The organism is Streptomyces sp. TBY4 (assembly GCF_024213195.1).
Classification (GTDB): domain Bacteria; phylum Actinomycetota; class Actinomycetes; order Streptomycetales; family Streptomycetaceae; genus Streptomyces.
This window is the reverse complement of sequence record NZ_JANAVF010000015.1, coordinates 172,671-227,153: the sequence shown is the minus strand read 5'-3', so window position 1 is coordinate 227,153 and position 54,483 is coordinate 172,671. Positions and strand designations below refer to the sequence as shown.

Here is a 54,483-nt window from a genome sequence, read left to right as displayed (position 1 = left end):
GACGCACCATCCTGATTGACCGCCGAACCCCGCACCACACCCAGAACCCGATGACCCAGACGACGCGCATCCGACAACCGCTCCACCAACAGGACACCGACACCCTCAGCCCAACCCGTCCCATCCGCACCCGCACCAAACGCCTTACAACGCCCATCCGCAGACAACGCCCGCTGACGCGAGAACTCCACGAAGGGATCGGGGGTGGACATGATGGTCACGCCGCCGGCCAGCGCCAAAGAGCACTCACCCTGCCGCAGAGCCTGGGCGGCGAGGTGGAGGGTGACGAGGGAGGAGGAGCACGCCGTGTCCAGCGTGAGGGAGGGGCCTTCGAATCCAAAGGAGTACGAGACACGTCCGGAGAGCACGCTCGGGGCGCTGGAGACGAGGAGAGTGCCGTCGAGGCTCTCCGGGACCGCGCCGAGGAACTGCGTGGAGTAGTGGTCGTACATCATGCCGACGTACACACCGGTGTCGCTGCCGCGGAGGGAGTGCGGATCGATACCCGCGCCTTCCAGGGCCTCCCAAGCCACCTCCAGGAGCAGGCGGTGCTGGGGGTCGGTGGCCAGGGCGTTGCGGGGGCTCAACTGGAAGAAGGGCGCGTCGAAATCGGCGATGTCCTCCAGGAACCCGGCCCGCTGGACGTAGCTGGTGCCGGGGACGTCGGGATCGGCGTCGTAGAGCTTCTCCAGGTCCCATCCCCGGTCCGTCGGGAACGGGGTGGTGGCGTCAGTGCCCGACTTGACCAGGTCCCACAGGCCTTGGGGATCGGTCACGCCGCCGGGGTAGCGGCAGGCCATGCCGACGATGGCGATGGGTTCGGAGTTCCGGTCGACGGACTCGACGAGCTGGCGACGTGCGTCAGCCAACTCGATCGTCACACGCTTGAGATAGTCCCTGAGCTTTTCTTCGTCCGCCATCGCCGAATTCCCGCCGTATTACTGACTATTGAGATCGATTCTTCAGGATCGCGATCAGTGGGCCAGAAGCCTCCGAACACGCAGAGCACGAATTCAGCGCCCCCCTGCCCGACGAGCCTTCGGTAACATGACCACACTGAAGGAAAGCCTCCGCACTGGGACCGGCAGCGTCAAGGGCGAACGGGCCTGTCTCCGCTGGCCAGCAAGGGACGGCAACAAGTTGCCAGCAGGGGACGGTTGACCGGCCAATGGCCGTTGATTAGGTCTTACCACGTAATAGTCGAGCACCACCTCACTTCACTGAAGACAGGAAGGAGGTGTCAAGCATGAGCAAGGTCGTCTGCACCTAAGGAACGGCTCGGACTTTCGTGTCATTGCCGCGCCCGGTGGACGCACAAACGTCGTCCGGGCGCGGTCGACGAAAACCAGCGAAGGAGACATCGTGGACGCCCCGCTCACTTTCGGGCAGCTCTCGACGTGGCGGTCGATGGAGACGTTCACCCCTGAGCGGTTGATGGAGGTCAACGTCCCGGCCACCTGGGACATCCGGGGCATCGGGACCGACGCGGCGCTCGGCGCCCTGCGGAAGCTGGCGGAACGTCACGAATCGCTGAGGACGACGTACCACGTCGTGGACGGCCAGCCGGTGCAGCGCATCCTGGAAGCCGCCGAGCCCCGGATCGAGCTGGTCGAGGACGGTCCCGTGGACCCCGACCAGAACACGCGCAGCCTGCTCGGCTCGGCGTTCCCCGTGACGGACGACGTGGGCTGGCGCAGTGCGCTGGTCCTGCGCGACGGGGCACCGCAGTACCTGTCCCTCTCCTTGTCGCACATGGCCGTGGACCTGTGGTCGGTCCAGGAGCTGGAGACCCAGTTCCGCGCACTGGTCGCGGACCCGTCGACGGAGCTCGACCCCGCCCCGACCGCCCGTGAACTGGCCCTGGCCCAGCGGTCGGAGTCATGGGCGTCCCGCCGTAAGGGCTTCGAAAAGTACTGGGTGAACCTCCTGGAGAAGGGCCCCCTCCACAACCTCCCTGCCTCTCCGCCCCGCACGAGCGAACGACGCATTCAGGCGACCCTGACGTCGGGCCGGCTGGGCGCCCTGGTCGCCCAGGCGGCGGAAGTCCACAAGGTCTCGGCCCAGAGCGTGCTGGCAGCGGCGACCGCAGTGGCACTCGGCCACGCCCTGGACCGGCCGCGCGTCATGCTGAGCCTGATGTCCGCCAACCGCTTCGAGCCACGCTGGCGTCCCCTCGTCAGCACCATGAACCAACTGGCCCCACTGGTCTGCGAGCCCGACCCCGACACCCCAATCGCCACCTACCTCAAGCGCACCAACCTCCGCGCGATGATGGCCTACCGACACGGCTGCTACGACGTGGACCGCGCCTCCGAACTCACCACGGGCACCGGCTTCGCCCACGACGCCTGGTTCAACTACCTGGTCGACGCCCCTTCCTCGCCACCCCCGACCGACACCTGGTCCGACGAAGAAGCAACCCTCCGCTGGTCCCCCCCAGCCCGCCACGCCGGCCACCCCTTCTACATCCGCATCAACGCCCGCGACCGCATGGAAATCGAACTCCGCACCGACCCCGACCTCATCCCCCCCACCACAGCCACCCAAATCCTCCGCACCCTCACCCTCACCATCCACCGCTCCCTCACCACCCCCACCTCTCCCCTCTCCTCCCTCACCCCCCACCCCCCCACCGACCTCCCTCCCACCCTCTTCCCCAAAACACACCCGGAAGAGCCCCCGGCCCCCACTGGCTTGATCCATTGCTGAGCAGCGCGGCTGCGGGGTAGCCGATCTCTTCGCTCGCCGCTTCTTCAGCTGCGTCCTGCGGGGCGTGTGCACGTCGTGGCGTGGTGCAGGCCGGGTGTTCATTCAGCCTGGAGGTCGCCCGGGGCCCGGGCCAAGGATCCCGAAGGTGAAGAAGCTGCATGGGACTGGTGCCGCGGCGGGTACGAGATCAGGATCGTGGACATCCTCGCCTGGCGCCTTGCAGCCTTCGAACCGGCCCCTGTCTCCTCCCAGCTCGCCCGCCCGCTCACCGTGGCCCGGCCATGCAGGCGAACCCCAACCGCTGGTCCTGACCAAGCCCGTCCAAGTACGCGCTCTCCGGCTCATCCGGGCAGACCCCTGGATCGGGATCTCCTCGTGTCAGAGCAGGTGCGGCAGCGGTACGACCAGGACTACGGCCAGGATGCGCGGCCTCATCCGCGGGAGTGCCTGGGTCTCGAACCATCCGCCGGAGGGGAGCATGTGACGGCGAGCCGTACCGGGGGTGGGGTCGCCGAGTTCGGACGGGTCGATGCCGAGGTTGGCCAGCTCGACGATCTGGTCGGCGACGGCCTTCACTTCATCGCGCACAACTTTCGGGTAGCCCACCTCGGCCTCGGCATGGAAGGCGTACTCCCACGCCCAACGGTCGTCGGTCACCTGGCGGCCTCGCCGGCAGTACGGAGGCCGGCCTCGGCGGCGGCGTTGCGGATGCGGCTGATCTCGGCGGCGATGTCCCGGGCCTCGCCGAGATCGGTGACCTCGGCGGCGCGGGCCTCAAGCACGTGGAGTCGGTCGGCGGTCTCCGGGTGTCGGGCAATGGCCACCTCAACGGCCCACACCTCCGTGAAGGTGCGGAGGGGAATGACGGAAACTTCGGCGCGGACAGTGCTGGCCGCGCGGTCGCGGTCGAAGTCGGCGAGCAGCTGCGGGGCTACCTGGGCGAGGGCGGCGCGGATCGCCTCGGGCTGGACGGGCGGTGGCGGACAGCGGACGGCTGGGGCTCGGCGCTCATGCGGCTTCGGCCCTCTCCTCCTGGTCAAGTTCGCCCGCACGGTAGGCGTTGGCAAGGGTGGTGACGTGCTGGCGGGACCAGCCGACGCGGCGGCCTACCGCAGCTTTCTGCCCGTAGCGGTCGGCGGAGCCGATACGACCCACCGTGCGGTTGAGATGCGCCTGCGCCCGCGCGAGAGCCTGCTCGGCCCGGTGGACGGCTTTGAGGGCGCCGTCCAGGTCGGTCTTCTCGTCGTCGCTCAGGGGGTCGCTCATGCCTCCCGCCAGCTCCCGCACGCTACAGTGCGTGACCGCTGAACGGCTCCGACTTCGCGCCGCCAGGACTTGCGGTCGGCGCCTCCACCGCATATGGAAAGCCGCCCTCGGCGGCGGCGCGGGCGCCCCGACGGAGCGCCCAGCCTGATCCAGGCGACGACTCCACAGAGCTGACGGATCATCGGGAAACAGGCTGGGCGAGCGTCAGATCAGCGTCACGAGCGTCAGATCAGCGTCAAGATATCGCCCGTAACGCCCACAACGCACATAATGCGCATCGACAAACCTGCAGGTCAGGAGCTCTTAGCGACCGGTTCAAGGATCGCCACGCACTCCACGTGGTGCGTCATCGGGAAGAGGTCGAAGGCGCGCAGGGTGCGGACCTTGTAGCCCGATTCCTTGAAGTAGCCCAGGTCGCGGGCGAGGGCCGCCGGGTCGCAGGCCACGTAGGCGATGCGGCGCGGGGTGAGGGCGGCGACCTGGCGGACCGTCTGCTTGCCGGCGCCCGCGCGGGGCGGGTCCAGGACGACCAGGTCGCACTCCGTGATGCCGGTCTTCGCGAGGGTCTGCTCGACCTTGCCCTGCTCGATGCGGACGCGGGGGAAGTCGGCCAGGTTGTGCCGGGCGTCCTCGACCGCGCGCTTCGTGGACTCGATGCCGAGGACGGCGCCGGTGTCGCCGAGGCGTTCCGCGAGGGCGCCCGCGAAGATGCCGACGCCGCAGTAGAGGTCGAGGGCCATCTCGCCCTTGCGCGGCATCAGGCCCTGCATGACGGCCTTGATCAGGGTGTCGGCGGCCTGGGGGTGGACCTGCCAGAAGCCGCCCATGCCGACGCGGTACGTACGGCCGTCCGCGCGCTCGCGCACGAAGGGGCGGCCGTGGACGCGATGGACTCCGCCGTCCTTCTCCTCGACGCGCAGGACCGAGACCGGCTTGTCGAGCTCGACGAGGGGGAGACGGCCGCCGGGGCGCGGGGTGAGGACGACCTGGCGGTCGTTCGAGCCAGAGGCGGCGATCGCCTCGACGGTCTCCATCTGGGGCCAGTCCTGCTGCTCGATGCCGAGTTCCGAGACACCGGGGGCCGCGATCATGCAGTGGTCGACGGGCTGGATCTCGTGCGAGCGGTGCTTGCGCAGGCCCACGACGCCGTCCTCGTCGATCGCGAACTGCACGCGGGTGCGCCACTGCGGGACCTGCCCGGCGGGCACCTTGTCGCCCTCGGCGGGCATGACCGTACCGTCCCAGCCGGCCTGCTCCGGGGTGAGCCCGGCGAGCCGCAGCAGCTGTTCGGCGACGACCTCGCCCTTGAGCCGGCGCTGGGCGCCCGGCTTGGCGTGCTGCCAGTCGCAGCCGCCGCACTTGCCGGGGCCGGCGTACGGGCAGGGGGCCTCGACCCGGTCCTTGGAGGGGTCGAGGACGGTGGTGGCGTCGGCGCGCAGGAACCGGGAGTCGGTGTCCCCCTCCGTGACGCGGGCGATGACCTTCTCGCCGGGGAGGGTGTGCCGGACGAAGAGGACGCGGCCCTCGGCGGTCCGGGCGATGCAGTGCCCGCCGTGCGCGACGGGGCCGACCTCGACCTCGTACTCCTCCCCGACCAGTGACTGCTTCTCGTTCTGCGCGCCGCTCGTCATGGTGGGAAGACTCCAAGGAGGTAAGAAAAGGAACGGCCGGACGGCCGACCCACCAGTTTACGTGGATCTCGTCCGGCCGTTCGCCACCCCGTCGCCGGGGCAGCCGGGCTACTTCGCCGCCGGGTCCTTCGGACGCGCACGCGGGGTGTCGACCGGCCCGCGGCGCACCGCGCCCGGGGCGTTCCACTCGGCGCGCTTCTTCGCCCGCTTCTTCGCCAGCTCCGAGGACTCCAGCTGGTAGGGCACCGAGGTGACCATCACGCCGGGGGTGAAGAGCAGGCGGCCCTTGAGGCGCAGGGCGCTCTGGTTGTGCAGCAGGTGCTCGTACCAGCGTCCGACCACGTACTCGGGGATGTATACGCTGACGGCGTCGCGCGGGTTCTCGCTGCGCAGGCCCTTGACGTACTCCACGACCGGGCGGGTGATCTCGCGGTACGGGGAGTCGAGGATCTTGAGCGGGACGTTGATGCCGCGCCGCTCCCACTCCTCGCGCAGCGCCTTGGTCTCGATCGGGTCGACGCTGATGCTGAGCGCCTCCAGCCGGTCCGAGCGGGTCAGCTTGGCGAAGGCCAGGGCGCGCAGGGTGGGCTTGTGGACCTTGGAGACCAGGACGATGGAGTGGACCCGCGAGGGGCGCACGCTGTCGTCGCTGGGGCCCTCGACGGCGGCGATCTCCTCGGAGACCCGGTCGTAGTGCTTGCGGATCGCGGTCATCGTTCCGTAGAAGATGACCATGCCGAGCAGGGCGACCCAGGCGCCGTGGGTGAACTTGGTGGCCAGGACGACGACCAGCACCATGCCGGTGAAGAAGGCGCCGAAGGTGTTGATCGCCCGGGACCGGTGCATCCGGCGGCGCGCCGCCGGGTCGCGCTCGGCGCGCAGGTGGCGGTTCCAGTGCCGGACCATGCCGATCTGGCTCAGCGTGAAGGAGACGAAGACGCCGACGATGTAGAGCTGGATCAGCTTCGTCGAGTCGGCGTCGTAGATCCACACCAGCAGCATCGCGGCGCCCGCGAGCAGCACGATGCCGTTGGAGAAGGCGAGCCGGTCGCCGCGGGTGTGCAGCTGGCGCGGCAGGTAGCGGTCCTGAGCGAGGATCGAGCCGAGCAGCGGGAAGCCGTTGTACGCGGTGTTCGCGGCGAGGAACAGGACCAGCGCGGTGGCCGCGGCGAGGACGATGAACAGGAAGCTGCCGTTGCCGAAGACGGCCTCGGCGACCTGGGAGATGACCGGGTGCTGGACGTAGCCGTCGCCGACCGGGACGCCGTTCTGCAGCAGGTCGGTGGCGGGCTTCTCCGCCATCTTGACGTCGGTGGCCATGGCCAGGCCGATGATCCCGCAGAACATGGTGACGGCCAGGCCGCCCATGAGGGCGAGGGTGGTGGCCGCGTTCTTGCTCTTGGGCTTGCGGAAGGCGGGCACGCCGTTGCTGATGGCCTCGACGCCCGTGAGCGCGGCGCAGCCGGAGGAGAAGGCGCGCAGCAGCAGGAAGACCAGTGCGAAACCGGCCAGCCCCTGGTGTTCGGCCTTGATCTCCAGACCGGCCGTCGGTGCCTCCATCGTGTCGCCCATGACCAGACCGCGCCAGGCACCCCAGGCGATCATCACGAAGACGGCGGCGACGAACACATAGGTCGGGATCGCGAAGAGGCTTCCGGATTCCTTCACGCCGCGCAGATTCATCAGCGTGAGCAGAAGAATCATGAGGATCGCGGAGAGCACTTTGTGCTCGATGACGAAATCGACGGCGGAGCCGAGGTTCTCGACTCCGGAGGAGATCGACACGGCGACCGTGAGGACGTAGTCGACGAGCAGGGCGCTCGCGACGGTGAGACCGGCCTTGGGCCCGAGGTTGGTGTTGGCGACCTCGTAGTCACCGCCGCCACTGGGGTAGGCGTGGACGTTCTGCCGGTAGGAGGCGACCACGGTGAACATCAGCACGACGACCGCGAGGGCGATCCAGGGGCTGAAGTGGTACGCCGACACGCCCGCGATCGACAGGACCAGCAGGACCTCGCCAGGGGCATATGCCACCGAGGAGAGCGGGTCGGACGCGAACACGGGGAGGGCGATCCGCTTGGGAAGGAGGGTTTCCCCGAGGCGGTCGCTGCGGAGCGCCCGGCCGATCAGGATCCGTTTGGGCACGTCGGTCAGTTTGGACACGCAGAGGATCGTAAGCGTTCGAAATCGGCATGACGAACCCGCACCCCGTCACATGGCAATACGCCGCCTATACGGCAGCCATATGCCGTCCGTACGCGGCCCGTACGCCCCGCCGACTGAAGCTGAAGGGGTCACACTGGTGACCGCCCGTGTGTAGCTTGGGCCATGGTCTGAGACCCTGTTAAGCCAGAGCAGCAATGAAGGCTGGAACCCAGCGAGCCGCTGACAGCCGGAAGGACGGCCGTGCACATCGTCATTATGGGCTGCGGAAGAGTGGGCTCCGCCCTCGCGCAGACCTTGGAACAGCAGGGGCATACGGTCGCAGTCATCGACCAGGACCCCACCGCATTCCGCCGGCTGGGAGCCGGATTCGGCGGCCGCCGCGTCACCGGAGTCGGCTTCGACCAGGACACCCTGCGCGAGGCCGGCATCGAGGAGGCGGGCGCCTTCGCCGCGGTGAGCAGTGGTGACAATTCCAACATCATCGCCGCCCGGGTGGCCCGTGAGATGTTCGGCGTCGAGAACGTCGCCGCCCGCATCTACGACCCCAAGCGCGCCGAGGTCTACCAGCGCCTCGGCATCCCCACCGTCGCCACCGTGCGGTGGACCGCCGACCAGATGCTCCGCCGGCTGCTGCCCTCGGGCGCCGAGCCGCTGTGGCGCGACCCGAGCGGCGGTGTCCAGCTCGCGGAGGTGCACACCTCCACCGCCTGGATCGGCCAGAAGGTCAGCCGGCTGCAGGAGGAGACCGGCGTCCGCGTCGCCTTCCTCACCCGGCTGGGCGAGGCCATGCTGCCGACATCGGCGACCGTCCTCCAGGAGGGCGACCTCGTCCACGTGATGATGCGCACGGACGAGATCGAGAAGGTGGAGGCCGCCTTCGCCGAGGGGCCTGAGGAGGCACACGCATGAGGGTCGCGATCGCCGGAGCCGGCGCGGTGGGGCGTTCCATCGCGGGAGAGCTCCTGGAGAACGGCCACGAGGTGCTCCTCGTGGACAAGGCGCCGACCGCCATCTCGGTGGAGCGGGTCCCGCAGGCCGAGTGGCTGCTGGCCGACGCCTGCGAGATCACCTCGCTCGACGAGGCCGCGCTCCAGCGGTGCAACGTGGTCATCGCCGCGACGGGTGACGACAAGGTCAACCTGGTGGTCTCCCTCCTCGCGAAGACCGAGTACGGGGTCCCGCGGGTCGTGGCCCGCGTGAACAACCCGAAGAACGAGTGGCTCTTCAACGAGTCCTGGGGCGTGGACGTCGCGGTGTCGACCCCGCGCCTGATGTCGGCGCTGGTCGAGGAGGCCGTCAGCGTCGGCGACCTGGTCCGGCTGCTGCGCTTCAGCCACGGCGACGCCAACCTCGTCGAGCTGACCCTGCCCTCGGACTCCCAGGTCGCGGGCAAGCAGATCAGCGAGGTCAGCTGGCCCGAGGACACCTCGCTGGTCACGATCATCCGGGGCAACCGGGTGCTCACCCCGCACGGCGAGGAGACCCTGGAGCCGGGCGACGAACTCCTCTTCGTGGCCGCCCAGGCCCGCGAGGAGCAACTGGAGGACCTCCTCCAGGCCGCGGACTAGCCTGCGGCCCGCTGAACGTCCGAAGGGGCGGCCGACCACCACGGTCAGCCGCCCCTTCGTGATTTCAGCCCCGCCGGCGTTTGAGGCGCGGGGTCCGGGCGCAGCCCGGGGAGCGGTGGAAGGGCGGGTAGGGGACGGCCCCGCAGGGCACCGCCGCGCAGACCGGCCCGCCCGCGCACGCAGCAGCGTACGGTTCAGGCTCCCTGGCCCCCCGCGGCCTTCGCGGCCTTCGCCGCCTTCTCCGCGGCCTCCTCCGCCTCCCACTCCTCGATCACGTTGATCGGCGGCGGCGCCTGCGCCAGGAAGAGCCAGGTGAAGTACACCGCGAGCACCATCGGCGGCAGCTTCAGCGCGATCAGCACCCAGCCCAGCTGCGTCGCGTCGCCCCACCAGTACAGCGGGAAGAGGATCGCGTACTTCGCGAGGAAGATCAGGCCCCAGGCCAGGCTGGCCTTGACGTACGCCTTCTTGCGCCCGGGGTTGCGCGTGCGCCAGGACAGGTTCTCCTTGAAGACCGGGCCCAGGATCACGCCCAGCAGCGGGAAGCCCACCAGCGCGGAGACGGTGAAGGCCACGCCGAGGCCGGCGCCGTAGATCATGCCGGGCAGGTAGAACCCCTTCGCGCTGCCCGTGAACAGGGCGAAGGCCACGCCCACGCCCACGCCGAAGACCCCGCTGAAGGCATGCTTGACGGTGTCCTTGCGGGCCAGCCGCACGATCACCAGCAGGACCGCGACCGCTCCCGCCGCGATGGCGGACAGCTTCACGTCCTTGTTGATCGTGTAGATCATGACGAAGAGCAGGCCGGGGAGCATCGTCTCCACGGTGCCCCGGATGCCGCCGAAGGCGTCGAAGAGGGCGGCCTGCGTGACCGCCTTCTGGTCCGCGGAAGGCTCCGCGGACGGGTCCACGCCAGGGGTGGTGGGTTTGTCGAGTGACGTCACCGTCAGTGCTCCTGTCCGAGCGGTCGGAGTTCGTACTTCGGGTTGAAGAGCACCCGACGGCCGTGGCTCATCGAGATCCGCCCGGAGGCGATCATGCGACGGCCGGGTTCGATTCCCACGATCGAGCGACGTCCGAGCCAGACGACGTCCAGCGCCGCCGAACCGTCGAACAGCTCGGCCTCCAGGGCGGGGACGCCCGCGCGCGGCCGCAGGGTGACGGTCCGCAGGGTTCCGGTCACCTTCACTATCTGGCGGTCGTGGCAGTCGCAGATCCGCGTGCACCCCGCGGCTTCTGCGTCCTCCTGCAGTTCCGCCGAATGCAGCTCCTCCTGCGAGGTGGACAGCCGCTCTATCATCCGGCGGAACCGGCCCGCCGGCCTCACGGGCTTGGCGGGCTTCACGGGACGCGGTTCAGCACTCATACAGGAAGCGTACCGGCGCCCCCACTACCTCTCGAAGCGGTATCCCATGCCCGGTTCGGTGATGAAGTGCCTCGGGTGCGAGGGGTCGGTCTCCAGCTTGCGCCTCAGCTGGGCCATGTAGACCCGCAGGTAGTTGGTCTCGGTCCCGTACGAGGGCCCCCAGACCTCCTGGAGGAGCTGCTTCTGGCTGACCAGTTTGCCGCCGTTGCGCACCAGCACCTCCAGCAGGTGCCACTCGGTGGGCGTGAGGCGTACGTCGCGGCCGTCGCGCACCGCCTTCTTCGCCGCGAGGTCCACCGTGAAGGTCTCGGTCTCGACGATCACCTCGTCCTCGCCTGCCCCGGCGCCCGGTTCCGCCCGCCGGACGGCGGCGCGCAGCCGGGCGAGCAGCTCGTCCATGCCGAAGGGCTTGGTGACGTAGTCGTCGGCGCCCGCGTCGAGGGCCTCGACCTTCTCGTCGGAGCTGTGCCGGGCGGAGAGGACCAGGATCGGGACCCTGGTCCAGCCGCGCAGCCCCTTGATCACCTCGACCCCGTCCATGTCGGGCAGGCCGAGGTCGAGGACGACCACGTCGGGGTGGCGGGCGGCCGCCAGTTCCAGGGCTCCCGCCCCGTCGGCGGCCGCGTCGACCTCGTACTTGCGCGCCTTCAGGTTGATCACGAGGGCTCGGACGATCTGGGGTTCGTCGTCCACCACGAGCACCCGGGTCATTGGGGTCCTGCCTTCTGTCGTATCGAATCAAGATCAAAACCTACGGGGTGCCCCCCGGCCCCCTCGTTCACCCCGGCCCCCTCGCTCCCGACGGCCGGCGCACTGCGCCCCTCGCCGTCCACGCTCACGTGGACCTGCGGCCGTCCGGCCGTCACCGCCCGCAGGGTGAGCACCATCGTGAGCCCGCCCCCCGGGGTGTCCTCGGCCTCCAGGGTGCCGTCCATGGCCTCGGCGAAGCCGCGCGCGACGGCCAGCCCGAGCCCGACCCCGGCCCCGCGCGGCGCGTCGCCGTGCCGCTGGAAGGGGGCGAAGATCCGGTCCTTGGCCTCGTCGGGCACGCCCGGCCCGCGGTCCACGACCCGTACCTCGACCCGGTCGCCGAGGAAGCTGGCCGCCACCAGCACCTGCTCCCCGGTCGGGCTGTACTTCACGGCGTTCTCCACCACGTTGGCCACGGTCCGCTCCAGCAGCCCGGGGTCCACGGCCACCATGGGCAGGGTCTCCGGCACGTCCAGCAGCACGCTGCCCTCGGGTACGCCGCCCAGCGCCATCGGGACCACCTCGTCGAGGTCGATCTCGCGGATCAGCGGGGTGACCGTGCCGGTCTGGAGCCTGGACATGTCGAGCAGGTTGCCCACGAGGTGGTCGAGCCGGTCGGCGCCGTCCTCGATGCCCTCCAGGAGCTCGGCGCGGTCCTCCTCGGACCATTCCACGTCGTCGGAGCGCAGGGAGCTCACGGAGGCCTTGATGGAGGCCAGCGGCGTACGGAGGTCATGGCTGACGGCGGCCAGCAGCGCGGTCCGGATCCGGTTGCCCTCGGCCATCCGGCGGGCCTCCTCCGCCTCGCCGACCAGCCGCTGCCGGTCGAGCACCACGGCGGCCTGGGCGGCGAAGGCGCCGAGCACGCGGCGGTCCTCGGCGGGCAGCACCCGCCCGGACAGGGCGAGCGCCATGTGGTCGCCGATGGGCATGTCCACATCGGCGTCCTCGGGACGGGTGACCGGGTTCGGGCCGACGCTGCCGGCCGGCCGCCAGGGCTCGACGTCGCTCTCCCGCTCCAGCAGGGCGACCGATTCCATGGCGAAGGTCTCGCGGACCCGCTCCAGCAGGGCGTCCAGGGTGGTCTCGCCGCGCAGCACGCTGCCGGCGAGGAAGGAGAGGATCTCGGACTCGGCGCGCAGCCGGGCGGCCTGGTGGGTGCGGCGGGCGGCGGCGTCGACGACGGAGGCCACGGAGCCGGCGACGCCGAAGAAGACCACGATGGCGACGATGTTCTTGGGGTCCGCGATGGTGAAGCGGTGGATGGGCGGGGCGAAGTAGTAGTTCAGCAGCAGGGAGCCCACGGCGGCGGAGGCGAGCGCCGGCCAGAGCCCGCCGAGCAGGGCCGCGGCCACGGTCAGGGCGAGGAACAGCAACATCTCGTTGGCGAGACCGGGGTCGGTGTCGATGTGCGTGAGCAGCGTCGCGAGGAGCAGCGGCAGGACCACCCCGACCATCCAGCCGGCCACCACCCTGGTCCGGCCGAGCCGGACCGCCGAGCGGGCCACGGGCCGCAGGCCGCGGCCCTTGGCCACCTCCTCGTGCGTGACGATGTGGACGTCGAGGTCGGGCCCCGAGTCGCGGGCGACGGTGGCGCCGACCCCGGGGCCGAAGACGTACCGCCAGGAGCGGTGGCGGCTGGAGCCGAGCACGATCTGGGTGGCGTTGACCCCGCGGGCGAACTCGAGCAGCGCCTCGGGGACGTTGTCGCCGATCACATGGTGAAACGTTCCGCCCAGGTCCTCGACCAGCGTCCGCTGGACCGCGAGCTCCTTGGGGGAGGCGGCGGTCAGCCCGTCGCTGCGGGCGATGTACACGGCCAGGATCTCGCTGCCGGAGCCCTTGGCCGCGATCCTGGAGGCGCGCCGGATGAGGGTGCGGCCCTCCGGCCCGCCGGTGAGGCCCACGACGATGCGTTCGCGCGCCTGCCAGGTGGAGCGGATGTTGTGCTCGCCCCGGTACTGCTGGAGGTACTCGTCGGCCCGGTCGGCGACCCAGAGCAGCGCGAGCTCGCGCAGCGCGGTCAGGTTCCCGGGGCGGAAGTAGTTCGACAGGGCCGCGTCGACCTTGTCGGACTTGTAGATGTTGCCGTGGGCCATGCGGCGGCGCAGGGCCTGCGGGGACATGTCGACCAGCTCGATCTGGTCGGCGCGGCGCACCACCTCGTCCGGAACGGTCTCCCGCTGCCGCACACCGGTGATCGACTCCACCACGTCGCCCAGGGACTCCAGGTGCTGGATGTTGACGGTGGAGATCACGTCGATCCCGGCCCGCAGCAGCTCCTCCACGTCCTGCCAGCGCTTGGCGTTGCGCGAGCCCGGCACGTTGGTGTGCGCCAGTTCGTCCACCAGGGCTATGGCGGGCTTGCGTGCCAGCAGGGAGTCCACGTCCATCTCGGTGAAGGCGGCGCCCCGGTACACGAGCTGCTTGCGCTCCACCTGCTCCAGACCGTGCAGCATGACCTCGGTGCGCGGCCGGCCGTGGTGCTCGACGAAGCCCACGACGCAGTCCGCGCCGCGCTCCACCCGGCGGTGGCCCTCCGAGAGCATGGCGTACGTCTTGCCCACGCCGGGGGCCGAGCCGAGATAGATCCTGAGCTTGCCGCGTCCCATGCGGCCATTCTCCGGGACGTCCGCCCCGTTCACGCGCCGATGACCGGCCGCAGGGCCGATCTCTGACGGTTCCCTGACGCCGCCGGACCCGCGGGTGCACGGCCCCCGGACACGGCGGTGGGCCGCACCCCCGGAGGAGTGCGGCCCACGGCCGTACGGGATCGTGCCGGGGTCCGCGGACCCCGGTGATCAGTGGAGCTCGGCGATCAGCGGACCTCGGTGATCTCCGGCCCGCGCTCCAGCTGGCCCATGCCACCGCCGAAGCGGGAGCCCTCCTGGTCCGCGGCCTCCTCGGTCTGCACGCCGTCCGGCACCATCTGGGCGTCGTTCGGCAGCTTCAGGACGATCGGGTCGCGCGGGGCCATGGGGCCGTCGCCACGGACCACGACGGTGTCCAGGAAGATCCGCTCCAGCACCCCTGCCGACTCGGGACGCACCGCGCCCTGGCCGGAGATGACACCGCGCAGGAACCAGCGCGGGCCGTCCACCCCGACGAAGCGGACCAGCTGGGCGCCGGTCTGCCCGTCCGGGAGCGGTACGGGGACCTGCGCGCGCAGCTCCCAGCCCAGCGGACCCTCGACCTCGTCGATGATGCCGCCCTGCTTGGTGATGCCCTCGGCGATCTCCTCGCGGACCTCGCCCCAGATGCCCTCCTTGCGGGGGGCGGCGAAGGCCTGCAGCTGCACGGCGCTGTCGCCGAGCACCACGGTCGCGGCGACGATCGCGTCCCCGGCGACCTCGACCCGCAGCTCCATGCCCTCGACACCCGGTACGAGGATGCCGCCGAGGTCGACCCGGCCCTCCTCGGGGTTGCCGGGGACCTCGGAGATGTCCCACGGGCCGTCGGGACGCGGGGCCGGCGGCAGGTTCACCCTGCGCGGCTGGACCGCGTCGTTCTCCTCCGTGCCGTCCTGCTCATCGGCACCGACGCCGTCGACGACCTGCTCGGCCGCGCCGCCGTCCTTGACGGAGTCGTTCTTCTTGCGACGTCCGAACACGTCACTGTCCTTCCCGGTCGGATACGACCGAAGCGTAGCCATTCCCACCCTGCTGACCAGCGCCGGATCCGGCCACGGCCGCATGACCACCGGTGGAGCCGAAACCCCCCTCGGCCCGCGCCGAGTCGGGAAGCTGTGCCACCTCGCGGAAGCGCACCTGCTCGACTCGCTGGACAACCAGCTGGGCAATGCGGTCGAAACGCTCGAACCTGACGCTCTCGCGCGGGTCGAGATTGACCACGATCACCTTGATCTCCCCACGGTACCCGGCATCCACCGTCCCGGGGGCATTCACGAGTGCGAGCCCGCAGCGGGCGGCGAGGCCCGAGCGCGGGTGCACGAAGGCCGCGTACCCCTCGGGCAGCGCGATGGAGATCCCCGTGGGCAGGACCGCCCGCTCCCCCGGCTCCAGCTCCGCGGCCACCGTGGTGACCAGATCGCAGCCGGCGTCGCCGGGGTGCCCGTAGGCCGGAATCGGCACCTCCGGGTCGACGCGGCGGATGGCCACGTCCACGCCGGTGTTGTTCTCGAACATCAGGGGTTCACCTCGAAGGCGCGTGCGCGCCTGACCTGGTCCGGGTCGGCCATCGCCGCCCGGATCTCCTCGGGCCGTCCGTTGTCGATGAAGTGGTCGACCTTCACCTCGATGAAGAGGGCGTCGGCGCGCAGGGCGACCGGGCCCTCCGGTCCGCCTATTCGGCCGACCGCGCTGGAGTAGATCTTCCGGCCGGCGACGGCGGTGACCTCGGCCTCCAGGTACAGCACGGTGTCCACGGGCACGGGCCGGACGAAGTCCGTCTCCAGCCGGCCGGTGACGGCGATGACGCGCAGCAGCCAGTTCAGGGAGCCCAGGGTCTCGTCGAGCGCGGTGGCGAGGACGCCGCCGTGCGCGAGGCCGGGCGCGCCCTGGTGGGCGGCCTTGACGGTGAACTCGGCGGTGACGCGCACGCCCTCGCCCGCGCGGGCCTCCAGGTGGAGTCCGTGCGGCTGGCCTCCGCCGCAGCCGAAGCAGTGCTCGTAGTGCGCGCCGAGGAGTTCGCCGGGGGCCGGGGCATCGGGGTGCCGCACCGGCGCCGCGGCGTCGGCGGGGGGCGTCAACGCTGTGTTTCGTCCACTCACAGCCGCAGACCTTACCCGCGCGGCTACCCGCCGGTCGCCTCGTGGCAGGCTTGACCGCATGCAGCTCTCCCCCGCGCACCACGACGAACGCCTGACGGCCCCCCGCTCCTGGTGGGCCATCACCGCCCTCACCGGCCTGGCCTGCGCGCTCATGCTGCTCCCGCTGGGCACGCTGCCGATGCTGGCCGGGCTGGTCGGGGGCAGCGCGCTGACGGGGCTGCTGGTGAGTTCGTACGGTTCCCAGCGCGTGCGCGTGGTGGGCGGTGCGCTGGCTGCCGGGGAGGCCCGGATCCCGGTGGCGGCGCTCGGCGACCCGGAGGTGCTGGACGCGGAGGAGGCCCGGGCCTGGCGCACGTACAAGGCCGACACCCGCGCCTTCATGCTGATGCGCAGCTACGTGCCGACGGCGGTGCGCGTCGAGATCACCGACCCGGCCGACCCGACCCCGTACGTCTACGTCTCCACCCGCGAGCCGCAGGCCCTGGCGGCGGCCATCCGCGCGGCGAAAACCAGCCCCGCCGGCGTTTGAGGCGCGGGGTCTCGGGGCGGAGCCCCGGCAGCGGCGCTCAGCCCTTCGGCTCCGGACCGGCGCACTCGATCGCAGCCCTGGCGGCCCCGGGAAGGGGCTGAGAGGGCTGCTCCAGCGGCGGGAGCTCCGGCAGCGCGTTCCAGGGCACGGCGCGGGCCCGCAGGTCCGCACGTACCTTCTCGGCGAGTTTGCGGGTGTCGCGGCGGTTCATGACCGCTCCGACCGCGGCGCCGACCATGAAGGGCATCAGGTTGGGCAGGTTGCGGAACATCCGCTTCATGATCTGCTGGCGCAGTTCGCGCTTCATCTGGCCGCCGAGCGCCGCGTTCAGCGTGGTCGGCTTGGTCAGGTCGACCCCGCGCTCCTCCGTCCACGACGTGAGGTAGGCGACGCTGCGGTCCTTGATGCCGCCCGCCGGCCGCAGGCCGTAGACCTCGTGGAGTTCGGCGATGAGCTTCAGCTCGATCGCGGCGACCCCGGTGATCTCGGCGGCCAGCTCGGCCGGCATGGCGGGGGGCACCGGCAGCATGGCGGCCGCGCCGATCCCGGCGCCGACCGTCGAAGTGGCGTTGGCGGCGCCCGAGATCAGCTTGTCGGCCAGCTGATCGGGCCCGAGGCCCGGGAACTGCGCGCGCAGGGTCGCGAGGTCCCGAACCGGAACGCGCGGTGCGTTCTCGATGACTCGGTCGGTGAGGTAAAGGGCGGCGGCCCTGGCACTTTCGCCGCCCTTGCGCACACCGTTCTTGACGGCTTGCAGCCGACGGACCCCGGAGTGGTGGTTCCGGGACCCCTCGCCGGCCTCGGAGGCCGACGGCACCGCCTCGGCGGTGTCGGGGAGCACGGCGGGTACGCCGGGGGCTCCAGGACCCGTTTCCGGGCCCGTGGTTCCCTCCAACGTCACCGCCGGATCACCAGTTTTCCGGAAACGAAGCCTCCGGAATGGTGTCGAGCCAGTCACGGCCGACGCCTCTCAGTCGCATTCGCGGCAGATGGGCTGACCGTTCTTCTCGCGCGCCAGCTGGCTGCGGTGGTGCACCAGGAAGCAGCTCGTGCAGGTGAACTCGTCGGCCTGCTTGGGCAGGACCCGGACGGCCAGTTCCTCGTTGGAGAGGTCTGCGCCGGGCAGGTCGAGGCCCTCCGCGTTGTCGATTTCGTCCAGGTCGACGTTCGAGGACGACTTCTCGTTTCGCCGGGCCTTCAGCTCTTCGATGCTGTCGTTGTCGACGTCGTCGTCGGTCTTGCGCGGGGTGTCGTAGTCCGTTGCCATAGTTCGCTCTCCCCCTCTGGGATTTAGCGGGTGTCTCAGCGCACGTAACGCGCGAGAGGCCGGACTTGTGCCCGACCTGAGGCGGAGATTTTGCCTCACATCAAGGTCTGTTACTCAATCGACACCCAGCCGCACATTCGGAAGAGCGATTGGCTGGGATGACGACCGGGACCGTACACGGTCCGGGGGCCGTCTTGCACAAACGCCACCCCATGTATTTCCCGCCGCTAGGGGGGCCGGAAACCCGGACTTCCCGGGCTTTCCGGCCCCGCCAAGGTCACTGAGCGCATAGGGACGGACACTCGACACTGTGATCGATCGCACAGAAGTCACTGTCTTCATGACCCGAGCATTCAGCCAACAGCGAACACGGGGTGGGTGGGCTCACAAGGGCAGAGTGACACGCATCACGAGGCCACCGCCCTCGCGCGGGACCGCCTGGATCCTCCCGCCGTGCGCGCGCGCCACGGAGCGCGCGATCGAGAGGCCGAGCCCGACACCCTTGTCGCTGCCCGTGCGCTCCGTACGCAGCCGCCTGAAGGGCTCGAAGAGGTTGTCCACCTCGTACGCGGGAACCACGGGACCCGTGTTCGATACCAGCAGCACCGCCTGCCCGTGCACGGCCTCGGTGGTGACCTCCACCCAGCCGCCCTCCGGCACGTTGTACCGGACGGCGTTCTGCACCAGGTTGAGCGCGATCCGCTCCAGCAGCACCCCGTTGCCCTGGACCACGGCCAGCGCGCGCTCGCCGCGGATCTCCACGCCCTTGGCGTGCGCCTCCCCGCGCGCCTGGTCGAGGGCGCGCGAGGCCACCTCCGCCAGGTCCACGGGCTTGCGCTCGATGATCTGGTTGTCGCTGCGGGCCAGCAGCAGCAGGCCCTCGACCAGCTGCTCGCTGCGCTCGTTGGTGGCGAGCAGGGTCTTGCCCAGCTGCTGGAGCTCCACCGGAGCCCCGGGATCGGAGAGGTGCACCTCCAGCAGCGTCCGGTTGATGGCCAGCGGGGTCCGCAGCTCGTGCGAGGCGTTGGCCACGAACCGCTGCTGGGCCGTGAAGGCCCGCTCCAGCCGGTCGAGCATCTCGTCGAAGGTGTCGGCGAGCTCCTTGAGCTCGTCGTCCGGACCGTCGAGCTCGATCCGCCGGGTGAGGTCGGACCCGACCACCCGGCGGGCGGTCCGGGTGATCTTGCCCAGCGGCGAGAGCACCCGGCCGGCCATCGCGTAGCCGAAGGCGAAGGCGATGATGCTCAGGCCCATGAGGGCCATCAGGGAGCGGCTCAGCAGGTCGTCCAGCGCGTGCCGGCGCTGATCGAGGACGCACTGGGCGATCGCGACGTTGAACTGGTCGTTCGTCTGGCCCGCCCCGCCCACGCCGGGGCAGTTGCTGGTGACCTGGATGTTGGCGCCGCCCACGATCTTGAACGGGAGCGCATTGCCCTCGCGCAGCGCCTGGGCCGCCAGCAGGTAGATGATCGACAGCAGCAGGATGCCGGCGATCAGGAACATCCCGCCGTACAGCAGCGTGAGACGTATGCGGATGGTCGGCCGCAGCCAAGGGAAGGGACCCTCGGGCTGGCTGCCGGGGTCCCAGGTCGGTTTCGGTGGCGCCGCGGGTGGCGCCGGATTCGCTGCCACCCGCGTCAGATCCGGTAGCCGGAACCGGGGACGGTCACGATGACCGGCGGCTCCCCGAGCTTGCGGCGCAGGGTCATCACCGTCACGCGCACCACGTTGGTGAAGGGATCCGTGTTCTCGTCCCACGCCTTCTCCAGGAGCTGCTCGGCGGACACGACCGTGCCCTCGCTGCGCATGAGGACCTCCAGCACCGCGAACTCCTTCGGCGCCAGCTGCACCTCCTTGCCCTCGCGGAACACCTCGCGCCGGTTCGGGTCCAGCTTGATCCCCGCGCGCTCCAGCACGGGGGGCAGCGCCACCGTGGTGCGCCGGCCCAGGGCCCGTACCCGGGCGGTGAGCTCGGTGAACGCGAAGGGCTTCGGGAGGTAGTCGTCGGCCCCGATCTCCAGGCCCTCGACCCGGTCGCTCACGTCTCCGGAGGCCGTCAGCATGAGCACGCGGGTGGGCATGCCGAGCTCGACGATCTTCCGGCACACGTCGTCCCCGTGCACGAGCGGGAGGTCCCGGTCGAGCACGACCACGTCGTAGTCGTTCACTCCGACGCGCTCCAGGGCCGCGGCGCCGTCGTACACGACGTCCACGGCCATGGCCTCCCGGCGCAGTCCGGTGGCCACCGCATCGGCGAGCAGCTGCTCGTCCTCGACGACGAGTACGCGCACGTCGTTTCCTTCCTCAGAGCCCGTCAGGGCAGGGGTGTCATGTGTCGTCCATCCTGCCCCTTTCGCCGGTAAACCGGCTGTAAGACGCCGCTCGGGGGCGCCCGGGGGCGCCCTGCGGGTCACCCGGGGGACGGAAGTGAGGATTCCCTCGCCTTACGAGGTTTCTGGGTCCTGGGGGGCGGGGAGGACGACTTCACACCCCGAACACTCCCTGACGGCGGATCGCCACGTGCCGCCGCCGACCCACGAAGAGGGGGCGAACCCACCATGGACGCATTCACCGCGGGTCTCCTGCAGCGCATCAGGAGCACGCAGTCGGACCTCAGGCAGGCTCGCGAGACGGGCGACGACTTCCTCGTGGAAGTGGAACAGGCGGAGCTGGAAGACCTCCAGCGCATCGCCGCCGATCACGGCGTTCCGGTCACCGTCTCCGCCTGCTGACTCCCGTCACCGGTGGCCGGCCACCGGTACGCCCACACCCCCCCGGACCCCGGAGGCCGCCACCCGGCCGCCGGGGTTCCTTCACGTCTCCCGCGGCCCGCTCAGTCGTGCCAGGCCCCGGCCTCCTCCAGCAGCGGCCGCAGCGAGGCGAACACGGCCGGGGTCGCGGCCAGCGCGAGCTCGCCCGAGGCGGGCTCCCCGGGGCGGCCGCCCGTCACCGCGCCGGCCTCCCGCGCGATCAGCTCGCCCGCCGCCAGGTCCCAGGGGTTCAGCCCGCGCTCCCAGTACCCGTCCAGCCGTCCGGCGGCCACGTCGCACAGGTCGATCGCCGCCGAACCACCGCGCCGGACGTCCCGGACCAGCGGGATGATCCGCTGCGCGACGTCGGCCTGGTGGGCCCGCCGGCTCTGGACGTACGCGAAACCGGTGCCGATCAGCGCCTGGTCCAGGGGAGCGGCCGGCCGGCAGGCCAGGCGCACCCCGCCCAGCCAGGCCCCGCGCCCCAGCACCGCGTGGTACGTCTCCCCGCGCATCGGCGCCGCCACCACCCCGGCCACCGTCTCGCCGCGGTACTCGGCCGCGATCGACACGCCCCAGGTGGGCAGCCCGTAGAGGTAGTTCACCGTGCCGTCCAGCGGGTCGATGACCCACCGCACGCCGCTGGTGCCGGCCGATTCGGAGCCCTCCTCGCCCAGCAGCCCGTCCTCGGGCCGCCGCTCCGCGAGGATGCCGGTGATCAGCTTCTCCGCCGCGATGTCCATCTCGGTCACCACGTCGATCGGGCTCGTCTTGGTCGAGGCGACCGCCAGGTCGGCGGGCCGCCCGTCCTTCAGCAGCGCCCCCGCCCGGCCGGCCGCCTCCAGGGCCACGTCCAGCAGTTCGGTCTTCAGCTCTTCGGAGATCACGCCCGGCTCCCGTTCCTCGACTCGTACGGACTTCACTGCACCGCGCACACCGCGCGGCTACGCGTAGGGGCTGTCCACGCCCGCGGCCGCCGGCCGGGGCCCGCGGGCCGGGCAGCAGCCCACCGCGCACAGGTCCTGGCTGGCTCCGAGCAGCCCGAGCGCGCAACGCTCCACGGACTCCCCGCGTTCCGCCGCGGCCCGCTCCAGCACGAGCTCCCGTACCGCCGCCGCGAACCGGGGGTCGGCGCCGACCGTCGCGGAGCGGGCGATCGGCAGCCCCAGCTCGGCGGCCTTTGCCGTCGCCTCCGTGTCGAGGTCGTAGAGCACCTCCATGTGGTCCGAGACGAAGCCGATCGGCACCATGACCACCGCCGGGGCGCCCGCCGCGTGCAGGGCCTCCAGGTGGTCGCAGATGTCCGGCTCCAGCCACGGGATGTGCGGGGCGCCGCTGCGCGACTGGTAGACGAGCTCCCAGGGCAGCTCGGTGCCGGTCTCCGCACGGACCGCGTCGGCGATCACCTTCGCCACGTCCAGGTGCTGCTTGACGTAGGCACCGCCCTCGCCGCCCGTGGTGTGCTCCTCGACCGGTCCGGAGGCGTCCGCGGCGGCGTTCGGGATGGAGTGCGTGGTGAAGGCCAGGTGCGCCCCGGCGCGGACCTCCTCGGGCAGCCCGGCCAGCGAGGCCAGCACCCCGTCGATCATGGGCTGCACGAAGCCGGGGTGGTTGAAGTAGTGCCGCAGCTTGTCGACCTTCGGCAGGTCCGCCTCTGCCGTGCCCTCCTCGACCAGCAGGGCGAGCGCGTCGGCGAGGTTCTCGCGGTACTGCCGGCAGCCCGAGTACGAGGCGTACGCGCTGGTCGCGAGCACCGCGATGCGGCGGCGCCCGTCGGCGGCCATCTCGCGCATCACGTCGTTCAGGTACGGGCCCCAGTTGCGGTTGCCCCAGTACACCGGCAGGTCCAGCCCGTGCCCGGCGAACTCCTTGCGCAGGGCGTCCAGCAGCTCGCGGTTCTGCCCGTTGATCGGGCTGACCCCGCCGAAGCCGAAGTAGTGCTGCCCGACCTCCTTGAGCCGCTCGCGCGGGATGCCCCGCCCGCGCGTGACGTTCTCCAGGAACGGCACGACGTCGTCCGGCCCCTCGGGGCCGCCGAAGGAGAGCAGCAGGAGGGCGTCGTAGGGGGCGGCTGGGCCTTCGGCCGGGCCGGCGGCGGAGGGGGCGGCGGGGGCGGAGGCGCGGAGCTGGTCGGACATGCCTCGAATCCTGCCACCCACCGCCGCCGCGCGGAAAACAGGCCCGGCCCGCGAGACCGCCCGGCCCGGGGTACGGACCCCTCCGACCGGTGTCCGGTTCCTCCCCGCGCGGGCGGCTTGTGTGCGGCCGTAACCTGTATGGGCCAATGACGTCCCTTACGGAGGGCACCCCTTGCCCAGTCCCTACCGCGCGATCTTCGCCGCTCCCGGGAGCCGCAGCTTCAGCGCGGCCGGCCTCATCGGCCGGCTGCCGCTCTCCATGGTCGGCATCGGCATCCTGACGATGATCTCCGAGCTCACCGGCCGCTACTCGCTGGCCGGAGCGCTCACCGCCACCCTCGCGCTCTCAGCCGCCGTGATCGGTCCGCAGGTCTCCCGCCTGGTCGACCAGTACGGCCAGCGCCGCGTCCTGCGCCCGGCCAGCCTGCTCGCGGTCCTGGCCGTCTCCGGGCTTCTGCTGTGCGCGGCCAACCACACGCCCGACTGGACCCTGTTCCTCTTCACGGCGCTCGCCGGCTGCGTGCCCAGCGTGGGCGCGATGATCCGCGCCCGGTGGACGGCCATCTACCGGGACTCCCCGCGCGAACTGCACACGGCGTACTCCCTGGAATCGGTGCTGGACGAGGTCTGCTTCATCTTCGGGCCGATCGTCGCCATCGGGCTCTCCACCACCTGGTTCCCCGAGGCCGGCCCGCTGGTCGCCGCGGTCTGCCTGCTGGTGGGCGTGTGGTGGCTGACCGCGCAGCGCGCCACCGAGCCCGCCCCGCACCCGCGCGGCGAGGACTCCGACCGGACCTCGGCGCTGCGCTCCCCCGGACTCCAGGTGCTGGTGGCCACCTTCGTGGCCACCGGGGCCATCTTCGGCTCCATCGACGTGGTCACGCTCGCCTTCGCCGAGGAGCAGGGGCACAAGTCCTGGGCCAGCTTCATCCTCGCCGTCTGGGCGGTCGGCTCCTGCCTCGCCGGCATCGTCTTCGGCCTGCTCCACCTCAAGGGCCGGGCCGAACCCAGGTGGGTGCTGGGCATATGTGCGATGGCCGTGAGTATGATCCCCCTCCTACTGGCCGGGAACCTTCCGTTTCTGGCCGTGGCGCTCTTCGTCTCGGGCCTCGCCATCGCTCCCACGATGATCACCACGATGGCCCTGATAGAGACGCACGTCCCCCGCGCGAAGCTGACCGAGGGGATGACCTGGACGGGCACCGGCCTCGCGGTCGGGGTCGCGCTCGGGTCCTCCGTGGCCGGCTGGGTCATCGACGCCGCCGGCGCGAGGACCGGGTACGTCGTCTCCATCTCGGCGGGGGCCGCCGCGGCGGCGGTTGCGTTCGCGGGTTACCGCCGGCTGACGAGGCCGACGCAAGGGGAGGAGCCTTCCAACGATGGCGACGACGGGGACAGCAGGCAGCAGCGGGACACGGACCGCCGCGTGGCATAACTGGGCGGGCAACGTCAGCGCCACGCCCGCGCGCGTGATCACCCCGGCCTCGGTCGGGGAGCTCCGGGAGGCGGTCCGCCGGGCCGCCGGGGACGGGCTGAAGGTGAAGGCGGTCGGCACCGGCCACTCCTTCACCGCGGCCGCCGCGACCGACGGCGTACTGATCCGCCCGCAGGCGCTGGCCGGGATCCTGTCCATCGACCGGGAAGCCGGCACGGTCACGGTGGCGGCGGGCACGGTCCTCAAGGACCTCAACCAGACCCTCGCCAAGGAGGGCCTGTCGCTCACCAACATGGGCGACATCATGGAGCAGACGGTCTCGGGCGCCACCAGCACCGGCACCCACGGCACCGGCCGCGACTCGGCCTCCATCGCCGCGCAGATCCGCGGTCTGGAGCTGGTCACGGCGGACGGACGGCTGCTGACCTGCTCCGAGAAGGAGAATCCGGACGTCTTCGCGGCGGCCCGCCTCGGCATCGGGGCGCTCGGCGTGGTCACCTCGCTCACCTTCGCCGTGGAGCCGCTCTTCTTCCTGACCGCCCGTGAGGAGCCGATGCCCTTCGAGCGGGTGACGGCCGAGTTCGACCAGCTCCACGCGGAGAACGAGCACTTCGAGTTCTACTGGTTCCCGCACACCGGCAACTGCAACACCAAGCGCAACAACCGCAGCCAGGGTCCGGCCGCCCCGCCCGGAGCGGTCTCCGCCTGGGTCGAGGACGAGCTGCTGTCCAACGGCCTCTTCCAGGCCGTCAACTCCTTCGGCCGCGCCGTCCCGGCGGCCATCCCCTCCATCGCCCGGATCGCGAGCCGCGCCCTGTCGGCGCGCACCTACACGGACATCCCGTACAAGGTGTTCACCAGCCCGCGCCGGGTCCGGTTCGTGGAGATGGAGTACGCCCTCCCGCGCGAGCGCGTCGTCGAGGCGCTGCGGGAGCTGAAGGCCATGGTGGACCGCTCCGACCTCCGCGTCAGCTTCCCGGTGGAGGTGCGGACGGCCCCGGCGGACGACATCACCCTGTCGACGGCCTCGGGCCGCGAGAGCGCCTACATCGCGGTGCACATGTACAAGGGCACCCCGTACCAGGCCTACTTCACGGCCGCCGAGCGGATCTTCACCGAGTACGGCGGGCGGCCGCACTGGGGCAAGGTGCACACCCGGGACGCGGAGTACTTCGCCGGGGTGTACCCGCGCTTCGGGGAGTTCACGGCGCTCCGGGACCGACTGGACCCGGACCGGGTCTTCGGCAACGACTACCTGCGGCGGGTCTTGGGAGACTGAGCCTGGGCGACTGAGCCGGGCCAAGGGCTCAGGGGGCGGGCGACTCCTTCACGGAGCCGCCCCCGCCCGGGGTCGCCTTGCCGCCTCCCGGTGTCGCGCCGGGGCTGGGCGACCCGTCGGGGGACGGGCTCGGCGAGGCCTCGGGGGACGCGGACGGTGACGGCGAGGACTGCGGGGACGGGGAGTGGGAGGGCGAGGGGCTCCGGTCGGCATCGGGGCTCGGGCTCTCCTTCGGGTGCGAGGGGCTCGGCGAGTTCCCCGCGTCCGGGGTCTTCCCGCCCTTCTCGCCGGTGCCGGGGCCCTGCTCCTGACGCGGCTTGCTGTCGCTCGCGTTGCGGGCCGTACCGCCCCAGGTGGTGGTGTCCCCCGAGCTGACCGCGTTCCCGGAGATCGCCTCGTAAGTGGCGATGCCGCCGATCGACAGGGCGAAGACGGCGGCCGAGGCCACGGCCGTGCGCTTCCAGCCCCGTCCGCGGCTGCCGTGCACGGTGGGCTCGCCGAACTCCTCGTCGAGGGGCGGAGGCGGCGGGGGCGCGACCTGGCCCAGCATCATCGTCCCCTCCGGCCCCCATCCCTCCAGGGGCTCCTCCACCGGGACCTGACGGGCCTTCGGCCGGGCGGTCTCGCGGAGCTGGTCGCCGGTGCGGCGGAAGAAGTGCTGGATGACGGGGCCGCCCGCGGTGGCCACCACGCTCACCACGCCGGCGCCGAGGATGGTCCCGTAGACGCCCATCTGCGAGGCGAGCAGGGCCGCCGCCACCGTGGCGAGGGAGGAACCCGCGACCTGAGCCGCGCTCAGGTCGAGCTTCTTCTTCTCCTTCTCCCGCCCCGGCTCGATGTCCAGCAACGTCTTCTGACCCATCGCCATCCCCTGCGTGTCCTGCCCCTTGCGCTCCAACGCCTTCTCCCGTTACTGACAGATCAGCGAAACGGATAGTTCCGTTTCCGGGGATTGTGTGAAGCAAGACACCCGAAAACGGGCGCACGCGCAGGTCCGGCCGGATGTGGACCCGATCCCGGGCAGCCCAACTCCCGCCGTCCGGGACAAGTTCGGCGGCGCGGCGGTCCACCCAGGTGGCCCGAATGGAGTACTGTGGCGAGCCCTGGGGCCGTCCTTCCTTACGGATGTCCGGACTCGGGAGAGGGGGCCGGCTGATGGAAAAACGGCACTCGAGACCGGTGATGCCGCGGTATTGCACGGGATCCTGCTGCGCACAGTAATCGTTCGGTCACTGTGCGTGCCCAACAGGTAACCGTGCCATAACAGCGATCAAGGGCGCATGCCCGACACGCCGGTTTAACTCGGCAAGGTAGTGGCAGGCTGCACCCGGGCAGGCCACACTCGACTAGCGGAAGCAGCGACGCACGTGACGTCGGCAGGCACCACCCGGGAGGTCCCCATGCCCGAACTGCGTGTCGTGGCCGTCTCAAATGACGGCACACGACTGGTGCTCAAGGCTGCGGACAGCACGGAGTACACGCTTCCGATCGACGAGCGTCTCCGGGCTGCCGTGCGCAACGACCGTGCGCGCCTGAACCAGATCGAGATCGAGGTGGAGAGCCACCTCCGCCCCCGCGACATCCAGGCCCGCATACGGGCCGGTGCCTCCGCTGAGGAGGTCGCGCAGCTCGCCGGCATCCCCGTCGACCGCGTACGCCGCTTCGAGGGCCCCGTGCTCGCCGAGCGCGCGTTCATGGCGGAGCGGGCCCGCAAGACCCCCGTGCGCCGGCCCGGTGAGAACACCGGTCCCCAGCTCGGCGAGGCCGTGCAGGAGAGGCTCTCGCTCCGCGGGGCCGAGAAGGAATCCGTCCAGTGGGACTCCTGGCGCCGCGACGACGGCACCTGGGAGGTCCTGCTGGTCTACCGGGTCGCGGGCGAACCGCACTCGGCGAGCTGGACGTACGACCCGCCGCGCCGGCTGGTCGTGGCCGTCGACGACGAGGCCCGCTCGCTGATCGGGGAGTCGGACGACCTTCCGGCGACCCCGGAGCCGAGCTTCCCGTTCGTGCCGAGGATCGCCCGGCTGCCGCGCGACCGGCCGCTGGACCGGGCGCTCGACCGCCAGATGGAACGGCCCACCGCTCCCGTTCCGGCGCCGGAGCCGGAGCCCGAGGAGGAACGGGACACGCTGACGGCCCTGCTGGAGGCGGTCCCGAGCTTCCGCGGCGACATGGTGGTTCCGGAGCCGGTGACGGAGCCGGAGGTGGAGGAGCCGCCCGCCGCTTCGGCCTCGGCCGGTGCGGGCTCCGCGTACGCGGACGTGCTGATGCCGCGCACGGTCGCGGGACACCGGGACCGGCTGACGGGCACGACCGACCGGCAGGCGGAGGCCGACGGGGTCCGCCCGGGCCGCCGCGCGGCGGTGCCGAGCTGGGACGAGATCGTCTTCGGCACCCGCCGCAAGAAGCAGGAGTAGCACGGACCGGGTCCGGTCCCCGGCGGCGGAGGCCGCCGTCGGGGACCGGGCCCGGATAGAAAGCCAAGCCGGGGCCGGCCGGGGCCCTAGCCCGGCAGCTCGCCGACCGCCACCTCGCGCGACGGGTCCGCGGACCATTCCGACCAGCTGCCCGCGTACAGCGCGGCCGGGATGCCCGCCGCCGCCAGCGCCAGGACCTCGTGGGCGCCCGAGACGCCCGAGCCGCAGTAGACCCCGACCGGGGTGTCGGCGCCGGCGTGCACGCCCAGGCCCTCGAAGCGGGCCCGCAGGGCGTCGCGGTCCAGGAGCAGGCCCTCGGGTCCCGTGTTCTCCGTGGTCGGCGCCGACAGCGCTCCCGGGATGTGGCCCCCGACCGGATCGATCGGCTCGACCTCGCCCCGGTACCGCTCGCCCGCGCGTGCGTCCAGCAGCACACCCGTCCGGGCCAGCGCCGCCGCTCCGTCCGCGTCCAGCAGTCCGACGGCACCCGGATTTGGCTTGAAATCGCCCTCGCTCACAGGAGTGACCTCGGCCGACAGCGGACCGTCACCGGCCTTCCACGCGGCCAGTCCCCCGTCCAGGACCCGCACGCGCGGGTGACCCGTCCAGCGCAGCAGCCACCACGCGCGGGCCGCCGCCCAGCCCAGGCCGCCGTCGTACACGACCACCGGCGCGTCCGAGGAGACCCCGGCCCGCCGCATCACCGCCCCGAACTCCTCGGGATCCGGCAGCGGGTGCCGGCCGCCGGAGCCCGCCGGGCCTGCCAGTTCCGCGTCGAGGTCGACGTAGACCGCGTTCGGGAGGTGTCCGGCCTCGTACTCGGGCCGCAGGTTCGGGCCGCCGAGCTGCCAGCGGACGTCCAGGAGCACCGGCGGCCGCGGGCCGGCCAGCTCCTCCTTCAGATCGGCGGCGGAGACGAGCGGGAAGGGGGTCGTGTTCGCAGTCATGCGGGCCATTTTGCTCCCCGCCCCACACCCCGCGTAACACGATGTACATCGACGGGCCGCACTGTTCCGGTCATCTCGCCCGGCTCCCGGAAAACCCGGCCGGTCGGGGCGCGCCGGGCCCCCCGGAGTGGAAGCATCAGCTCCGGGAAGGGTCACGAGCGTGACGACGGAGGAGACGGCTGACATGACCGAGGCATCGGAAGCAACGCGGCGCACGCCCGGCACGCCGTGCTGGGCGAGCCTGATGGTGCACGGCCTCGGGAGCACCGAGGAGTTCTACGCCGACCTGTTCGGCTGGGAGTACGAGCCCGGCCCCGAGCAGCTGGGCCCGTACGTCCGGGCCATGCTCGGCGGGCGGGAGGTGGCCGGCATCGGCGAGATGCCGCCGGACCGCCAGCTCCCGGTGGCCTGGACCACGTACCTCGCCACCGACGACGCCGACGCGACGGCCGAATCCGTCCGCTCCTGCGGGGGCACCGTCGCGGTGGGCCCGCTCGACGCCGGGGTCGCGGGACGGGTGGCGATCTGCTCGGACCCGCTGGGCGCGATCTTCGGACTCTGGCAGGCGTCGGCCCACCTGGGCACCCCGCTCGCCGGCGGGCCCGGCACCCCGGTGTGGCACGAGCTGGTCACGCAGGACACCTCCACGGTCGGGAAGTTCTACGAGCACGTCTTCGGCCACGAGGCCCGGGCGCACGCCGGCACGGGCGATGCCGGCGACGACTTCGACTACCTCACGCTGTCCCTGCGGGGCCACCCGGTGGCGGCGGTGCACGGGGTCGGCCGCTCCCTGCCGCACGACCGGGGGCCGCACTGGATGACGTACTTCGAGGTGGAGGACACCGACGCGGCCGCCGCCCGGGTGCTGCGGCTCGGCGGCGGGATCGTCCAGCCGCCGCGCGAGGGCCTGAGCGGCCGGCTGGCGGTGGTCACCGACCCGGAGGGCGCGGTGTTCACGCTGGTGCGCGGCCGGGGCTGACCGGCCCGGGCGGGCCGCGGCCGGACCGCCTAGCGGGGCAGTCCGGCGGCCCGGCCCTCGGCGTCCCGGGGCTCCCTGGAGGTGACCATCAGGCCGCCGGTCAGGGCTGCCAGGAGCAGGGCGCCGAAGCCCCACCAGAGCGCCGTCGCGTAGCCGCCCAGCATCGTGGGGATCCAGTCCTGGGTCGCCTCGGCAGGCGAGAGGGAGGCGAGGACGAGGGAGAGCAGCACGCCGCCGACCGCTTCGCCCAGGTGCTGGGCCGTGGCGATGCCTGCCGCGGCCCCGCCGGCGTGCCGGGGCGCGACGCCGGCGGTCACGGCGGAGAACAGCGGCACGAGCGCCGTGCCGATGCCGAGGCCCGTGAGGACCAGGCTGGGCAGGGACCGCTCCAGGGAGATGTACCCGTTGTCACGCGCCAGGGCGAGCCCGATGGCCGCGAGCACCAGGCCGCCCGCGATCAGGACCCGGGGCGCGACACGGTGGGCCAGCCGGGCGGACACCTGGGTGGAGCCGATGACGATCGAGGCGATCATGAGCAGGAGGGCGATCCAGGTCGCGCCCGAGATGTAGCCGCGGAAATGCCCCAGTTCGAAGGCCAGGGACGAGAAGAGGGCGAGGGTGCCCGCGCCCGCCAGGAGCAGGGCGAGGAGGGCGCCGATCCGGTTGCGGTCCGTGAAGACGTACGGCGCGAGGAGCGGGTTCGCCGACCTCGTCTGCGACCGCAGGAAGGCCGCGAGCAGGGCGACGCCGACGGCGAGCAGGATCAGCACCAGGGCGTTGACCCCGCCGGTGGACCCGATCTTGCCGAGGCCGAAGGTGAGGGCGGCGAGTCCGCCGGAACCGAGCAGGACGCCGGGCACGTCGAGGCGCGAGCCGGCGGCGTCAGGACGGTCCTGCGGCAGGGTGAGCACGCCGATCAGGGCGAGCAGGGCGAGGGCGAGGGGGGCGTACAGGCACCAGCGCCAGCCCAGGCTTCCGAGGAGCGATGCGCCGGCGAGCAGCGCGAGCACCGAACTGCCGCCCGCGAACGTCGCGTAGACCCCGAAGGACCGGGCCCGCTCCCTGGGGTCGGTGACACCGGCGGTGACCAGGGAGAGCGCGGCCGGTGTCAGCAGGGCGGCGGAAGCGCCCTGCAGGACGCGGGCCGCGATCAGCAGGCCGGAATCGGCGGCCGTGCCTCCGAGCAGGCAGGCCGCCGCGAATCCGGCCAGGCCGATGAGCAGGGTCCGTTTGCGTCCCGCGCGGTCCGCGAGGTGCCCGCCGAGCAGCAGCAGCGCGCCGAAGGAGACCGCGTAGGCGGTGAACAGCGCGCTCAGGCCGCCGTACTCGACGTCGAGGTCCGCCTGGACGTCCGGCAGCGCCATGCCGAAGACGAGCGCGGAGAGCACCACCATCAGCTGCACCAGGGCGGCCACCGCCAGACCCCGCCGGTGTCCGCTCCGCGGGGAGGGGACGGGCGGCGGTGGGCCGAAGCCCTGCGCGGGGCCGAAGTGGGCCGGGGCCGTGGGGGCGTACGCGGGTGGCGGCGGGGGGAGGTGGGGGCGCGGGGAGGGGACCCGGGGGTCCAGCACTGCGGCGGGGGGTTCGGGCTCGGCCTGCCGCGCCGGGGCGTAGTCCAGCAATTGGGCGGCATGGCGTCCGAGTTGGGCCAGGACCGCGCCCGGCAGCCACTCCCCCGCCTCGTCGGCCGCCGTGCGTTCGGCGACCTGCGCGGGGGTGGGCCGCCGGGCCGGATCCTTGTGCAGGCAGGCGCCGACGAGGCCGGCCAGGCCCTCCGGCACGCCGGTGAGGTCCGCCTCCTCCTCGGCGACCCGGAAAAGGTGGGCATTCAGGCCGGTGTCCCCGGCTCCGAAGAGGAGCCGTCCGGTGGCGGCGTAGACGAGGACGGCCCCGAGGCAGAAGACGTCGCTGGCGGGCGTGAGTTCGAGGCCGCGGACCTGCTCCGGGGACATGAACCCGGCCGATCCGATCAGCATGCCGGTGTGGGTGAGCAGGCTGTCCCCGGCGAGGCTGTCCATCGCCCGGGCGATGCCGAAGTCGATGACGCGCGGGCCGTCGACGGTGACCAGGACGTTGGAGGGCTTGAGGTCGCGGTGGATCAGGCCCGCCTCGTGCACGGCCTGCAGGGCGAGGGCGAGCCGGTTGGCGAGGGTGCGCACGGAATGCTCGGGCAGCGGCCCGAAGTCCTTGGCGACCACGGCGTGCAGGTCGGGCCCGGGGATGTACTGGGTCGCCACCCAGGGCACGGCGGCCTCGGGGTCGGCGTCCAGGACGGCCGCGGTCCAGCTCCCGCCCACCCGCCGCGCGGCGGCGACTTCCCGGGCGAAGCGCCTGCGGAACTCCGGGTTCCCGGCGTATTCGGCCTGTACGACCTTCACGGCGACGGTGCGCCCGCCCTCGGAGCGGCCGAGGTAGACCAGGCCCATGCCGCCGGCGCCCAGCCGGGCGATCAGACGGTACGGGCCGATGCGGGTGGGGTCTTCGACGATCAGCTGATCCACGCGGAGAGGATAGTGCAGCTATCCAAGGAGTGGGGGCGCATCGGCGGAATCGACGGAACCGGCCGAACGCGTGGAACGCGCGGGCGGGTTGTCAGTCCTCGGCGCTGGGGCTGCGCTCTCCGTGCAGCCGGAGGAGGTCGGCGTCACTCCGTGGACGAGGTCGCCCTCGGTGCGGCTCTGCCGGAAGACCAGGCCGCCTCCGATGAATCCGACGCCGGTGACGACTCCCGCGAGGGCGTTGGGCGCGCCGTCGCGGGGTCAGTTGTGCGGGGCCGTTCCGCTGACCCGGTGGTCGGCGTGGCTGAGGGCTTCCAGGACGAGTCGGCGCAGATGCCCGTCGCGCAGGCTGTAGTGGATGCGCCGGCCCTCGCGGCGGGTGTCCACGAGGCCCGCCAGCCGCAGTTTCGCCAGGTGCTGGCTCACCGCGGTCCTCGACGCGTCGCACCGCTCGGCGAGCGAGCCGACGTCCGACTCCTCCCGGGCGAGCAGCCACAGGAGGTGCAGCCGGGTGACGTCGGACAGCATCGCGAAGACCTCGGTCGCCTCGATGAGGCGCGCCCTGTCGGGATCCCGTAGGTGCGCATCGGGTGCAGGTGGCTGGGGTTCGCGAGCGGGCATACCCCACAGAGTAGGTCGCTCCGGGGAGGGCCGGGACGGGGCAAGGGCGGGGCCGCGGTCCACCAGACATGTGCGCAGGTGCGCACGTGTGGATACATTGGAGCCCCGCACCCACCACCCGGCCCGGAGGGGGATCGCATGCCGAGCGTGCTGCGCGACCGCACCTACCGCCGCCTGTTCGGCGCCCAGGTCATCGCCCTGTCCGGCACCGGCCTGGCCACCGTGGCCCTAGGCCTGCTCGCGTACGACCTCGCGGGCGCGGAGGCGGGCTCGGTGCTCGGCACGGCGCTCGCGATCAAGATGGTGGCGTACGTGGTCATCGCGCCGGCGATCGCTCCGGTCGCCGACCGGCTGCCGCGCCGGGCGCTCCTGGCCGGATCCGATCTGGTCCGGGCGGGGATCGCGCTCTGCCTGCCCCTCGTGAGCCAGGTGTGGCAGGTCTACGTCCTGATCTTCCTGCTGCAGACCGCCTCGGCCGCCTTCACCCCGGCCTTCCAGGCCCTGATCCCCGAGGTCCTGCCGGAGGAGCGCGACTACACGCGGGCCCTGTCCCTGTCCCGGCTCGCCTACGACCTGGAGAGCCTCTTCAGTCCCGCGCTCGCGGCCGCGCTGCTGTCGATGGCCACCTACGACCGGCTGTTCCTCGGCACGGCGGCCGGCTTCCTCGCCTCGTCCGCGCTCGTGGTGTCCGCCGCCCTGCCCCGGCGGGCGCGGGCCTCCGCCGGGAGCGGGCCGGGCGCGTACGCCCGGGCCACCGCGGGGGCGCGGCTGTTCCTGGCCACCCCGCAGCTGCGTTCCCTGCTGGCGATGAACCTCGCGGTCGCGGCCGCCGGAGCCGTGGTCACGGTCAACTCGGTCGTGTACGTACGGGAGTTCCTGGGGCTGTCCGCCGGGTGGGTCGCCCTCGCCCTCGGCGCCTACGGGGCCGGCTCAATGGCCGTGGCGCTGGCCCTGCCGCGGATCCTGGAGAACCGCCCGGACCGGCGGGTGATGCTGACCGGAGCCCTACTGCTCCCCGCGGCGTTCGGCGCCCTCGGCGTCATCACCTCGGCGGACAGCGGCGGTTGGCGCCGGCCCGCGCTGCTGGGCACGTGGGCGGTGTTCGGGGCGGCGTGCTCGATGGTGCTCACGCCCGCCGGCCGGGTGCTGCGGCGGGCCGCGCCGGAGGGGGACCGGACGGCGGTGTTCGCCGCCCAGTTCTCCCTGTCGCACGCCGCCTGGCTGCTGACCTATCCGCTCGCGGGCTGGGCCGGGGCGAAGGCCGGGCTCGGCTGGGCCACGGCGCTCCTGGGCGCCGTCGCCCTCGCCGCCGCGGCCGTCGCCGCCCACCAGTGGCCGTCCGGGGCGGGACGCCGGCGCGGCCACCACCCCGTCGCGGAGGGACTGCACGCCGCCCGCGGCTGAGCCGGGACCGGGCGGGGGCGTACGGCCCACGACGTACGGCCGACGGGCTGAATTCGATCACCCATTGGTCAGAAGAGAGCGAATCAGCCGTCCCCTTCCTGCCTATTTGTGTGAATAGATCACCACACTGGTCCTCCTTGGGCGAGTCCTCTTCCCCGAAGGGCAGCCGATGCGACGTGTCGTGAGAAGCCGCGCCGACGGCCCGTACCGGCCCCGGCGCACGGTGGCCGCGCTCTCCGCGCTGGCGGCCTGCTGCTTCCTCTCCGCGGCGCCCTCCGCGGCATCGGCCCCGCCGGACCCCGGCGCCGCCCCGTCCGGATCCCCGGAGCCCGCGGCGTCCGCCGCTACGGTGGCTCCCGCCGCCGGTACGGGGCAGCCGCCCCCCGGAGCGGGACCCTCCGGCGACGCGGAGCAGGCGCAGGGAGCCGACGTCGGAGCCGACGCCCCCGCCCCCTCGCGGCAGCTCGGGGAGAGCGCGGATCTCGCGGTGTCGGGCACCGTGCGGCCGACGGCGGCCGCCGACCGGGAGGGCCCTGAGAGCCGGGAGAACCCCGTCGCGGCGGCAGTGGAGACCTTCGACTACGTCGTGACGGTGACCAACCGGGGACCCTCCACCGCCCGGCAGGTCCGCGTCACCGACCGGCTGCCGCTCTCCCTCGAATTCGTCTCCTCCCGCGACGGCTGCACCGCCGGCGCCGGGACGGTGGTGTGCGGACCGCTGGCCACGCTGGCGGTCGGCGCCTCGCACGCGTGGGTGATCACCGTACGGCTCGCCGCGGGCTACCGCGGGGACGGTACGGACATCGTCAACGAAGCGGTCGTCGACTCGGCGACGTCCGACCCGGACTCCCGGAACAACACCTCCTCCCTGACCGGACTGGAGATTCCGCCCAGCGCGCGGACTGCGGACCTCTCGCTCCGCAAGACGGCGCTGCTCGCGAAGGGGCGCGAACACGTCCGGCCGGGCGACAAGTTCACGTACCTGATCACGGTCCGCAACGAGGGCCCGGCCACGGCGCGGCAGGTCCGGGTCACCGACCTGCTCCCCTCCTCGCTGGCCCTGCTCTCCTCACCCGACGACTGCGCCGTCGCGAAGGACGGGGACCGGCTGGTGACCTGTCCGCCGCTGGACCGCCTGGCGGCCGGGGCGACGGCCGAGTACCGGATCACGGTGCGTGCCGTCACCGGGGACCGGGCGGCGCGGCCGCCGACCGGCCGGTGCACGCCCATCGAGAACATCGCCCGCGTCACCACGGCGAGCTTCGACCCCGACCTCTCCGACAACGCCAACCGGCCGGGGACCACGGGGCCGGGCGGCGGCCGGCTGTGTCTGGTGGACGAGGGGCGCGAGAGCCGGCCCGATGGACACGGCGGTCGAGAGGACGGCCACCACGGCCGCGACGACCATCACGGCAACCACCCCGACGGCCGGGAGCAGCACGGCGACCACGGCAACCTGGCCGACTCCGGGACCACGGTCCCGGCCTGGCTGCTGTGGACCTCCACCGGGCTGGTGGCCTGCGGGGCCGCGCTGCGGGCGGCGTTCCGGGTGCGGCGCCCGTGACCGGCGGACGGCCCCGTACGACGGCGCCCCGGGGTGCCCGGTGGTGGCGCAGGGCCGCCACCGCCCTGCTGTGCACCACGGCACTGGCCCTGCCCGGGGCCCTCGCCGCCCCCGTGACGGCCGCCCCGGCAGACGGCCCCCGTCCCCGCGCGCTCGCCTTCCCCGTCAACGAGACCTTCGACAGCTCGACCAACCTGGGCAGCACGAGCGGCCACGCGAGCTATCCGGAAGGTGGCGGCTGGCTGCGGCTGACGTCCGCGAGCTCCACCCAGGCCGGCACCTGGAAGCTGAAGGACTCCTTCCCCTCCACCCTCGGCATCATCGCCGAGTTCGGCTACGCCACGTACGGGGGAACCGCCTTCGAGGGCAAGCGGGGTGACGGGCTGTCGTTCTACCTGGTCGACGGAGCCGCGGCGGACGGTACGGGCCCTTCCGGCGGGGCCCTCGGCTACGCCTGCTCGGGCGCGGCGGACGTCTGCGCCGCCTCGGGCGTACCGGGCGCGTACCTCGGCATCGGGCTGGACGAGTTCGGCAACTTCTCCTCGAACTCGGTGGGAGTCGGCGGCCCGGGCCCCCAGCCCAACAAGATCGTGGTGCGCGGCGGAGGCAACGGCAGGACGGGATACCGCTACGCCACGGCCGCCGACGGGCCGGGCAGGACAGTGGAGACCGGCAGCCGCGCCAAGGAGCGCACGGTGCGCGTCTCCCTCCTGCCCAGCGGTACGAAGATGCTCCTCTCGGTGTCCTCGGACAGCGGCCCCGGCACGGCCATGACCGCGCTGATCACGGACTTCGACGTCACGGGCATCAGCGGCCAGCCGAAGCTGCCCGCCACCTTGAAGGTGGGGTTCTCCGGGAGCACCGGCGGCGCGACGAACGTGCACGAGATCAACCGCCTCCAGATCAACGTCCCGGCCGACCTGAGCATCACGAAGACGGGCTCCCCCGCGACCGTGCCCGCCGGCGGCGGACCGGTGACCTACACCCTGGCCGTCTCCAACAGCCAGGCCAACGAGGTGACCGGCGCCGCCGTGCGCGACACCGTGCCCGGGCTGACCGACGTGACCTGGACCTGCCGCGCCGGCACCGGCGGGACCTGCGGACGGGCCTCCGGCAGCGGGAACGCCCTGGACACCACGGCCGATTTCCTGCGGGGCGGCTCCGTCACCTACACCGTCACCGGTACGGCCCCGGCGCAGCCCGTCTCCCTGTCCAACACGGCCACCGTGACCGCCCCGGCGGACCGTACCGACACCAATCCGGCGGACAACAGCTCCACGGCGGCGCCCACGGTGGTGACGGCGCGGGCCGACGTCGCCGCGGAGAAGGAGGGGGCCGGCTCCGGACCGGTGGTCCCGGGGCAGGAGTTCGCGTACCGGATCACCGCACGGAACCTGGGACCCTCCCACACGAGCGCCGTCCAGATGTCCGACACCCTGCCGGCTCCGCTGCGGTTCGTCTCCTCCGCCGACGGGTGCACGGCCTCGGGCCAGCAGCTGTCCTGCCCGGTCCGCGAGCAGCTGAGCGCCGGTACGAGCACCTCGTGGACCGTACGCGTCCGGCTGGACCCGGCCTACCAGGGGGACGGCTCGGACCTCGGGAACGTGGCGTCGGTCCGGCACGCCGTCACCGATCCGCGGTCCGCGAACGACACCAGCGCGGCCGCCGCTCCGCCGGGCGGGGTGGCGGCCGCCCAGGCCGACCTCTCGCTGGTCAAGGCCGCCGAGAGCCGCTCCCCCGTGGCCCCCGGGGAGACCTTCGCGTACACGGTGACCGTACGCAACGCCGGGCCGTCGGTGGCCCGGAAGGTCACGGTCGCCGACCCGCTGCCGGCGGGGCTCGCGTTCGTCTCGTCGGCCGGGGGCTGCACCGCCGCCGGCCGGGACGTCACCTGCGGGACGGCGGCGACGCTGGACCCGGGCGGGGTCCGGTCGTGGACCTTCACCGTGCGCCTGGACCCGGCGTACACCGGTGACGGGACGGGCCCGCGGAACACCGCGACCGCCCGCTCGGACACGGCCGACCCGAACCCGCTCGACAACAGCGGCTCCGCCGGTGTGCCCGGCGGGCGCACCGGCCCGCCGACCGCCGACATCGAGCTCACCAAGCGCGCCGCGGCGGGCTGACGGGCCGCCGCCCCGGCCGCCCCCCCCTCTCCCGTCCTCCTCCCCCGAACTCCCGTACAGCGCCCTGTACGGTCCTCTCCCGCACGAAACGGAAACGATGCGCGATGACGACGACACCAGGCCGGCGGCCGGCGGTGCGGGCCCTGGCTCCGCTGCTCTGCGCCGCGGCCCTGTGGGCCGGTACGGTCCCCGGGGCCGCCGCCCTGCCCGGCGGAGGGCCCAGGATCGAGGTGACGGCACAGCGGGCCAAGGCCCCCGGTGACCTGATCACCTACACGCTGACCGCGCGGAACAAGGGCCCGTCGGTGGCCCGGAAGGTCACCGCCACGGACAAGCTCCCCACCGGGATCTCCTTCGTGGGCTCCTCCGACGGCTGCACCGCCGTCGGCCAGACCGTCACCTGCGGGCCCGAACCGCAGCTGTCCGCCGGGGAGACCAAGAGCTGGAGCTTCCAGGCCCGGCTGAGCCCCTCGTACCAGGGCGACGGTTCCGATCTCGGCAACAGCGCCACGGGCAGCTCCGAGGCCACCGATCCCGATCCCGCCAACAACAAGCCGGATCCGGTGCTGCCGCCCGGGCCGTTCGATCCCGTGTCGGACCTGGCCACCGTCAAGACCCCGCTGGGCGCGGGGCCGACGGTCCCGGGCCAGGAGTACGAGTACGAGGTCCGTACGACCAACAAGGGCCCCTCCGACGCGCGCAACGTCGTGGTGACCGATGCCCTGCCCACCGGGCTGGCCTTCGTCTCCTCCGCCGACCCGTGCGCGGCGTCCGGGCAGACCGTCACCTGCGGACCGCTGGCCCGGCTCGTCCCCGGCGGCGAGGTGGCGTGGACCTTCAAGGTGAAGCTGGACGCCGCCTACTCCGGTGACGGCACCGACCTGCGCAACACGGCCACCTCCGCCTCCGCGTCCAAGGATCCTGAGCCCGCCGACAACACCTCGCGCGCCGTGCTGCCGCCGGGCGGGGTCACCGCGCCGCAGGCCGACGTCTGGACGACCAAACGGCCGGCCGACAACACCCCCGTCGCCCCCGGTCAGACCTTCGAGTACGTGGTGGCCGCGACCAACGACGGCCCGTCCCGGGCGCTGGGCACCACCGTCACCGACAAGCTGCCCGCGCAGCTCGCCTTCGTCTCCTCCCCCGACGGCTGCTCGGTCACCGACGGTACGGTCAGCTGCGGCCCCGTCGCCGTACTGGAGCCCTCGGGGTCGCGGACCTGGCGGTTCACCGTCCGCCTGGACAGCGGCTACACGGGCAACGGGTCCGACATCCGCAACACGGCGACCGCCACCTCGCGGACCGCGGACCCCAAGCCGGACAACAACACGAGCAGCCCGGCCGGCCTGCCCGGCAGCACCGTCAACAAGCCGACCGCGGACCTGGAAGTGGTCAAGGAGGCCGTCGGCACCAAGCCGCCGGTGCCGGGCGAGACCTTCGACTACCGGATCCGGGTCTCCAACAACGGCCCGTCGGCCGACGCCTTCAACGTCAAGCTCACCGACGAGCTCCCCGCGGGCCTCTCGTACGTGAGGTCCTCCCCGGCCGGATGCACCGTCGCCGGACAGCTGGTGGCGTGCAAGCGCACCAGCCCGCTCAGGGTCGGCGAGACGGTCGAGTACCTGCTCACCGTCAAGGTGGATCCCGCCTACGCCGGAGACGGCAGCGACCTGAAGAACACCGCCCAGGTGACGGCCGACAACATCGACCCGGCGAGCGGCAACGACAAGAGCACCGCGACCGTCCCCGGCGGGCGCGTCACGGAACCCGCGGCCGACCTCGCGATCGCCAAGAAGCCCGTCCAGACCAGCCCGGTGGCACCGGGCGAGACCTTCGACTACGCGCTGACCGTCACCAACAACGGCCCCTCCCAGGCCGGGCAGATCACGGTCTCCGACACGCTGCCGACCGCGCTGAGCTTCGTATCGGGCGATGCCACCTGCTCCTCGGGGCGGACCGTCACCTGCGGCCCGCTGCCCCGGCTGGCGCCCGGAGCCTCGATGACCTGGGTGATCAAGGTGAAGCTGGACCCGGAGTACACCGGGAACGGCTCCGACATCCGCAACACCGCCACCGTCGACTCCCTGACCCGCGACCCCGAGCCCGCGAACAACACGAGCGCGGCCGCCGGCCCGCCCGGGGGCACGGTCAAGGACCCGACGGCCGACCTGGAGGTGGGCAAGACGACCCCCTGACCCCGCGCTCCCACGGGGGGGCCGGCCGGGCACCCCGCCCCGCCGGCCCTCCGGCGTCCGCACGGCCGCACCCGGGCCTTCCCGCAGATTCACCCGAATGGCGGCGCTCGGATGTCCCCGTCCTCCCCCGCCGCGGACCCTGGGCAGAGCGCAGGACCCTCGGCGTCCCGCCCGACGAAGGAGCCTCCCGTGGCACAGGCAACGCCCCCCAGCAGGGCCCCCAACAGCGGCTATATGAGCAACGAGAATCCGTGGGCGGCGAGCGGCGCCGTGTTCGCCGCCGTGCTGATGCTCGTGGAAGGCGTGCTCGGCATCCTGAAGGGGATCGTCGGCATCGCGAACGACGACGTCTACGCGCGCGTCGGCGACTACACCTTCAAGTTCGACGTCACCGCGTGGGGCTGGATCCACCTGCTCCTGGGCATCGTGCTCGTGGTCGTGGGCGCGGGCATCCTCAAGGGCGCGTCCTGGGCCAGGGCCACGGGTGTGGTGATCGTCGCGCTGGACATCATCCTCAACTTCCTGTGGCTGCCCTACACCCCGCTCTGGGGCCTCATCTCGATCGCCATCGGCGTCTTCATCATCTGGGCGCTCTGCACGGACAAGAGTTCCCCCCGCTCCACCGCCTCCTGAACGGGCACCGGGCGTCCTTCCCGACGGGAAGGGCGCCCGCGGCGCGTTCATACCTCTGAGTGAGGTCGGTGAAGATCGCGGGGGTCGGGGGCCGGCATCTGTCTAGGGTGGCTCCCGGCGGCGGGCAGCCGCTCCGATCGGCGCGTCGACTCATGTACGGGAGCCCGTGTGACGCAGCAGCACACGACGTCACTGCGGCTTCGTCTCCGGTACCGCTTCGACCATCTGGTCTCGGGCGGAACCACCGCGCTCATCGGCTGGCTCGCCCTCGCCTGCCTGGCCGTCGTCGTCCCGGCGAGCGCGGTCCTCGTCTGGTCCGACCGGGCCGCGCCGGCCACGCTCTCCGGCCGGCTCACCGCCGTGTGGGTCAGCGTCGGCCAGACCCTGAAGATCGGGGGCGCCGTCGGCTCCCCGCTGTACGTGCTGGCCTCCGTGTCCCTCGCCCTCGTGGCGCTGCTCTTCGTGTCGACGCTGGTCAGTCTGATCACCACGGGCATCAACCGGCGCATCATGGCGCTGCGCCTGGGCCACTCCACCGTGGTGGAGACGCGGCACACCGTCGTCCTGGGCTGGTCGGACCAGGTCTTCCCGGTGATCGGGGAGCTGGTGGCCGCGAACGCGAACCAGCGCCGGTCCGCCATCGCCGTGCTCGCCCCGCAGGACAAGGTGGGGATGGAGGAGGAGATCTCCACCCGCGTCGGCGACAGCGGCCGCACGCGGATCATCTGCCGCAACGGGAGCACCACGGATCCCGCGGAGCTGTGCCGGGTGAGTCCGCGCACCGCGAAGGCGGTGCTGGTGCTGCCTCCCACCGGGGACGGCGGTGACGCCCACGTGGTGAAGACGCTCCTCGCCCTGGACGCGGCCGTCCCCCGGTCCGGCGCGGGGGAAGCGGTGGTGGTCGCCGCCGTCCGCGACTCCCGCAACCACGTCACCGCCCGGCTCGCCGCCGGGCCGGCCGGGCACGTCCTGTGCGTCGACGACATCGTCGCCCGGCTGCTGGTCCAGACGGCCCGGCAGCCCGGACTCTCGCTCGTCTACTCGGAGTTGCTGGATTTCGCGGGGGACGAGTTCTATCCGGTCGCCGCCGGGGACCTCGCGGGGCGGGCCTTCGGCGAGGCGCTGTTCTCGTTCGCCACGTCCTCGGCGGTCGGCCTGCTGCACGCCGACGGGAGCGTCACCCTCAATCCCGGCCGGGGAGCGGTGATCGGCGCGGCCGACCGGATCATCGTCATCTCCCGGGACGACGACACGGCCGTACGGGAGGACCCGGCCCGCCTCGCCGCCCTCGTGGAGGAGGATGCGCTCGTGTCGGCCGGGCCCCGGCCCGCAGCGGTCGAACGTCTCCTCCTGCTCGGCTGGAACCGCCGGGCCCCGCTCGTCATCGAGCAGCTCGACCAGTACGTGAGCCCGGGGACGACCCTGGACGTCGTGGCGCGCGGGCCGTACGCGGCCACGTACGCCGCCCGGGCCGTCACGGCCGGGCGGACCCGCCTCGACGTCTCCCTCCACACCGGCGACATCACCGACCCGCTCACCCTGGCCAAGCTGGACGTGCCCTCGTACGACGGCGTGATCGTGATCGGTGAGCCGGAGGAGGCGGCGGGCGCGGCGGTGACGGGTTCGCGGGAAGGAACGGAGGCGGTACCCGACGCCGGGGCCGAGGCCGGGGCGGACGACAGGACGCTGGTCGCCCTGCTGCACCTGCGGGCCATCGGGGACGCCGCACGGCGGGAACTCGTCCTCACCACCGAGATGTCCGACGACCGCAACCGGCTCCTCGCGCCCGCCCGGGGCGGCGCGGACTTCATCGTGAGCGGCAGGCTGATCAGCCTGCTGATGACGCAGATCTCGGAGAGCCCCTACCTCGCCGCGGTCTTCGAGGAGTTGTTCACGGCGGAGGGGCACGAGTTCCACCTCAGGCCGGCCGCGGACTACGTCCGGGCCGGCCGTGAGGTCTCCTTCGCCACCGCCGTCGAGTCGGCGCGGCGGCGCGGGGAGTGCGCGGTCGGGTACCGGCTGCGCACGCGGAGCGCCTCGGCCCCCGACCACGGGGTGCGGATCAACCCCGACAAGCGGCAGCGGATCCGCTTCTCCGACGAGGACTGGCTGATCGTCCTCGCCGAGAGCTGACGGTCGTACGCGCCCGGGGCGGCCGCTACGCGGTGTGCACCTCCAGGGCGGTCCGTACCGCCGATTCCAGGGCCCCTTCGATCCACGCGGGCTTGATGGAGGTGTGGCAGCCGGCGAAGTGCAGGGCGCCCTCGGCCCTGCGGACGTCGGGGAAGAGCTCGGTGTGCTGGCCGGGCAGCAGGACGGAGGCCTCGCCGTACGCGTAGGGGTCGCGCATCCAGGACTGGGTGCGGCCGACTCCGGTGTAGAACACCTCGATGCGCTGGCCGAACACCTCCTGAACTCCGGCGAGGGCGCGCGGGTAGCGCTCCTCGTCGTCCAGGGAGTCCCACTTCAGGGCGTCGTCCGACCAGCTGTAGGAGGCCAGGACGACTCCGCCGGCGCTGCCCTCGACGGGGTAGGAGGGCTGGAACATGAAGCGGTTGGGGTTGTCCGTGGCCGAGCCGCCGCCGATGACCCCGGCCGCCTCGGGCTGGTCGCGGGTGACGGCGCGGCTGGCGGCGTAGTGGGCGCGCTGGGCGTCGGAGATGTGGCCGTCGGGCACGGAGGGGTGGGCGCCGAGCAGGGCCCCGTCGGCGGGGGTCTTCGCGACCTGGTAGCTCCGGTAGAGGCCGGGCTTCATCGCCTCCAGCTCGCGCTTCCAGTCGGCCTCGTCGAACTCCCACCAGCGGCGGCTGAATTCGAGCAGCACCTTGGTGGCGGCGTCGTAGTGCAGCTCGGTGATGGCGCGCCGCTTGCCGTACGAGAGCGCCGGGGTGACGGGGATGTGGCGCAGCCCCGAGAAGGGGACGGTGATGACGGCGGTGTCCGCGGTGAAGGTCTCGCGGCGCACGGGGGCGCCGCCGCGGCCCTCGGAGACGGTCTCCACGGTGACCCCGCCCTCGCCGTGGGTGATGCGGGTGGCGCGGCGGTCGAGCCGTACGAGGTCCTTGACGCGGGCGTACATGGCGTCGGCCAGGGTGGCGGTGCCGCCGGGCAGTTCGTAGAAGGCCGTGTCGGGGCTGATCAGCGAGGCGCCGATGAAGCTGTGCACGAAGGCGAGGTGCAGGCGGGAGGTGAGGTTCTCGACGGTGCCGATCAGGTCGATGGTCCGCACGTCCAGCCCGGCCTCCTCCGTCAGGAAGCGGTACATCGACATGTGGCCGTAGCGCTGGATGACGCGCGCCCAGCCCTCGACGAGCTCCTTGTCCTTCTTGCCCTCGATCTCCCCCCGCACGGGGGCGAAGGCGTCGCGGACGATCTGCGAGGCGGGCACCGACTCGTACGCCTCGGGCACCCCGAAGGAACGATTGAGCACCTGCGGGGCGCGTGCGTAGTCGGCCCGGCGGACCCGGATGCCGTTGACGTAGATCCACGTCCGGTATGCCGGGCGGCCGGCCCCGTCCACGTCGACGAGGTGGAAGCGCCGGCGCTTGAGCCCGAGACCGTCCATGAGGCCGGTGACCAGCGGGTGGCTGTCGGGGATGCGCATCGCGCCGGCCTCGGCGTACTGCTTCGGGTCGGCGAAGGGCCGCGCGGCGTTCTCGTGGCCGCCGGTGCGGAAGGTCTTGATCCGGCCGCCGACCCGGTTGCCGTTGGCCTCGATGACGGTGACCCGGTGGCCGGCTTCGCGCAGGAGGTGCGCGGCGGTGAGGCCGGCCGGCCCGGCGCCGATGATCAGCACCTTCTTCCGGGGGCGGCCCGAGCGGGGCAGGCCGTTCTTCAGGAGGATGTCGGCGTAGCGCGGTACGAGCGGCTGGTCCTCGTCGTCCCGTACGAGGATGGCCCGCGCGACCGTCAGGCAGGCTTCCCAGTCGGCGACCGCGGCGCCGGGGACGGCCTGCGAGGTCTCGGCGGAGGTGACGGCGACCGTCAGCCCGCCGGCCGCGGCGACGGCGGCCGCGCCGGCGCCCGCGATGACGGTCCGGCGGGAGGGCCGGAGCGGGGGGCGGGGGGAGGGTCCGTCGGAGGGCGCCGGTACGCGGTCGCCGGGGGTTCCGGAAGGCTCGGGGGTTCCGGAGTTGGCATCGGGATCCATGATCATGACCCCACCTTCGCCGCCCTTCCGGGCCCGGCCGCCCAGAATGCGGCCGCGCGGCCAAGGACCACCCGGACGTGCGTCGGGCGCGGCCCGGTGCTGACGAACTGGGTTTCGTACGGGCGCTCCTGGGGGTCCGCCAGCAGGGGTTCAGGAGGGGTCGGGGGCCCGCAGGACGGCCGAGAGCGTGCGGTCCAGGATGTCGGGGACCTCCTTGACCTTGAGGTGCCGCGCGTCGGCCTCGGCGCCCGCCGCGTGCAGCAGGCTGTAGAAGGTGGTGACCAGCCAGGCGAGCGGGAGATCGGTACGGAACACCCCCTCCGCCTGGCCGCGGACCAGGACCCGTTCCACGCGCGCGAGCACCCTCTCGTGGTGCGCACGGCGGCGGGCCGGGGTGATGACCCCCTCGGAGGCGGCGAGCAGGAACGCGTGCCGCTCCAGGATCCGCCAGCCGGACCGGACCAGGCGGGAGAAGGCCTCGTCCGCCGGACCCTCGTCGAGCCCCTGGGCCTGGAGGGCGGCGTCCGCCTCTCCGACGGAGTGGTCGAGCACCGCGTCGACCAGGGCCTCGCGGGAGGGGAAGTGCGCGTACAGCGTGACCCGGCTGACCCCGGCCGCACTGGCGACGGCGGTCAGGCTCACGTGGGGATCCTGCCGGAAGCAGTCGATCGCGGCGGTGACGATGGCCGCGATGCTCCGCTCCGCGTCCGCCCTGCGGCGGGGTTCCCCCCGGCCTGCTGCGGAGGTGCTGCGTGCTGAGCGGGGCGGCGTGGACATGGGTGGGAGCGTATGCCACCCCGCTCCCACCGTGCACGTCAACCAGTTCTTCTGACGGACCATCAAATTGAACAGTGCTGTACAAAATAGCGGCGGTCCGCCTACGGTAACCCTGACAGCACTGTTCAACTTAAGGAGCAAGCGGTGAATCTGGAACGCAGGTGGCTGGTCCTCGCGCTGCTGTGCACGGCACAGTTCATGCTCATCGTCGACGTCACCGTGGTGAACGTCGCCCTGCCCACCATCAGCGGCGAACTGGCACTGAGCGCGAGTGCCTCCACCTGGGTCGTCACTGCGTACACGCTCTTCTTCGGCAGCCTGCTGCTGCTGGGCGGCCGGCTCGGCGACCTGCTCGGCCGCCGCCGGATGTTCATGGTCGGCCTCGCCCTCTTCACCGCGGCCTCGCTGGCCGCCGGACTGGCCGGGAGCGCCGGCGTCCTGATCACCGCCAGGGCCGTTCAGGGCATCGGCGCGGCCGTCATGTCGCCCGCGGCCATGGCTCTGATCACGACGGTGTTCCGGGGACCCGAGCGCAACCGGGCGCTCGGGGTCTGGGCCGCGATCGGCGCCACCGGAGCGGCCTCCGGCGTCCTGCTGGGCGGGGTCCTGGTGTCCGGACCGGGCTGGGAGTCCATCTTCTTCGTCAACGTGCCCATCGGCCTCGCCGTCCTGGTGGCGGTCCCCGCCCTCGTCAAGGAGACGACGGCCGCCGGGCACGGCGCCGCCCCCGCCGGGTTCGACCTGCCGGGCGCGCTGACGATGACGGCCACCCCGGCCCTGCTCATCTACGGCCTGTCCCGGGCCCGGGAGGACGGGTTCGGCGACACCGGCGCGTGGCTCCCGCTGCTGGGCGCGCTCGTCGGAGCCGCGCTGTTCGTCGTCGCGGAACGCTCGGCCGCCGCGCCCCTGGTGCGGCTCCCGTTCCTGGCCCGGCGCTCGCTCATCGGCGGCTGCCTGCTGATGCTCGCCGCGTCCGGCGTCCTGATCTCGGCGTTCTTCCTCTGCTCGCTCTACCTCCAGCACGTCCTCGGCTTCAGTGCGCTGCGCACCGGCCTGACCTTCCTGCCGGCCGCCCTGGCCACCCTCGTCGGCGCGCACCTCGGCGCGCAGGCCGTGGCGCGGCTGGGCTGGCGGGCGACCGCCGGCGGCGGGATGGCGGCCGCGGTGGCCGGGGCGCTGCTGCTGACCGGCCTGGAGCGGGACGGCAACGCGTGGACCCAGCTCATGCCGGGCTTCGTACTGCTCTCGTTCGGGCTGGGCGTCGGCTTCGTCTGCGCCATCACCGGCTCCCTGCACGGCGTCGGGCACGAGGACGCCGGACTGGGCTCCGGCGTGGTCAACACCTGCCACGAGCTGGGCGCGTCCCTGGGCATCGCCGTGGTCGCGGCGGTGGCCGGCGGGAGCCTCGAGGCCGCCACCCCGTCGCCCGACGGCTTCGGCGGCGCCTTCGCCGCCTGTGCGGTCATCGCCGCCGCTGCGGCCGCGGCCGGCCTGGCGCTGCTGCCCGGGGGGCGGCCCGACCCCTCGGCCGGTCCGGTGTTCGCCCACTGAAGCGGCGTACGCCCACGGGAATGGCGTACGCCCGCTGGTATGGCGTACGCCCACGGGAAGGGCGTACGCCGCTCCTCAGGGGCCGGGGGCGGGGACGGGGACGGCGGCCGTCAGGACGGCGCCCTCTCCCGGCGCCGACTCGATGGTCAGGGTCCCGCCGAGCTGGCGTATGCGGGCCCGTATGGCCGGGACTCCGTGTCCGCGCAGGCCGGACGGGGTGTCGGGGAGGCCGGCGGGGTCGAACCCCCGCCCGTTGTCGGCCACATCGAGGACGACCTGGTCGTCGAGCCGGGTCAGGGTGAGCGCGGCGGCGGTGGCGCCGGAGTGCTCCCGTACGTTGGCCAGCGCGCCCTGGGCGATGCGCAGCAGCGCGGACTGCACGCGTTCGGGCAGCGGGGCGGTCCGCCCGCCCGCGTCGATGTGGACGCGCACCGCGAGTCCGGCACCGGACTCCCGCTCGGCGAGGGCGTGCAGCGCGGCATCGAGGCCGCCGCCGTGGGCGAGGTCGGCAGGGGCGAGGTCGTGCACGAAACGGCGGGCCTCGGCGAGGTTGAGCTCGGCGATGGAGGTGGCGGCGCGGACGTGGCCGCGGGCCTTGGCCGGGTCGGTGTCCCAGGTGCGGTCGGCGGCCTGGAGCAGCATCTGCTGGCTGGACAGTCCCTGGGCGAGCGTGTCGTGGATCTCCATGGACAGCCGCTGGCGTTCGGCGAGGGTGCCCGCGCGGCGCTCGGTGGCGGCCAGCTCGCGGCGGGTGCGGACGAGGTCGTCGATCAGGGCGTGCTGGCGGGCCGCCTGCCTCTGCATGTGGAGGAAGACGGCGGTGGTGAGCGCCGAGACGGCGGCCGGGCCGATCACCAGGTCGAGGTTGAAGCGGGGGGCCAGCGCCAGCTGAGCGAAGATCACGAAGAGCGTGAGGAACCCGACGAGGACGTACGCGGAAACCGGCGGCAGGGTGCGCAGCACCGAGTAGAAGAGGGGAACCGCCACCCACGCGAAGCTGGGCGCGAGGAGGACGAGGACGGCCCACACGGTGACGACCGCGCCCAGCCAGGCCAGCACGGGCGCCGGAGGCCAGGGCGCGCGGCCGCGGGCCGGGGGTGCCTTGACCGCCACGGCGGGGCCGAGCAGGTAGAGGGCGGCGAGCACCACGGCGAGGGCGATCACCCAGGGGGCGCGGGCCTCCTGGGTGTGCCGCTGGACGAAACGCAGCATCGAGGTGCCGATCAGCACGAAGAACGTGACGCGCATGACCAGCGCGAGGCGCCGGTCGTCCGGATCGGCGGCGGGGAGGCCGGTGCCGGAGTCCGGGCCTGAGGGGCCACTGGGGTCGGGCCGCATGCACACCTCTTGCCGTAGGGTCCCTGAACTGGACAAACAGTCACATTGTCGCCGAGCGGGACGACGCCGGGGTAAACCGATCGGATGACCCGCGTGTCCCCCCTCCTGCCTTCCGTACGCAGCCGGGACGACGACGGGCCGGGGCCGCCGGCGGGCCCAGGATGGATGTCAGAGCGGGCCGCCGGAACCGGACGGGCCCCCACCCCTCATCTCAACCAGGAGCTGGCACACATGAAGCAGGTCAAGAAGGTCTCCGAGCGCACCCGTACGATCACCGGCGGCGCCCTGATCGCGGCCCTCGCCCTCGGCGGCTTCGGCGCCTACGCCGCCAGCGCCGCCCCGGCCCCGGCCAACCAGGCCCCCGCCGCCCAGGCCGAGGCGAAGACGGACGCCAAGAACAAGAACACGACGCAGTCCACCCACCTGACCATCGACGCCGCCACGAAGGCCGCCCAGACGGCGCTCGACGCGGCCGCGAAGGAGAACCAGCGCGTCACCGTCGCCGTGGTGGACCGCAACGGCAACACCATCGTCACGCTGCGCGGCGACGGCGCCGGCCCGCAGTCCTACGAGGCCGCCCAGCGCAAGGCCTACACCGCCGTGTCCTGGAACGCCCCCACCTCCGTGCTGGCCGGCCGCCTCGCCCAGAACCCGACCCTGAAGGACATCCCCGGCACCCTCTTCCTCGGCGGCGGCGCCCCCGTCACCTCGAAGAACGCCCCGATCGCGGGCATCGGCGTCGCGGGTGCGCCCTCCGGCGACCTGGACGAGAAGTTCGCCCAGGCCGGCGTGGCGGCACTGAACAAGTAGACGCCGCACCGGCAACCCGCCCGGGGCGTACGGTGCGGACAGGGAACAGGACACCCCGCCCGCACCGCCCGGCCCGCGCGCGCCAGGCGCCCGACCCCCTTCCCGAGGAGCACCGCCATGCCCCGTGCCACCACGCCCCCTGCCGACCGAGCGCTGCTGGCCGCCGCCGGCGAAGGCGATGCCGATGCCGTGAGCGCGGCGCTCGCCGCCGGCGCGGACATCGAGGCGCGCGACGGGCACCTGCGCACCCCGCTCCTGCTCGCCGCCCTCGCCGACCACGTGGCGGTGGCGGAGGTGCTCGTCGCCGCCGGCGCGGACCCGGACGCCCAGGACGACCGTGACGACAGCCCCTGGCTGGTCACCGGAGTCACCGGCAGCGTCCGCATGATGCGCACCCTGCTCCCGTCCGGCCCCGATCTCACCCGGCGCAATCGCTTCGGCGGCATCGCCCTGATCCCGGCCGCCGAACGCGGTCACGTCGACTACGTACGGGCCCTGCTCCGGGAGACCGACATCGACGTCGACCACGTCAACCGGCTCGGCTGGACCGCACTGCTCGAAGCGGTCATCCTCGGCGACGGCGGCCGGGCGCACCAGGAGATCGTGGAACTGCTCATCACCGCCGGCGCCGCCCCGCACCTCCCGGACGGCGAGGGCGTGACCGCCCTCGAACACGCGGAACGCCGCGGATTCACCGACATCGCCGGCCTGCTCAGGGCCGTACGGTAGGCCCGCGCCCGCCCACGCGCCGGCTCTGCCCCCGCCGGCGCACCTCGGTCAGCGAGAGGAGCAGATCGAGCACCGGCCCGTACATCAGGTCCGGTCCGATTCCGGGCCGGCACCGCGTGGGGCCCGGCGCCATGGCCGCCTCGGCCTCGAACGCCCGCCCTCAGCAGGGCGGGCCTGCCCATTCCTGACACGCTGCCGATGCGCGCCCGCGGCCACTCTGTCCTGTGCAGGACATGTCGATTCCAGGACACCCGAGACCTCTGGAGGACCCCCCTCACCTGCGGCAATCTAGGTCGAGCAACACACGCCACCGCCCCGCCGGCCATGAACTTGCGGGCCTCATAGGCGAGTTGCTGCTTCTCACCTATTTGCCGCCGCGGCACCGCCCGCTCGGTGCCTACTTCCTGGAGCCTGCCGTGAAGAGATCTGCTGTGGCCGTCGCGATGGCCGCGGGCCTGGTGCTCGGTGCGCTGCCCGCGGGCCTGGTGCCCCTGGTCGGGGCGGCCACGGCGGCCGCCGAAGAGGTCCCCGTGGACCCGGCGCTGGAGGCCGGGACCCAGGGCGGCGGCACGGTCCGGGTGAACGTGGTGACGCAGAACCGCTCCGACGTGGCCGGGGCCGCCGCGGCGGGCGAGACGGAGGTGGCGTACGACCAGCTGCCGATGGTCACCCTCACCGTGGACCAGGCGGGGCTCACCGCGCTCCGCTCCAACCCGGACGTCGTGAGCGTGACGGAGGACGTCCCGGTTCCCCCGATGCTGGACGGCTCGACGGGCCGGATCGGCGCGGACAAGGCGTTCGCCGCCGGCGGCACCGGGGCGGGCACCGCGGTCGCGGTGATCGACACCGGTGTCGCGAAGAGCCATCCCTTCCTGAGCGGCCGGGTGACGGCCGAGGCCTGCTTCTCGGTCAACGACGAGGCGCGCGGCGCGACCAGCCTCTGCCCGAACGGCGGGGAGTTCCAGGAGGGCGCGGGCAGCGCCGACGCCGACGCCGGTGGTTGCGCGGAACTAGGCGCGGCCTGCTCGCACGGCACCCACGTGGCGGGCATAGCCGCCGGCAACGGGACCGGCCTGAGCGGCGCCCCGAAGCGCGGGGTGGCCCCGGGCGCGAACATCGTGGCGATGCAGGTGTTCTCCCGCGTCAACAACGACGCCTACTGCGGCCCGGGCAAGAGCCCTTGCGTGCTGAGCTTCACCAGCTCGCAGATCAAGGCGCTGGAGAAGGTGCACGGGCTGAAGCAGTCCGGCATGGACATCGTGGCAGCCAACATGTCGCTGGGCGCGGGCCGTTTGACCACGGCCTGCACCGGCGACCCCCGCAGCTCCGTGATCGACAGCCTGTACGCGGTGGGTGTGGCGACGGTGGTCGCCGCCGGCAACAACGGCTTCGGCGACGCGGTCAACGCCCCCGGCTGCGTCCCGTCGGCGGTGACGGTCGGCGCGACGACCAATGACGACCAGGTGGCCACCTTCAGCAACCGCGGTCCGCTGCTGGACCTGATGGCTCCCGGCGCGGCCGTGGTGTCCTCGGTCCCCGGCGGCGGCTACGGGGCGAAGAGCGGCACCTCGATGGCGGCCCCGCACGTGGCGGGCGCCCTGGCGGTGCTGCGCCAGAAGTACCCGGCGCAGAGCATCGGGAACCTGGTGGCGATGCTGGGCAGCTCCGGTACGCCGATCACGTACACCGGGGCCGTCACTCCCCGGATCGACCTCGGCAAGGCCGTCGTCGGTACGCCCGCCCCGGAGCCGGCGCCGGCCCCGCGGCCGCGTCCCTCCCTGGTCTCCGACGACACCGACCGGGCCATCCCGGACCCGGGCACCGTGGAGGCCCCGCTGACCGTCACCGGGGTTCCCGGCAACGCGCCCAAGGCGCTCCGGGTCGAGCTGGAGGGCACCCACCCCTGGCGCGGCGACCTCAAGATCGACCTGGTGGCCCCCGACGGGAAGCTGTACCGCCTGAAGTCCGCCTCCGGCACCGAAGGGGCCGGCGCGCTCGGCGGCTTCACCGTCGACGCCTCCGCCTCCCCCGCCTCCGGTACCTGGAAGCTCCAGGTCGAGGACACCTCGGCCGGCTCCGCGGGCACCCTCCTCGGCTGGTCGCTGGACTTCCCCACGCCCTTCGCCATGACCGGCAACCTCAGCATCCCGGACGGTGGCGCGGTCACCAACGCCCTCACGGTGGCCGGCATCGGCGGAAAGGCCCCGGCCGCCCTCCAGGTCGCGGTGGAACTCACCCACGAGTGGCGCGGCGACGTCCTGATCGACCTGCTCTCCCCGGACGGCCGGACCTACCCGCTGCGTTCGACCTCCACCGCCACCACCGAGGACGGCGGCGTGCTCCGCGAGACCTACGGGGTGGACGCCTCCGCCTCGCCCGCCGACGGCACCTGGACCCTGAAGGTCTCCGACCCGTCGACCGGCGCCGTCGGCACCCTCAACGCCTGGTCGATGACGTTCCCCGCGTACGAGGTGCAGACCCCGCACTCGGTCCCCGACCCGGGCACCGTCGAGGTCCCGGTCACCGTCACCGGCATCGCGGGCAACGCGCCGAAGAACCTCCAGGTGTACGTGCACGCCACCCACGCCTGGCGCGGTGACCTGGACGTCCACCTGGTCGCCCCGGACGGCAAGGTCTACATGGTCAAGGACGCCGCGGAGAACGAGGGCGAGGGCGTCATCCAGCAGGTCTACACGGTGGACGCCTCCGCCTCCCCGGCGAGCGGCGTGTGGAAGCTCCGCGTCGAGGACATCTCGGGCGGCTCCGCCGGCACCCTCGACCACTGGACCCTGAAGTTCTGACCGGCCCCTCACGTACCACTCCCGAACACGCGGCCCCCAGCATCCCCCGCTGGGGGCCGCGCCCTTTCCGCCTTCCGCGGGGGGCTACTTGTCGAGGGGGTCCGGTACCGGGTCGCCGGAGAGGCGGACCGTGCTGAGGATCCGCATGACCAGGTCCTCGCGGACGGCTCCCGGGACGCCCGAGCGGCCGTAGAAGTCCCAGGCGACGAAGTCGCCCTTGGAATTCTTGAAGCCGAAGGCGATCGCCCAGCCGTCCCCCGCGCACTTGTGGTCCTTCTTGGCGCCCTCGGTGCGGGCCTTCACGTAACTCCCCTTGACCCCGGCCTTCGTCGTGTAAGCCACGGGCTCGTCCCACTTGACGACCTCCTTGTCCGGGGATGCGAACGCGGAGTACGCCCAGGCCGTCGCCGTCTTCTCGGCGACCTCGTCGGTGGTCTTCGCGCCGTCGGCGCCCTTGGTACCGGTGGACGCGAGCGCGATGTCGTTGACGTAGCCGTCGCCGTTGGCGTCCAGGCTGCACCACTTCTTCTTGAAGAAGGCGGGCGCGGTGTGCCCGATCGCCGGCTTGTCGGGGTCCTTGTCGTCCGAGAACCCGCTGAAGATCTGCGGCTCCAGGACCTCCCAGTCCGGCGGTACGTCGAAGGCGGTGCCGTGCTTCGGATTCACCACGGCCTTCCAGCCCTTGACCGTCGGCCGCACGCTGCCCGGAGCACCCGGGGACGCGGAGCCCGACGGGGATCCGGAGGCGGGTGCGGGGGAAGCCGGCCCCCCGGCGCCGTCCGCCCTGTCGCCGTTCCGGAAGAGGACCGCGGCGGTCACCGCGACGGCCACCCCCGCGGCCACCGTCACCGATATCGCCATGACGGCCTTGCGCCGGGGCGCGGAACGCGGCACCGGTCCGGGAGGCGGAGTCGGCGCGCCGGACGGGTACGCGTACTGGTACGGGTTCGGGTACGGGGACTGCTGGTGGGTACCGGGCGCGGCGCCCTGCCAAGGCTGGCCGGATGCACCAGGCCCGTAGGGTCCGGTCCGGGCGCCCTGCTGTCCGGGAACCGGCTGCCGGTAAGGGTTCTGCCTGCTCTGGTCCCCGTCGGGCGTCTGCTGTCCTGGCCACATGGCGCGCAACGATAGGGCGGTGGCCGCCGCTCGTCACGCTTCGGGGGCGGGGAGTGCGCGGATCCGGCCACCCTTCCCGCCCGGGGTCCCGCGGCCTACTTCCCGAAGGACAGCAGGGAGTGGTCCACCTTCTTCGACTCCGGGCTGCGGACGGTCCCGTTGAGCAGGAAGATCCGCCCCTCGACCCAGGCCAGCCGGACGCTGGAGGGGTAGAAGGCGGATTCGGGCCCCTTGGCGATCTTCG

At 72.6% G+C, this 54,483-nt stretch carries 47 protein-coding genes (1 of these 47 cut by a window edge); 19 read left to right on the top strand and 28 right to left on the bottom strand.

Annotation, left to right across the window (positions count from 1 at the left end; genetic code table 11):
• Positions 1–920: beta-ketoacyl synthase N-terminal-like domain-containing protein (locus tag NLX94_RS30035; protein WP_254386248.1), on the bottom strand; the 920-nt coding region annotated here is incomplete at its 3' end.
• A gap of 442 nt (positions 921–1,362) precedes the next feature.
• On the opposite strand from NLX94_RS30035, the gene NLX94_RS30030 reads away from it, so the two are divergent.
• Positions 1,363–2,709, top strand: coding sequence for a condensation domain-containing protein (locus NLX94_RS30030; protein ID WP_254386247.1), 1,347 nt, complete (start codon positions 1,363–1,365; stop codon positions 2,707–2,709).
• Between the two features lie 378 nt (positions 2,710–3,087).
• Here the strand turns inward: NLX94_RS30030 and NLX94_RS30025 are convergent, their stop codons facing one another.
• The 5 genes from NLX94_RS30025 to NLX94_RS30005 all read right to left on the bottom strand — a co-directional run bounded on the left by NLX94_RS30025 (position 3,088) and on the right by NLX94_RS30005 (position 7,769).
• Positions 3,088–3,366, bottom strand: a complete 279-nt coding sequence (locus NLX94_RS30025) for a hypothetical protein (protein ID WP_254386246.1) — start codon at positions 3,364–3,366, stop codon at positions 3,088–3,090.
• Positions 3,363–3,533: a hypothetical protein gene (locus tag NLX94_RS30020; protein WP_254386245.1), complete on the bottom strand. Its 171-nt coding sequence runs from the start codon at positions 3,531–3,533 to the stop codon at positions 3,363–3,365. The genes NLX94_RS30025 and NLX94_RS30020 overlap by 4 nt, the downstream gene beginning before the upstream one ends.
• Before the next feature lie 184 nt (positions 3,534–3,717).
• Complete coding sequence (locus NLX94_RS30015; RefSeq protein ID WP_254386244.1) at positions 3,718–3,975, bottom strand: hypothetical protein; 258 nt, start codon at positions 3,973–3,975, stop codon at positions 3,718–3,720.
• A gap of 293 nt (positions 3,976–4,268) precedes the next feature.
• On the bottom strand, positions 4,269–5,606 hold the full coding sequence (locus NLX94_RS30010) for a class I SAM-dependent RNA methyltransferase (protein ID WP_254386243.1): 1,338 nt from the start codon (positions 5,604–5,606) through the stop codon (positions 4,269–4,271).
• 108 nt (positions 5,607–5,714) lie between these two features.
• A complete protein-coding gene (locus tag NLX94_RS30005; protein WP_254386242.1) occupies positions 5,715–7,769 on the bottom strand; it encodes an APC family permease in 2,055 nt (684 codons plus the stop codon).
• A 243-nt stretch (positions 7,770–8,012) separates the two neighbouring features.
• On the opposite strand from NLX94_RS30005, the gene NLX94_RS30000 reads away from it, so the two are divergent.
• Positions 8,013–8,681, top strand: a complete 669-nt coding sequence (locus tag NLX94_RS30000; RefSeq protein WP_254386241.1) for a TrkA family potassium uptake protein — start codon at positions 8,013–8,015, stop codon at positions 8,679–8,681.
• Positions 8,678–9,340, top strand: a complete 663-nt coding sequence (locus NLX94_RS29995) for a TrkA family potassium uptake protein (protein WP_254386240.1) — start codon at positions 8,678–8,680, stop codon at positions 9,338–9,340. Before NLX94_RS30000 ends, NLX94_RS29995 begins: the two co-directional genes overlap by 4 nt.
• 194 nt (positions 9,341–9,534) lie before the next feature.
• Here NLX94_RS29995 and NLX94_RS29990 read toward each other — a convergent pair whose 3' ends face one another.
• The 7 genes from NLX94_RS29990 to NLX94_RS29960 all read right to left on the bottom strand — a co-directional run bounded on the left by NLX94_RS29990 (position 9,535) and on the right by NLX94_RS29960 (position 16,185).
• Positions 9,535–10,284 (bottom strand): DUF3159 domain-containing protein, encoded by a 750-nt coding sequence (locus NLX94_RS29990; protein WP_254386239.1) that lies wholly within the window; start codon positions 10,282–10,284, stop codon positions 9,535–9,537.
• Between the two features lie 2 nt (positions 10,285–10,286).
• Positions 10,287–10,706, bottom strand: coding sequence for an OB-fold nucleic acid binding domain-containing protein (locus NLX94_RS29985; RefSeq protein ID WP_254386238.1), 420 nt, complete (start codon positions 10,704–10,706; stop codon positions 10,287–10,289).
• Between the two features lie 24 nt (positions 10,707–10,730).
• A complete protein-coding gene (locus NLX94_RS29980) occupies positions 10,731–11,417 on the bottom strand; it encodes a response regulator (RefSeq protein WP_254386237.1) in 687 nt (228 codons plus the stop codon).
• Positions 11,414–14,068: a sensor histidine kinase KdpD gene (locus NLX94_RS29975; protein ID WP_254386236.1), complete on the bottom strand. Its 2,655-nt coding sequence runs from the start codon at positions 14,066–14,068 to the stop codon at positions 11,414–11,416. Before NLX94_RS29975 ends, NLX94_RS29980 begins: the two co-directional genes overlap by 4 nt.
• A 206-nt stretch (positions 14,069–14,274) precedes the next feature.
• Positions 14,275–15,066, bottom strand: coding sequence for a DUF3710 domain-containing protein (locus NLX94_RS29970; RefSeq protein WP_254386235.1), 792 nt, complete (start codon positions 15,064–15,066; stop codon positions 14,275–14,277).
• A 1-nt stretch (position 15,067) separates the two neighbouring features.
• Positions 15,068–15,601: a dUTP diphosphatase gene (gene dut, locus NLX94_RS29965; RefSeq protein ID WP_254386234.1), complete on the bottom strand. Its 534-nt coding sequence runs from the start codon at positions 15,599–15,601 to the stop codon at positions 15,068–15,070.
• A complete protein-coding gene (locus tag NLX94_RS29960) occupies positions 15,601–16,185 on the bottom strand; it encodes a PaaI family thioesterase (protein ID WP_254386233.1) in 585 nt (194 codons plus the stop codon). The genes dut and NLX94_RS29960 overlap by 1 nt, the downstream gene beginning before the upstream one ends.
• Positions 16,186–16,243: 58 nt before the next feature.
• On the opposite strand from NLX94_RS29960, the gene NLX94_RS29955 reads away from it, so the two are divergent.
• A complete protein-coding gene (locus NLX94_RS29955; RefSeq protein WP_254386232.1) occupies positions 16,244–16,714 on the top strand; it encodes a DUF3093 domain-containing protein in 471 nt (156 codons plus the stop codon).
• 37 nt (positions 16,715–16,751) lie between these two features.
• On the opposite strand, the gene NLX94_RS29950 is transcribed toward NLX94_RS29955, so the two are convergent.
• From NLX94_RS29950 to NLX94_RS29935, 4 genes are all read right to left on the bottom strand, one after another.
• Positions 16,752–17,672, bottom strand: a complete 921-nt coding sequence (locus NLX94_RS29950; RefSeq protein WP_254386231.1) for an EcsC family protein — start codon at positions 17,670–17,672, stop codon at positions 16,752–16,754.
• Between the two features lie 12 nt (positions 17,673–17,684).
• Entirely contained in the window at positions 17,685–17,981 is a 297-nt protein-coding gene (locus NLX94_RS29945) for a DUF4193 domain-containing protein (protein WP_112451146.1), read from the bottom strand.
• Between the two features lie 384 nt (positions 17,982–18,365).
• Positions 18,366–19,613 (bottom strand): HAMP domain-containing sensor histidine kinase, encoded by a 1,248-nt coding sequence (locus NLX94_RS29940; RefSeq protein WP_254386230.1) that lies wholly within the window; start codon positions 19,611–19,613, stop codon positions 18,366–18,368.
• A gap of 5 nt (positions 19,614–19,618) precedes the next feature.
• Positions 19,619–20,272 (bottom strand): response regulator transcription factor, encoded by a 654-nt coding sequence (locus tag NLX94_RS29935; protein WP_112451148.1) that lies wholly within the window; start codon positions 20,270–20,272, stop codon positions 19,619–19,621.
• Positions 20,273–20,539: 267 nt separating this feature from the next.
• On the opposite strand from NLX94_RS29935, the gene NLX94_RS29930 reads away from it, so the two are divergent.
• Positions 20,540–20,713 (top strand): hypothetical protein, encoded by a 174-nt coding sequence (locus NLX94_RS29930; RefSeq protein ID WP_204357838.1) that lies wholly within the window; start codon positions 20,540–20,542, stop codon positions 20,711–20,713.
• 101 nt (positions 20,714–20,814) lie between these two features.
• On the opposite strand, the gene NLX94_RS29925 is transcribed toward NLX94_RS29930, so the two are convergent.
• On the bottom strand, positions 20,815–21,618 hold the full coding sequence (locus tag NLX94_RS29925) for an inositol monophosphatase family protein (RefSeq protein WP_374684046.1): 804 nt from the start codon (positions 21,616–21,618) through the stop codon (positions 20,815–20,817).
• A 57-nt stretch (positions 21,619–21,675) separates the two neighbouring features.
• Positions 21,676–22,869, bottom strand: coding sequence for a ferrochelatase (locus tag NLX94_RS29920; RefSeq protein WP_254386229.1), 1,194 nt, complete (start codon positions 22,867–22,869; stop codon positions 21,676–21,678).
• 172 nt (positions 22,870–23,041) lie between these two features.
• On the opposite strand from NLX94_RS29920, the gene NLX94_RS29915 reads away from it, so the two are divergent.
• Together NLX94_RS29915 and NLX94_RS29910 are read left to right on the top strand one after the other, a co-directional pair.
• Entirely contained in the window at positions 23,042–24,304 is a 1,263-nt protein-coding gene (locus NLX94_RS29915) for an MFS transporter (protein WP_254386228.1), read from the top strand.
• Positions 24,249–25,583, top strand: coding sequence for a D-arabinono-1,4-lactone oxidase (locus NLX94_RS29910; RefSeq protein ID WP_254386227.1), 1,335 nt, complete (start codon positions 24,249–24,251; stop codon positions 25,581–25,583). The genes NLX94_RS29915 and NLX94_RS29910 overlap by 56 nt, the downstream gene beginning before the upstream one ends.
• A gap of 28 nt (positions 25,584–25,611) precedes the next feature.
• Here NLX94_RS29910 and NLX94_RS29905 read toward each other — a convergent pair whose 3' ends face one another.
• Positions 25,612–26,445, bottom strand: coding sequence for a hypothetical protein (locus NLX94_RS29905; RefSeq protein WP_254386226.1), 834 nt, complete (start codon positions 26,443–26,445; stop codon positions 25,612–25,614).
• 538 nt (positions 26,446–26,983) lie between these two features.
• Here NLX94_RS29905 and sepH point away from each other — a divergent pair.
• Positions 26,984–28,000 carry a septation protein SepH gene (gene sepH, locus NLX94_RS29900; protein WP_254386225.1) on the top strand — a complete coding sequence of 339 codons (1,017 nt, stop codon included), beginning with the start codon at positions 26,984–26,986 and terminating at the stop codon, positions 27,998–28,000.
• Positions 28,001–28,086: 86 nt separating this feature from the next.
• Here the strand turns inward: sepH and NLX94_RS29895 are convergent, their stop codons facing one another.
• Entirely contained in the window at positions 28,087–28,947 is an 861-nt protein-coding gene (locus tag NLX94_RS29895; RefSeq protein WP_254386224.1) for a sulfurtransferase, read from the bottom strand.
• A gap of 184 nt (positions 28,948–29,131) precedes the next feature.
• On the opposite strand from NLX94_RS29895, the gene NLX94_RS29890 reads away from it, so the two are divergent.
• Entirely contained in the window at positions 29,132–29,926 is a 795-nt protein-coding gene (locus tag NLX94_RS29890) for a VOC family protein (RefSeq protein ID WP_254386223.1), read from the top strand.
• 29 nt (positions 29,927–29,955) lie between these two features.
• Here the strand turns inward: NLX94_RS29890 and NLX94_RS39130 are convergent, their stop codons facing one another.
• Positions 29,956–32,427 carry a bifunctional serine/threonine protein kinase/MFS transporter gene (locus NLX94_RS39130; RefSeq protein WP_308402578.1) on the bottom strand — a complete coding sequence of 824 codons (2,472 nt, stop codon included), beginning with the start codon at positions 32,425–32,427 and terminating at the stop codon, positions 29,956–29,958.
• 258 nt (positions 32,428–32,685) lie between these two features.
• Positions 32,686–33,045, bottom strand: a complete 360-nt coding sequence (locus NLX94_RS29875; RefSeq protein WP_250742946.1) for a metalloregulator ArsR/SmtB family transcription factor — start codon at positions 33,043–33,045, stop codon at positions 32,686–32,688.
• A 138-nt stretch (positions 33,046–33,183) separates the two neighbouring features.
• Here NLX94_RS29875 and NLX94_RS29870 point away from each other — a divergent pair, with 138 nt between their 5' ends.
• From NLX94_RS29870 to NLX94_RS29845, 6 genes are all read left to right on the top strand, one after another.
• Positions 33,184–34,449, top strand: coding sequence for an MFS transporter (locus tag NLX94_RS29870; RefSeq protein ID WP_254386222.1), 1,266 nt, complete (start codon positions 33,184–33,186; stop codon positions 34,447–34,449).
• Positions 34,450–34,618: 169 nt separating this feature from the next.
• Complete coding sequence (locus NLX94_RS29865; RefSeq protein WP_254386221.1) at positions 34,619–36,013, top strand: DUF11 domain-containing protein; 1,395 nt, start codon at positions 34,619–34,621, stop codon at positions 36,011–36,013.
• Complete coding sequence (locus tag NLX94_RS39465; protein WP_254386220.1) at positions 36,010–38,139, top strand: hypothetical protein; 2,130 nt, start codon at positions 36,010–36,012, stop codon at positions 38,137–38,139. The genes NLX94_RS29865 and NLX94_RS39465 overlap by 4 nt, the downstream gene beginning before the upstream one ends.
• A gap of 104 nt (positions 38,140–38,243) precedes the next feature.
• Positions 38,244–40,334 (top strand): DUF11 domain-containing protein, encoded by a 2,091-nt coding sequence (locus tag NLX94_RS29855; RefSeq protein WP_254386219.1) that lies wholly within the window; start codon positions 38,244–38,246, stop codon positions 40,332–40,334.
• A 234-nt stretch (positions 40,335–40,568) separates the two neighbouring features.
• Positions 40,569–40,967 carry a hypothetical protein gene (locus NLX94_RS29850; protein ID WP_254386259.1) on the top strand — a complete coding sequence of 133 codons (399 nt, stop codon included), beginning with the start codon at positions 40,569–40,571 and terminating at the stop codon, positions 40,965–40,967.
• A gap of 168 nt (positions 40,968–41,135) precedes the next feature.
• Positions 41,136–43,100, top strand: a complete 1,965-nt coding sequence (locus NLX94_RS29845; RefSeq protein ID WP_254386218.1) for an NAD-binding lipoprotein — start codon at positions 41,136–41,138, stop codon at positions 43,098–43,100.
• A 25-nt stretch (positions 43,101–43,125) separates the two neighbouring features.
• Here the strand turns inward: NLX94_RS29845 and NLX94_RS29840 are convergent, their stop codons facing one another.
• Positions 43,126–45,123, bottom strand: a complete 1,998-nt coding sequence (locus NLX94_RS29840; protein WP_254386217.1) for an NAD(P)/FAD-dependent oxidoreductase — start codon at positions 45,121–45,123, stop codon at positions 43,126–43,128.
• 144 nt (positions 45,124–45,267) lie between these two features.
• Positions 45,268–45,894 carry a TetR/AcrR family transcriptional regulator gene (locus NLX94_RS29835; protein ID WP_254386216.1) on the bottom strand — a complete coding sequence of 209 codons (627 nt, stop codon included), beginning with the start codon at positions 45,892–45,894 and terminating at the stop codon, positions 45,268–45,270.
• Positions 45,895–46,038: 144 nt separating this feature from the next.
• Here NLX94_RS29835 and NLX94_RS29830 point away from each other — a divergent pair, with 144 nt between their 5' ends.
• Positions 46,039–47,445, top strand: a complete 1,407-nt coding sequence (locus NLX94_RS29830) for an MFS transporter (protein ID WP_254386215.1) — start codon at positions 46,039–46,041, stop codon at positions 47,443–47,445.
• A 75-nt stretch (positions 47,446–47,520) separates the two neighbouring features.
• Here the strand turns inward: NLX94_RS29830 and NLX94_RS29825 are convergent, their stop codons facing one another.
• Positions 47,521–48,783, bottom strand: coding sequence for a sensor histidine kinase (locus NLX94_RS29825; RefSeq protein ID WP_254386214.1), 1,263 nt, complete (start codon positions 48,781–48,783; stop codon positions 47,521–47,523).
• A 231-nt stretch (positions 48,784–49,014) separates the two neighbouring features.
• On the opposite strand from NLX94_RS29825, the gene NLX94_RS29820 reads away from it, so the two are divergent.
• The 3 genes from NLX94_RS29820 (at position 49,015) to NLX94_RS29810 (ending at position 53,123) form a co-directional block, all read left to right on the top strand.
• Entirely contained in the window at positions 49,015–49,593 is a 579-nt protein-coding gene (locus NLX94_RS29820) for a heme-binding protein (RefSeq protein WP_254386213.1), read from the top strand.
• 117 nt (positions 49,594–49,710) lie between these two features.
• Positions 49,711–50,322, top strand: a complete 612-nt coding sequence (locus tag NLX94_RS29815) for an ankyrin repeat domain-containing protein (RefSeq protein WP_254386212.1) — start codon at positions 49,711–49,713, stop codon at positions 50,320–50,322.
• A 416-nt stretch (positions 50,323–50,738) separates the two neighbouring features.
• Positions 50,739–53,123 (top strand): proprotein convertase P-domain-containing protein, encoded by a 2,385-nt coding sequence (locus NLX94_RS29810; RefSeq protein WP_254386211.1) that lies wholly within the window; start codon positions 50,739–50,741, stop codon positions 53,121–53,123.
• 84 nt (positions 53,124–53,207) lie between these two features.
• Here NLX94_RS29810 and NLX94_RS29805 read toward each other — a convergent pair whose 3' ends face one another.
• Positions 53,208–53,984 (bottom strand): hypothetical protein, encoded by a 777-nt coding sequence (locus tag NLX94_RS29805; RefSeq protein ID WP_254386210.1) that lies wholly within the window; start codon positions 53,982–53,984, stop codon positions 53,208–53,210.
• Between the two features lie 350 nt (positions 53,985–54,334).
• Positions 54,335–54,483 carry the end of a PQQ-binding-like beta-propeller repeat protein gene (locus NLX94_RS29800; RefSeq protein WP_254386209.1) on the bottom strand. 1,462 nt of this gene lie beyond the right edge of the window, so the window shows 149 of its 1,611 coding nt (coding positions 1,463–1,611); the start codon falls outside the window, past its right edge — the gene reads right to left on this strand; the stop codon is at positions 54,335–54,337.

What these genes read in the sequence shown, in the direction of transcription:
- NLX94_RS30015 (WP_254386244.1), bottom strand. Translation starts at nt 3,975, where the DNA reads ATGAGCGACCCCCTGAGCGACGACGAGAAGACCGACCTGGACGGCGCC.
- NLX94_RS30010 (WP_254386243.1), bottom strand. Translation starts at nt 5,606, where the DNA reads ATGACGAGCGGCGCGCAGAACGAGAAGCAGTCACTGGTCGGGGAGGAG.
- NLX94_RS29995 (WP_254386240.1), top strand. Translation starts at nt 8,678, where the DNA reads ATGAGGGTCGCGATCGCCGGAGCCGGCGCGGTGGGGCGTTCCATCGCG.
- NLX94_RS29985 (WP_254386238.1), bottom strand. Translation starts at nt 10,706, where the DNA reads ATGAGTGCTGAACCGCGTCCCGTGAAGCCCGCCAAGCCCGTGAGGCCG.
- NLX94_RS29980 (WP_254386237.1), bottom strand. Translation starts at nt 11,417, where the DNA reads ATGACCCGGGTGCTCGTGGTGGACGACGAACCCCAGATCGTCCGAGCC.
- NLX94_RS29975 (WP_254386236.1), bottom strand. Translation starts at nt 14,068, where the DNA reads ATGGGACGCGGCAAGCTCAGGATCTATCTCGGCTCGGCCCCCGGCGTG.
- dut (WP_254386234.1), bottom strand. Translation starts at nt 15,601, where the DNA reads ATGTTCGAGAACAACACCGGCGTGGACGTGGCCATCCGCCGCGTCGAC.
- NLX94_RS29955 (WP_254386232.1), top strand. Translation starts at nt 16,244, where the DNA reads ATGCAGCTCTCCCCCGCGCACCACGACGAACGCCTGACGGCCCCCCGC.
- NLX94_RS29945 (WP_112451146.1), bottom strand. Translation starts at nt 17,981, where the DNA reads ATGGCAACGGACTACGACACCCCGCGCAAGACCGACGACGACGTCGAC.
- NLX94_RS29930 (WP_204357838.1), top strand. Translation starts at nt 20,540, where the DNA reads ATGGACGCATTCACCGCGGGTCTCCTGCAGCGCATCAGGAGCACGCAG.
- NLX94_RS29920 (WP_254386229.1), bottom strand. Translation starts at nt 22,869, where the DNA reads ATGTCCGACCAGCTCCGCGCCTCCGCCCCCGCCGCCCCCTCCGCCGCC.
- NLX94_RS29910 (WP_254386227.1), top strand. Translation starts at nt 24,249, where the DNA reads ATGGCGACGACGGGGACAGCAGGCAGCAGCGGGACACGGACCGCCGCG.
- NLX94_RS29905 (WP_254386226.1), bottom strand. Translation starts at nt 26,445, where the DNA reads ATGGGTCAGAAGACGTTGCTGGACATCGAGCCGGGGCGGGAGAAGGAG.
- sepH (WP_254386225.1), top strand. Translation starts at nt 26,984, where the DNA reads ATGCCCGAACTGCGTGTCGTGGCCGTCTCAAATGACGGCACACGACTG.
- NLX94_RS29895 (WP_254386224.1), bottom strand. Translation starts at nt 28,947, where the DNA reads ATGACTGCGAACACGACCCCCTTCCCGCTCGTCTCCGCCGCCGATCTG.
- NLX94_RS29890 (WP_254386223.1), top strand. Translation starts at nt 29,132, where the DNA reads ATGACCGAGGCATCGGAAGCAACGCGGCGCACGCCCGGCACGCCGTGC.
- NLX94_RS29875 (WP_250742946.1), bottom strand. Translation starts at nt 33,045, where the DNA reads ATGCCCGCTCGCGAACCCCAGCCACCTGCACCCGATGCGCACCTACGG.
- NLX94_RS29870 (WP_254386222.1), top strand. Translation starts at nt 33,184, where the DNA reads ATGCCGAGCGTGCTGCGCGACCGCACCTACCGCCGCCTGTTCGGCGCC.
- NLX94_RS29865 (WP_254386221.1), top strand. Translation starts at nt 34,619, where the DNA reads ATGCGACGTGTCGTGAGAAGCCGCGCCGACGGCCCGTACCGGCCCCGG.
- NLX94_RS29855 (WP_254386219.1), top strand. Translation starts at nt 38,244, where the DNA reads ATGACGACGACACCAGGCCGGCGGCCGGCGGTGCGGGCCCTGGCTCCG.
- NLX94_RS29850 (WP_254386259.1), top strand. Translation starts at nt 40,569, where the DNA reads ATGAGCAACGAGAATCCGTGGGCGGCGAGCGGCGCCGTGTTCGCCGCC.
- NLX94_RS29840 (WP_254386217.1), bottom strand. Translation starts at nt 45,123, where the DNA reads ATGATCATGGATCCCGATGCCAACTCCGGAACCCCCGAGCCTTCCGGA.
- NLX94_RS29835 (WP_254386216.1), bottom strand. Translation starts at nt 45,894, where the DNA reads ATGTCCACGCCGCCCCGCTCAGCACGCAGCACCTCCGCAGCAGGCCGG.
- NLX94_RS29825 (WP_254386214.1), bottom strand. Translation starts at nt 48,783, where the DNA reads ATGCGGCCCGACCCCAGTGGCCCCTCAGGCCCGGACTCCGGCACCGGC.
- NLX94_RS29820 (WP_254386213.1), top strand. Translation starts at nt 49,015, where the DNA reads ATGAAGCAGGTCAAGAAGGTCTCCGAGCGCACCCGTACGATCACCGGC.
- NLX94_RS29815 (WP_254386212.1), top strand. Translation starts at nt 49,711, where the DNA reads ATGCCCCGTGCCACCACGCCCCCTGCCGACCGAGCGCTGCTGGCCGCC.
- NLX94_RS29805 (WP_254386210.1), bottom strand. Translation starts at nt 53,984, where the DNA reads ATGGCGATATCGGTGACGGTGGCCGCGGGGGTGGCCGTCGCGGTGACC.